We start from the raw sequence: 56228 nt of genomic DNA, 5'->3' as shown, positions 1-56228 counted from the left end.
CTTCTTCAGCTTCTTCACGATCGACTCGAATGTGCTGGGCGTCGTCGTGCTCGGCATCGGCGCCGTGCTGCTGGTGGTGCGCACCGGGGACGACCCCGGGTGGTTCACCGGGCTGCGCGCCGCCTCCGTCACCTACCTCGTCACGACCGGCGTCGTCTACAACCTGCTGCTGCGCAACATCTCGCTCGCGCAGGGCACGACCGTCGGCTGGTCGAACGAGGTGCTGCACGTGATCGCGCCCGCCTACCTCCTGATCGACTGGCTGCTCGCACCCGGCCGCTCGCCGCTGCGGCTGCGCGCCGTCTGGGGGATCGCCGTCTTCCCGATCGTCTGGGCGCTGTACACGCTGATCCGCGCACCTTTCGCCGCCGAGCCGGTCACGGGCACGTCTCCGTGGTACCCCTACCCGTTCCTCAATCCGCACACGAGCCAGAACGGCTACCTGTCCGTCGCCTTCTACGTGGTGTTGATCGCGGTCGTGATCCTGGCCGCCGGATACGGCGTCGTCTGGATCTCACGCCGCTGGCGAGGCGCCCGGCCCCTGCCCGACGCGGCGGCTGCCGCCGAGGCGTAAGCGCCCCGCTGTCGGCGGAGGTCAGCCGATCGCGGGCCGCGGATCCGGCTCTTCTGCGCGGGCCCAGAACACGACCGCGGCGAGCGCGCCGACCGCGAGCAGGAACGCGCCCGTCGGCGTCACCGTGTCCGGGACGCCGTGCTGGACGAGAACCGCCGAGACGATGCCCGCGAGTGCGCCGCATCCCGCAACCACCGCGAATGCGATCGAGATGCCGCGGGCGGCGCCGCCCAGGACGACCCCCCGCACCAGCAGGCCGGCAGCGCCGATCAGCCACAGCGCGGCGACGGGGAAAGCGAGCAGCAACCCCACCGGGTCACGCAGCAGAACCCCGGGCGTCGCGTAGATCAGGGATGCCGCAAGCACGAGCACCAGCCCCAGGCCTGCGAACCCGGCGAGTCGCGCCGCCTCGGTCCGCAGCCGGACGAGCGGCGCCAGCAGCGCGGGCCAGGTGAACGCGAGCGCGAACGCGACGAATGCGAGCGCGACACTGCCCGCGCCCTGCAGCACCGGGAGGAGGATGCCGATCATGCGTCAAGTGAACGCCATCGGCGCCGATCGCGCGTCCTCCTGGAGGATGATCCGGTGACGTCGGCACGTCTTCCGACGGTCGTCGTAACGCGGTGATGGCCCCGCCGGATACGGTCACGGTGATCCGCGATCGAGGGGACTCCGATGAACACGAGCACGCGAACAACGACCGGCGCCCCGACGTCGCAGAAGGCGTCGTACGCCAGGTACCTCGCGGAGGCCGCCGGAACCTTCGTCCTCGTCTTCGGCGTCGTCGGCACCGCCGTCCTCGACGCAGGCGCGACGAACGTGCACGGGGCCGGCGTCGGCTTCCTCGGAGTCGCGCTGGCGCTGGGGCTCAGCGTCCTGGTCGGCGCGTACGCCTTCGGCCCGGTCTCGGGCGGGCATTTCAATCCGGCGGTGACGATCGGTCTCGCGCTCTCCGGACGCTTCTCCTGGAAGCTCGCGCCCGGCTACGTCGGCGCGCAGATCGTCGGAGGCCTGCTCGCGTCGAGCCTGCTCGTGGGAGTGGCCGCCGGGGGTCCGAGCGGATTCGCCGCCGCATCCCGCGCCGCCGGCTTCGCCTCCACCGGATGGGGTCCGCTGTCGCCGGGCGGATACAGCTGGTGGGCGGCGTTCCTCATCGAGGTCGTGACCACCGCCGTCCTCACCGCCGTGGTCCTTCTGGTGACTGGCGGCGAGCGGAATCCTGCGGTGGCGCCGGTCGCGATCGGCTTCACGCTGACGGTGGTCGCGCTGGTGGCGATCCCGGTGTCGAACGGCTCCTTCAACCCGGCTCGCTCGATCGCGACGGCGGTCTACGGCGGCCCGACAGCGCTCGGAGAGCTGTGGCTGTCGATCGTCGCTCCCCTTCTCGGGGCGGCCGTGGTCGGCGGATGCGCGGCTCTGGCGCGCCGATCCGCCGGCGCGACCGCGGCTCGGGTGCCCAGCGCGACGGACCTTCCGATCGCCGACTGACGGCGCGCCGTTCACGCCCCGGCCCCGGGCGTGATCAGGTCCCGCCGTGTATTATTTCGAACTTGAAAGAACTTGCTTTTTTCGAGAGGGGCCCCTGTGGTCACGCGTGCGTCGGCACTGGGCGAGTATCTTCGCGCCCGCCGGGCCATGACCCCGCCCGAGTCCCTCGGCATCGTCCGGGCGTCGACCCGCAAGGTCTCCGGCCTCCGAAGGAGTGAGGTGGCGGCCGCCGCCGGCGTCAGCGAGAACTACTACCTGCGGCTGGAACAGGGGAGGGACCAGCGCCCGTCCGAACAGGTGCTCAGCGCCCTCGGCCGCGCCCTTCGACTCGACCACTTCGCGATGGACTACCTGTTCCGGATCGCGTACGCCGAAAATTCTCCGGCGAACCCCGTCACGGGCCCGGACGAGAGCCTTCTCGCACTGCTCGACCACTGGAAGCACACCGCCGCCTACATCACGGACGGCAACCACGACATCGTCGCCTCCAACGTCCTCGCCCGCCGCATCGGCCGAGGGCTCCTCGATGTCGGGCAGAACAACGTGGTGAGCTTCTTCCTCGACCGCTCGCGCGCGGGCGCGGAGGATGACGAGGAGTCCGCGATTCACCTGGCCGCTGCTCTCCGTTTCCACAGCCACCCGCTCGACCCCCGCCTCCATCAGGTCGTCGACGAGTTGTCCGCGTTGAGCCCTGTCTTCGCCCGGGTCTGGCCGCGACACGATGCGTGGCCACTGGCCGACGGCGTCACGCAGGTCTCCTTCGACGGCTTCGGTGTTGTCGACCTCACCTTTCAGAATCTCGAGATCCCCGGCCGCCCCGGGTATGTGCTGACGACGACCTTCGCTCCGCCGAACACCCCGGGTGCGGCCGTGCTCGCCTACCTCGCGGCCCAGCCGGACTAGTGGCTCGCTGAGGGCGACGACGGCGGTCTCGCGCCTCAGGAATCGACAAGCGGGTCTGCGACCGATGTAATGGAACCTGTATTCCAGAATACTTTCCCACCCGAATGGAGCGTCATGCCACGATCGACCGACGATCAGAAGCGGCCCCGGGTGGGGATCCTCGTGTTCGACGGCGTGAAGATGCTCGATCTGGTGGGCCCCGCCGAGGTGTTCCATGAAGCATCGCAGCGCTCCGCCGGGTATGACATCGTCCTCATCTCGGTCTCGGGCGCGGACGTGACCTCCTCGATGGGCGTGCGCGTCGGCGTCCACGCCTCGGTCGCGGCGATCGAGGAGCTCGACACCCTCGTCGTGCCGGGGTCCGAGAACGCGCCGGAGGTGTTCACCGACGACGTCCTCGACGCGGTCCGCACCTTGGCCGACCGCTCCCGCCGCGTGGCATCGATCTGCACCGCCGCGTTCGCCGTCGCGGCGGTGGGCCTCCTCGACGGCCGCACGACGACGACGCATTGGAAGTTCGCCGACACGCTTCAAGCCGCCTTCCCCGAGATCGCCGTCGAGAAGGACGCGATCTTCGTTCAGGACGGCAGGTTCCACAGCTCCGCCGGCGTCGCCGCGGGAATCGACCTCGCGCTGGCCCTGCTCGAGCAGGACTACGGATCGGATGTCGCGCGAAGCGTCGCGCAGCTGCTGCTGGTCTACATGAAGCGGTCCGGATCGCAGTCGCAGTTCTCCGCATCGCTCGCCGGCAACCCGGCACGATCGCCGATCTCCCGATCGGTCACCGAGTACGTCCACGCGAACCCGACCCGGCCGCACTCCGTCCGCGAACTCGCCTCCCACGTGAACGTCAGCCCCCGGCACCTGACGAGGATCATGCGCGAGGAGCTGGATGCGACGCCGAGCGAGTACGTCGGCTCGATCCGCCTCGACCTCGCGGTGAGCGAGCTGGAGTCGGGGACGTCCGTGGCGGGGGCGGCCGCGGCCACCGGGTACAGCTCGCCCGTGTCGTTCCGCCGGGCGTTCGTGCGGCGGTTCGGCATCACGCCGTCCGAGTATCAGCGGAGATTCCGCACCAGCCGACCGGTCGCCTAGTCCCGGTGGCGGAGGGTGTGGATACGAGAGCCACGTTCCCGCCGGCGCCGACGCCGTAGATTCGGAGCATGTACGCCAGCGACGGCACGGCCACGGACGACAGCACGCGGGAGCCGCTTCTCGCCTTCTGGGACAGCGTTCCCGCCCTCCTCTGCGACCGCCGGCTCACCGTGCTGGACTCGACCCCGTTGGCCCGGGCGTTGTCGCCGGCGTTCGTCGGCGGGGTGAATCTCGCACGATTCTCCTTCCTCTCGCCCGAGCGGCGCGCCGACCATCCGCGGTGGCGGGAGATGTCGCGGGTGGTCGCGGGGCTGCTGAGGGAGTCGCTCGATCAGCACGACGAGGATCGGTCGTCGCAGCGGATCATCGGCGAGCTGTCGGCGAAATCGCGGGAGTTCTCCGAGATCTGGGCCGGCCCCGAGGCCGATCCCCGCACCTCCGGTCTCATCGAGTTCGAGGACACGGCGGCCGGGGACATCCGGACCGCATTCAACGTCCTGCGCGTGCCCGGTTACGAGGACGATGCCATCATCGTCTTCGCGCCGGTGGACAGCGCATCGATCGCCGGCATCGCCCGATTGAGGGAGGCGCTCTCGACGCCGCCGGCGACGGCCTGAGCCCGGGGCGGCAGCGCCGCGAGATAGGCGATCGCCTGAGCTGCGGCGGAGCCCGGGTCACCGAAGAACATCGTGATGAACTGCCCCCCGCTTCGCGGCACCTCCAAGGTCTGCCACCGGAAGTCGACCCAGCCGAGCGGCGCGACGAAGGCTCTCTTCACCCCCGAGACGTACGGCTTGGCATCGTGCTCCGCCCACACCGTGCGGAAGAACTGGTGCCGGGCCGACAGTGCACCGACGATCTCCTGCAGCTGAGGGTCGTCAGGATCGCCGTGGTAGCGCATCGCGGCGATCATCTCGCGAAGCGTGCCCTCCCATTCCGTGATGATCTCCACGTCCTCGGCGTTCGCCGGATCGCTGTTCGCCCGGTAGGCGGCGTAGCTCTCGAACGAAGTGATCAGCATGTTCGTCCCCGGCACGAGCACGCCGGAGCCGAGACCGTCGACCAGCGGATTCGCGGCCAGGATGTTCTGGTTCGCATCCGTGACGTACGCCGGCGTGTGGCTCCACTGCGCGAGGAGCTGGGCGACGCCGCGACTGACACTGCCGTCGTGCGGGACGCGACGGACGAAGGGACGCGGACGCGCAAGACGGACCAGGTACTGGAAGCTGTCCTCGTCCAGGAGGAGCGCGCGGGCGAGCGCGGACAGCACCTGCTCCGACGGCCTCCTGTCCCGCCCCTGCTCGATCCGCAGGTAGTAGTCGGGACTCATCCCGGCGAGCTCGGCCACTTCCTCGCGACGCAGACCGGGCACGCGGCGGCCGGGAAGGACTTCGAGGCCGACCTGGTGCGGCTGCACCTGCTCTCGTCGTGCGCGCAGGTATTCGCCGAGTGGTGTGGTGTTGCGCGCGACGCCCATCCGTTCGTCCCCTTGAGAGCTTCGGACACTGATCCGCACTCATTCTCGGGCGAACGCCGGCGCAGGTGTGAGCGCGGATCGGGACATCGGTGGCGACGTTTAGGACATCTCGACCGTCGCCCTCACCGCTGACCCGTCGCCGCGCGCCGGACCCGCGGAGCCCTGCGCCGCATGATGGCGCCGGCGAGCGTCGTCGCGACGAGCACGATCGCGATGAACACGAGCAGCACGGCGGTCGGCGTGGTGAACGAGAGCGCGGCGCCGACGAGGAGGACCGGGATCGCGAGACCCGCGTACGCGATCAGGAAGATGAGCGCGAGCGTCTCGCCCTTCCTGGCCGGATCCGCGACGGACGTGGCCGTCATGACGGCACCCTTGAACAGCAGCCCGACGCCCAGACCGGCGACGGCCCCGCCGACGATGAAGACGGCGAGCGCGGGAACCACCGCGCCGGCGGCGACGACGAGCAGGCCAGCGCCGCACGCGCCGATCGCGATCCCGAACTGCGTGCGGACCGGCAGTGGAGCGAGCAGGAGCTGTCCTGCCGCGGCGGCGGCGAAGACGACGAAGGACGTCGCGCCCGCGAGCAGATGGTCGGGCGCCAGGAACGTGGAGACCAGGAACGTCGGCGCGAGCGAGGTGAAGAGCCCGAGGACGGCGAAGCCGGAGAATGCGCCGAAGGCGGCCACGAGGAACGGGGCGCGCGCACCCGGGGGAACCGACAGCCGTTGCGGACGGTACCGAGGTGCTTCCTCCGGGATCTCCACCGTCTCCGGCACCAGCAGCACGGCGAGCGCGGCGACGATCAGGACGACCATGAAGACGAGATGGGGAAGCATGAGCGGGGCGGGCAGGAACTCGGCGAAGATCCCGCCGATCAGCGGTCCGAGAGAGAGCCCGCCGAGATTCGCAGCGCCCGACACGGACGCCGCGATCACGGCGTTCTCCTGCGGACGCGCCACCGAGCGCAGCTCGCCGAGGTGAGCGGTCGCGGTGGCGGTGAGGATGCCGATGCTGACCCCGTTGACGAAGCGGGCGGCGATCAGCCCGGGGACCTCGGTCCACATCAGGAACATCAGCGCCGAGACGGCGGAGATGAGCACGGCGATGACCAGAACGCGACGCCGCCCCAGCCAGTCGCTGACGTGGCCGGCCACGTAGAGCGACACGATGACGCCGACGGCGTACGCGGCGAAGATCGCCGTGATCACGAACGGAGGGAAGCCGTCGCGCTGCTGGTACAGCGGGTACAGCGGCGTGGGGACCGTCGAGTACGCCATGACCAGGAGGAACGTGACCGCCACGACCCAGAATCCGGCGCCGTGGCGGATGCGGGGCCTGCGTCTCGTCGGACGGAGGTCGAGTTCTCCCGTCATGCCCGACCGGTCGCTCTCCAGTAGCGCAGGAGCTTCAGGCAGATGTGCAGCGCGCTCCGGCTCATCCCGTCGTTGAGCGCCGCCCGCACGGCGTCGGGGAGGTTGTCCAGCCGGTAGTAGAGGGTCGTGCGATGGATGTGGAGCTGCTCGCACGCATCCCGGACCCGGCCGCAGGTGTCGAGGAAGGTCTCGACCGTCTCCAGCTGGACATCGTTGCCGTGCTCCCAGAGCTGGAGGGCCGCCGGAGAGAACATGCCGACGTGGGAACCGTCCGCGTCGATCGAGTCGAGGAGCACCCACGCTCCGAGCTGGGAGATGTCGGCGACGCCTGCCAGGTGCGGAAGCCACGCCACGATCTCCGCGGCGCGCCTGGCCTGTTCGGCGGAGACGGCGAGGTCCTCGTCCTTCCGGTCGAGGCGGGCGGTGCCGATGCCGTGCACATGCAGCCCGCGCGCTGCGGCCTCCTGCATGATCCGGTCGCTCGCGATGCCGGGCTCCCCGCCGTAGCGGTCGGGCAGGACCGCCCGCCCGACGAAGTACAGCAGGTCGTCCCTGTGGCCGATGAAGGTCAGGTCGACCGACTTGACCGCCGCCATGTGCCGTCCGAAGGCGAGCCGGTCGAGCGCGTCCGCCTTCCGGTCGACCGCGACCGCACGCACGATGGTCGCCTCTCCGCGCTCGAGCCAGCGGCGCGAGATGGCCTGCGCGAACGCCCGGCGCCGCACGGCCGGGTCGTCGGCCAGCAGCCGGAGCATCACCGCGTCGTGCGACGGGTCCTCGGCGACGGCCGAGTGCTGGGCGGAGGGGAAGGGCCGGTCGTCCTCGCCGGCGAGCCAGAGGGTTCCGAGCTGTTCCTGAGGCGTGTCCATAGAGCCGATCATTATGGATTCGCGTCTCCACTTGGCTGGCCCGCTGTCACCCTCCCAACACGGGCGGACTTCTCGGACGCGCCGTGTTCGGCGCCGTTTCCGGCGGCGAAGAGCCCCGCTGGAGGGGGAAGGTGACCCTAGCGGCCCCAGTCTCGTCGGGCGGGTCTTCGCTATCGTGACGGCCATGACCGTCGACGGACAGCAGACTCCTGTGCCGCAGGACATCCGCGAGATGATCGAGTCGTGGCCCGGCATCCCGGCGTTCGTGCGGGACCGGTATCTGACGGTCCTGTTCTCGAACGATCTCGCGAAGGCCGTGTCCCCGGCCTTCCACGACGGGGTGAACCTGGCGCGCTCCACCTTTCTCGACTCCGACGTGCTGGTTTCCAACCCCGGCCAGGACGCCATCGTCGAGCATGTCACCGGGACGTTGCGCGACTCGCTGAACCGGCACGAGTCGGACGACGGGTTCGAACGGATCGTCAGCGAGCTCGGAGCCAAGAGCAGCGCGTTCGCCACCGCGTGGGCCCGCGAGGACGCCCCGGACGCGGCCGATTCGTTCACCTTCACGCCCGATGTGGTGGGACGGATGACGCTCGCCTACCAGCAGCTGAACATCCCCGGCTTCTTCGATCTGACCCTGGTCGTCTGGCGGCCGGTCGACGAGAACTCGCGCATGGCGCTGGCGCGGCTGTCCGAGATCGCCTCGGGGGCGGCGGAAGCCTGATCCCTCCCGTTCGGCCGCCGCGAACCGCTCGGACCCGGGCTCAGGCAGCGGCCAGCAGGGAGCTCATCCTGCTGGAGGTCCGTGCGATCGTGTGCAGCTTGTCCGTGGACGCGCCCGTCCGGCTCAGCTGGATGAGCCCCTGCGAGACGAGGACGATGTGGGCGCTCAGGGACGCCCCTTCGTCGTCGGGGACAGCGAGCTCGCCGTCGGAGACGCCCTGGAGGACGCGGGCCCGCACGATCTCTTCCAGCGCGCTGAGGGTCCGGCTGCCGATGTCGACCACTTCGGGATGACGCGAGCCGAGCTCGGTGATGCTGTTGAGCATGAGGCACCCGCGTCGATCGGGGTGGATGGTGCAGTCGGCGATGATCGCATCCAGATAGTTCGCGACGGCGTCCTCGAAGGTGCCGCGGTGAGCGCCGACCACTGAATCCACCATCCGGACCCGGCCCTCGCAGTACCGGCCGAAGACCGCGAGGAAGAGGCCGAGCTTGCTCCCGTAGGCGCCGTAGATGCTGCCGTTCCCCAGCCCGGACAGGCGGCCGATGTCCTCCACGCGGGTCGCCGCGTACCCGGTGGTCCAGAAGATCTCCTGGGCGCAGTCCAGCAGCTGCTCCTCGTCGAAGCTCCGTGGCCTGCCCATAACGGTCCACGCTACTGCTTCACACGGATGAAGCAAACAATCCGCGACACCGCCGGTCGGCCACGTTGCTACAAGGTGAGGGTGCGCCGGGCGGAGCCCCCGGTTATCGTGACGACGCATCCGACCGAAAGGAACCGTCATGACCGACCTCACGCCCGCGCACCTCAGCGAGCACCACCGCACCACCCTGGAGCAGATCGAGCGTCACCCCACCTCGCACAACATCGAGTGGCACGACGTCCTCGCCCTGCTCGACGAGGCCGGCGCGGTCCGCGAGGAGCACGACGGAAAGTACATCGTGAAGCTGGGGGAGGAGCGCCTGGTGATCAGCCGACCGCGTCACAAGGACATCGACGAGCAGCTGGTGGTCGATCTGCGCCGTCTCTTCACGGCGGCCGGATACCTGCCCACCTCGCGCGCGTAGCGGGTCAGCGGAGCGCCCGGGCCAGCGGCAGCGAGTCGCCGAGGCGCTGCCCGTACTGTGCGATCGACCGCCCCACCGGGAGGCGCTGCGCCTGATACCGGTCCAATGCCTCCGGCACGGGGAGGCGGTCGAGCAGCGCGGCGAGCGCGAGGGCGTCTCCGGCCGCCTTCGCCGCTCCCATCGCCGTGTGCGGGCGGACGACGACCGCGGCGTCGCCCAGCAGTGCGACGCGATGCCGGGCCATGGCGGACGGCACGTAGTCGACGATGGCCTGCAGGAAGGGCTGCGGCTCGGCATCGACCGCCTCGGCGAACTCCGGCGGCAGCTCCGCCCTCGCGTCCGCGCGAAGCTGCTCGCGCAGGGCCTCCGGCAGTTCCCCGGGCGCGAGCGACAGGCTGCCGACGGGGCGCCCGATGCCGTCCATGAGCCCGGCGAGGTCGGCGGCGGAGAGCGGGCGGTACCAGACCCAGTTGTAGCGGCGCTCTCCCGGCGCCAGCTCGCCGCCGGCACCGGGGACGAGGTAGCCGAGCATGTGGGCTCCCGGCGCCGTGAAGAATGCGAAGCGTCCCAGCAGGGTGCCGGCTGCCCGGCCGGTGAGCGCCTGCTCCGGGATCAGCCCCCGCCAGGTGACGTAGCCGACGTACCTGTTGCCCCTGTCGTCTGGGACGACCGCCCGGCGCGTCACGGATCGCAGGCCGTCTGCTCCCACGACGAGGTCGAAGAACCGCCGCTCGCCGCTGTTCAGCTCCACCTCCGCGCTGACGTCGGTCGAGCGGACGGCGCGCACGGCGTGGTCGAGACGGTAGGCGTCCGCCGGGATCAGGTCGCGCAGCACCTCGTAGAGGTAGTCCCACGACAGCTGCATCTGCGGCGTGGGATCGCGGGACAGGATGCCTCCCGCGCGGCCCAGGGTGATGCGCTCCTCGGCGACGACACCGACACGGGATGCATCCGCCCGCCCCACGCGCTGCAACAGGGTGAGCAGCTCCTGCTGAGCGACGAGACCGGCGCCGCGGCGGGCGAGCCCGTGGCGGGAGCGCTCCAGGACGGTCACCCTGTGCCCGCTCTGCGTCAGCAGCGCTGCGGCGAACAGGCCACCGATGGACCCGCCGACGACGCCGATCTCCAGCTTCTCGACCATAGGGATGAGGCTAGGGGCGGCCCGCGCGGCCCCGTTCCTACATCGGATGGAAAGCCGCGGGAAGCCTCTGGGTGGGGCTGGCCGGGTCACCTTCGATGCGATCCGGCGCACCTAGACTCCCCAGCGGAGGTCCGATGGCAGAGCAAGCAGGGGCGACGGGGAATCGACGCGTGCCCATCGATGCGCAGCAGGTGGATGCACCGCTGACGCAGACCGCGGTGTTCCTGGTGGTGACGGTGACGGACGCACCGGACGCCATCGCGACGATCCGGTCGGTGCTCGCCGACCTCTCCGGCTTGATCAAGACCGTGGCGTTCCGCGACCTCGGGGCGAACCTCACCTGCACCGTCGGTGTCGGCGCGGCGGTGTGGACGGACCTCACGGGGATGCCGTCGCCTCGCGAGCTGCGCCCGTTCCTGCCCGTCGAGGGAGCCCGCCACACCGCACCGGCGACGCCCGGCGACCTGTTGTTCCACATCCGCTCCGATCGGCGGGATCTGTGCTTCGAGTTCGAGCGGCTGCTGCTCAGCGGGCTCGGGGATGCGGTGGCCGTCGCCGACGAGACCGTCGGCTTCCGCTATTTCGACGTCCGGGACCTGCTGGGCTTCGTGGACGGCACCGCCAATCCCGTCGGGCCGGCGTTGCCGGAGTCCACGCTCGTCGGGGACGAGGACCCGGATGTCGCCGGGGGCAGTTACGTCGTGGTCCAGAAGTATCTGCATCCGATCGCCGCGTGGCAGTCGCTGACGACGGAGCAGCAGGAGGCGATCATCGGGCGGACGAAGGCGGACAACGTCGAGCTGGATGACGCCGCGACCGGCCAGAAGTCGCACAAGACGCTCGCCACCATCGTCGACGCGGAGGGCGTCGAGCACGACATCCTCCGGGACAACATGCCCTTCGGCAGTCCGGGATCCGACCAGTTCGGCACCTACTTCATCGGGTACTGCCGCAACCTCTGGGTCATCCAGCAGATGCTCGAGCGCATGTTCATCGGCGATCCTCCTGGGCTCCACGACCGCCTGCTCGATTTCTCGTCGGCCGTGACAGGAAGCGCCTTCTTCGTGCCGCCCGCCGAGATCCTCGACGGGCTCGACGACGCTCCGGCGGCCGTCCCGCCGGCGCAACCGGCACCATCCACGCCGGCCGGGACGACGGACGGCTCGCTCGGACTCGGCGCGCTCCGTTGACGCAGTGAAAGGGAAGATGACATGAACCACCTGTTCCGCGACCTGGCGCCGATCACCGACGACACCTGGACGATGCTCGACGACGAAGCGCGCGCCCGGCTGGCTCCGGCGCTCGGCGGCCGCAGGCTCGTCGACTTCGTCGGCCCCCTGGGCTGGGAGCACTCGGCCACCTCGACGGGCCGGGTCGGAGGCGTCGTCGACACGGCGGACCGGGCCGTGATCGCGCGCTCGCGTGCCGTGCTCCCGCTCGCCGAGGTCCGTGCGGAGTTCACCCTCTCGCGAGCGGAGCTCGATGCCGCCGCACGGGGCGCGATCGACGTCGACCTCTCGTCCCTCGACAGGGCGGCCGCGCAGCTGGCCACCGTCGAGAACTCCGCCATCTTCAACGGCTGGGAGGCGGTCGGCTTCGACGGGATCATCCCGTCCAGTCCGGCCGCCCCGCTGGTCCGATCGGACGACCCGCGCCGGCTCGCCGAGCAGGTCGCGGCGGCCGCGGCGCAGCTGAAGCGCGCGGGCGTCGACGGCCCGTACGGACTGGCCGTCGACTCCGACACCTGGATCAACGTCGTCGGCGGCAGCGATCAGGGCGGAAGCCCTCTCTACAAGCACCTCGAGACGCTCCTCGGCGGACCCGTCGTCTGGGCGCCGGGGGTGGATGGGGCGGTGGTCGTCAGCCTCCGGGGCGGCGACTACGTCTTCGAGTCGGGACAGGACATCGCCATCGGCTACGCGCACCACACGGGCGACGAGGTGTTCCTGTACCTCGAGGAGACCTTCAGCTTCCGGGTGGCGACGCCGGAAGCGGCCGCGGCGATCGGCTGAGCCTCACGCCGGGCCGCTCCAGGCGGACGGGGTGCGTCGTTCGGGACCCTCAGCCCCGCGGCGCCTTCACCCCGAGCAGCTCTTTCGTCACCCGGAACGTCTCGGGCGAGACGAGGGCGACGACGGACGAGATCACGGAGACGGCAGCGCACAGCAGGATCGCCGGCGCCCAGTTCGCGCCGTTCGCACCGATGCCCTGGGCGATCGCCGGAGCGAAGCCGGACAGGAGGATCCCGAGCATCAGCGCGACGGCCATCCCGGTGTACCGGCAGGCTGCCGGGAACTGCTCCGGGTACCACGTCGCTCCGACCGTGATCGGGATGGCGTAGAAGACGCCGATCCCGAGGATCCCGGACAGGTAGACCAACGGGATGTTGTCCGCGTCGATCGCGACGAACTGGAGCGCGATGAACACCGTCGCGCCGATGGAGCCGACGATGAACAGGCTCCGACGTCCGAACCGGTCGGAGAGCCATCCGGCGATCGGCGACATCACCATCGCGGCGAGGTTGCCCAGCGAGACCACCGCCAGCATCACCGCGCTCGGGATTCCGTGCTGCGAGCCGTAGGAGAGGGCGAACACGTTGAAGATGGTGCCGACGACGTTGATCGTGCTCAGCAGCAGGACCCGCAGGGTCGTGCGCCAGTGGTCCTTCAGCAGGACGGCGATGGGCAGACGGGCCCGTTCTCCCTCGGTGCGCATCGTGGTGAACGTCTCCGGCTCCTCCAGCTTGCGGCGGAGGAGGGAGGCGATGACCGTGAAGACGCCGCTCGCCAGGAACGGGATGCGCCATCCCCAGCTGTAGAGGGCGCTCTCCGGAAGCAGGGCGATCGGGATGAAGACGAGGCTCCCCAGCGCGATCCCGAACTGCATCCCGCTCATGGTGAAGCTCGTGTAGTAGGCGCGACGCCCGTCCGGGGCGTGCTCGACGGTCAGCGACGTCGACCCCGGCGACTCTCCGCCCGCGGACAACCCCTGCACCAGGCGCAGGAGCACCAGGAGGGCCGGGGCCGCCCAGCCGATGGCGTCGAACGTGGGGAGGAGTCCGATCAGGAAGGTCGCGACGCCCATCAGGGCGATCGTGAGGATGAGCGCGCGCCGGCGTCCGAAGCGGTCTCCGATGTGCCCCCACAGCACCGCGCCGAAGGGGCGGACGATGTAGGCCACTCCGAAGGTGGCGATCGACAGGAGCGTGGCCGACGCCCCGGATTCGGGGAAGAAGAGCCGCCCGAAGATGAGCGCGGACGCGGATCCGTAAATGAGGAAGTCGTAGTACTCGAGGGCGCTGCCGAAGAAGCCGGAGAGAGCGGCGCGACGGACTTTCGTCCGCGTGCCGACGGATTCCGAGTGGACGATGGTGGACATGTTGTCTCCGATACGGGTGAGGTGACGCCGTCTACAGGGTGATGGGTGCGAGCCGGATGACCTGAGGCCCGGCCGTCGAGTCGAAGCCGACGGCGTAGAGGCCGTCGGCGAGACCGTTGAACTGGATGTCGATCCCGAGCTCCGCAGGGTCGATGTCACCGAGCCACTCGCGGAGCGACGCTTCGTCGCCGCCGAGTTCGAGTGAGGTGACCCCGAGGCCCCGGACGTCGCCGGTGCCGGGCTGGGCGGGGAGGATGCTGGAGTGGGTGTCGAGGTCGGCCACGTAGTAGATGTTCGGCTTGCCGAGCAGCCACGACCCGAGGAAGTCGGGAGCGTGCGCCGCCTTTCCGCGCTTCTGGCGAGGGACCATGACCTCCTTGCCTCCGGCGATCTCGGTCGCCACCTCCACACCGCGGTGGGCCGCGAAGCGTGCGATCTCATCGAGGTCGTCGCTACGGAGGCACAGGCCGGCGAAGCAGTCGCCCGCGGCGGTCTGCCGCTCCAGTTCGAGGGCGAGCGGCTTCCTCTCGGCGATCATCGTGTGGTCGACGATGCTCTCGATCTCGAGGTAGACGCCTCCGCCGAGGGAGATGATCTTCTGGCCGAGTCCCAGCCCGGGAAAGTAGCCGCCGTCGGCGCTGCCGATGCCGGTCATCCTGCTCAGTTCGATGGTCGTGCGATACAGGTTGTCGGACCAGATGGCTATGTGGTCGAGTGCGATCATGCGCGCTCCTTCGTAGGCCGGAAGCCGTCGGTCCGGGTGCGGAGCCGCTGTCGCGTGCGCGTCAGGCTTCTTCGCCTCGACCTTCGACTTATTACAAATTCGAAGATAATGCGGTCACGTTACCAGAAAACGCGCCGGTTGTTTCAAATTTGTAAAACCCGGGATCCAGCGATCCGGCCGCGCTACGGAGCGAGGTCCTCCGGGATGAGGCCGCCGGTCTCCTCCCCGCGCAGATGCAGCTGAAGCGCGCCCAGGATGCGGTGGGCCTGCTCGACCTGCTCCCGGGTCAGCGGGGCGATCGACGCCTCGACGATCATGTCGTTCTGAGCCTGCGAGACCTCGCGGAGGAGGGCCCGGCCCTGCTCGGTGATGCGCGCGAGCACGCCGCGCTCGTCCCCGGGGGCGATGACCCGCTCCGCCAGCCCGGCCTTCTCCAGCTGGGCGAGCTGGTAGGTCAGCCCGCTGGGGGTGCTGACGAGCTTCTTCGCCAGCTCCGTCATGCGCAGCTCGCCGCCGGCGTTGCGCAGACGGATCAGGACCTCGTACTGGGTGTACTTGATGCCGGTGTGCTCGCGCGTCGCGCGATCCGCTCTCCGCTCGAGCAGCTTGCCGACGTCGATGAGCCGTTCGAACACGGCCAGCTCGATGGAATCGACCAACTCAGCCATCACGATCCCCTCTCCCACGACGCATGCCGATGCTCGCCTGCCTTCCGACCGCGACAATGCTATCGACCGGTCGTGGGGGACGCAGCCGAGCCCGGGCTTCCAAGGTTCGCAGGCTTCCGACGTTCGCAGGATGTCGCGGGCCCTCGCACGACCTAAGCTCTGCGGCGTGGACTCCGAAGGCGACCGTCAGCAGGAGGTCTTCCGCGCTCCGGCGGGAACCGCGGCCAACCCGGTGCTGACGCCGGACGAGATGGCGGGGATCGCGGCGCTCGGTCTGACGCACTCCTTCCGCGCGGGCGAGTACCTCTTCCAGGCCGGCGACGCCGACATCGACTTCTTCGTGATCGAGGAGGGGGAGGTCGACGTCGTCCAAGAGGCGACCGCCGACTCTCCGGAGCGGGTGGTGTCGCGCTGGCAGGCCGGTGAGTTCCTGGGCGAGCTGAACATGCTCAACGGCCAGCGTTCGCTCCTCAGCGCGCGCATGATCCAGCCGGGCCTGGTCCGGCGCATCCCTCTCGCTTCGCTCAGGCGCCGCATGGCGGTCGACCATGCCATCGCCGATACGCTCCTGTCCGCGTTCCGCGCCAGACGGCGCCTCCTGATGAGCACCGCGGACATGACGCTTCAGATCGTCGGCGTCGAGGGGTCGCCGGATGCGATGGCCCTCCGCCGCTATGTGGCCCGGATGGAGCTGCCGCACCGCTGGGTGGACGCACGGACGGACGCGGGCCGCTCTGCGCTCCAGGTGTGCGGAGTCGTGGAGGACGAGCTCCCGGTCGTCATCACCCGCGGGGGCGTGCACCGCCGGGCGACCCCGGCGCAGCTCGCGGAAGCTCTCGGGCTCTCCTTCCGCGCCCGAGACGGTGCCGGCAGCCGCTTCGACCTGGTGGTGATCGGGGCGGGGCCCTCCGGGCTCGCCGCCGGGATCTACGGTGCCTCGGAGGGCCTGTCGACGCTGGTGCTGGATGAGCTCGCTCCCGGCGGCCAGGCGGCCTCGAGCTCGCGCATCGAGAACTACCTCGGGTTCCCCGACGGCCTCTCCGGTGCCGACCTCACCGAGCTGGCCGCGCTGCAGGCCCTGAAGTTCGGTGTGCGGTTCTCGGCACCGACCCGGGTGATCGCGCTGTCGACCGGATCGGATGCCGTACGGATCGAGCTCGACAGCGGGGATGCCGTGCACGCGGGGGCCGTGATCGTCGCAACGGGCGCACAGTATCGGCGCCTTCCGCTCGACCGGTGGGCCGAGTTCGAGGGAGGAAGCATCTTCTTCGCCGCGACCGAGCTCGAGGCCCGCTCGTGCGGAGCTCGTCCCGTCGCCGTCGTGGGCGGCGCGAACTCGGCCGGGCAGGCCGCTCTCTTCCTCGCCGATCAGGGCAGTCGCGTCCGCCTCATCGTCCGCGGCCCGTCGGTCCGCGCGGGGATGTCCGCGTACCTCGTGGACCGCGTGCTCGGCCATCCCCGGATCGACGTCCTCACCTCGACGCAGGTGACCCGCCTGCACGGACGCTCGCAGCTGGACGCCATCACGGTGACAACGGCGGACGGCGGGTCGCACCGGATCGATGCGGCCGGCTTGTTCTGCTTCATCGGCGCGCACCCGGGCACGGAATGGATCTCGGACGCGGAACGCGACGACAGCGGATTCCTGCTCACCGACGCCGACATCCCGGCCGTCGGCCCTGCCTGGCAGGCTCTGAACCGCCGGCCGCTCCCGTTCGAGACGAGCCTGCCGCGCGTCTTCGCCGCGGGCGACGTACGCCACGGCTCGATGAAGCGGGTCGCGGCAGCGGTCGGGGAGGGATCGAGCGCCGTCGCCTCCGTGCACCGTGTCCTGGCACCGGATGCGGTCGCACCTTCTGGACAAAAGTAGGACCCCGAACGAGGGGTGCGAGCCGTAGTGTGAGAACGCTCTCCGCTATCGCCACGAGCATCCACACCGTCGCCCCGCGCATCCCGGTGCGACATGAACCGGAGGTCGAACATGCCCTTTGTGACCACAGAAGACGGCGCCGAAATCTACTATAAGGACTGGGGCAGCCACGACGCCCAGCCCATCATGTTCCACCACGGCTGGCCCCTGTCCGCCGATGACTGGGACGCCCAGATGCTCTACTTCCTCGGGAAGGGCTTCCGCGTGATCGCCAGCGACCGCCGCGGCCACGGCCGCTCGTCGCAGATCAGCACCGGGCACGACATGGACCACTACGCCAGCGACGCCTCGGCCGTCGTCGAGCACCTCGACCTGCGCAACGCCATCCACATCGGGCACTCCACCGGTGGCGGTCAGGTCGCGCGCTACGTCGCGAAGTACGGAGAGCCCCAGGGCCGCGTCGCGAAGGCCGTGCTGGTCTCGTCGGTGCCCCCGCTGATGGTGCAGACCGAGGCCAACCCGGAGGGAACCCCGATCTCGGTCTTCGACGGCTTCCGCGCGGCGCTGGCAGCGAACCGTGCCGAGTTCTTCCAGGCCGTGGCGTCCGGCCCGTTCTACGGTTTCAACCGTCCGGGTGTCACCGTGTCGGAGCCCGTGGTCGCCAACTGGTGGCGTCAGGGGATGATGGGCAGCGCCCTCGCCCACTACGAGGGCATCAAGGCCTTCTCTGAGACCGACCAGACGGAGGACCTGAAGGCGATCTCGGTGCCGGTGCTGGTCACGCAGGGCGACGACGACCAGATCGTCCCCTACAAGGACGCGTCGATCAAGCAGGCCGAACTCCTGCAGAACGCGACCCTGAAGATCTACGAGGGCTACCCGCACGGAATGCTGACGACGCACGCCGACGTCATCAACCCCGACATCCTCGCCTTCATCCAGCAGTAACCCGGCTCACGCATTCGCCGACGGCGCACCCAGGGTCTCCCGGGGTGCGCCGTTGGCGTTCGCGGTCACGCGCCGATCGTCGAGACCAGCACGCCGCCCTCGATCGGCAGCGCCCGCCAGACGCTGCCCGCGCCTTCGACCCGGAGTGCGCCGTCGCCCACGATCAGGGCCGTGCGCTCGTCGATGCCGAGCCCGCCCGCGATCAGTCCGGATTCGACGGCCGCGACCAGCCGGGACAGCATGCCGCGCTGGGCGACATGCACGTCGATGGCCACGTCGACGAGACCGATTCCGGTCTCGATCTGAAGCTCCTCGCCCGCTTCGTCGGGGTCTTCGGGGGACACGACCACACCGCCGATGCGCGAGCCGCCGCCGAGCGAGCCCTCCGCCGCAACCATCGCACCGGCTGAGACGCCGAGGTAGGGCACGCCGCCGGAGACCTGCCGGCGCAACTCGCCGAACACCGGTTCGAGCCCGGCGCGCACCTCCTCGACGATGCCGCCCCCCACCGCGATGCCGTCGACATCGGCGATCGCGCCGAGCCCGATCGGCTCCCCGGCCCGCCCGGCGGTCAGGAGCAGCTCGATCGTGGTCCCCGCCGCCGCCTCGACCAGGAGCTCGCCGAGCGCCACCGCCTTCTCCTCGGCCTCGGGATGCAGGGAGATCACCGCGATCCGCGGCCGCGTGCGCCCCGCCTCCCTCGCTCGCAGCGACGCTTCGGCGACGAACGGCGCGTAGAGCGGAGCATCAGCGATCGCGGTCGCGCCGCCGCCGACGAGGTGCACGCTCACGCCGCGCCCTCCCCGGCTGCGATCGGATGCAACGGGGCTGCGTCGTGCGCATCGAAGATCATCGGAAAAGGCTACCCGAGCCGGAATCGGGCGGATGACCGGTGGTTCCCGGCGCGGTTCAGGAAGCTGCCGCGTCCGCCACCGGTTCAGGGGTGCCGTCGAGGCGGGTCTGGGTGAGTCCGACCAGCTGGGCCCGTCCGATGATGTGCGGTCTCAGGCGCAGCCCGATGATCGCGGGGGTCACATCGGCGGTCACCTCGAGAATAGGGACGTCGAGGGCGCTGAGGGTGTAGACGTACCGGTGCGGCCCGCTCCCGGCCGGCGGGGCAGCGCCGATGAAGACATCCGTTCCGTACTCGTTCCGCCGGCGGGTTGCTCCGGCAGGAAGCAGGGCGTCGTCGGTGCCCGCTCCTCGAGGAAGTCTCGTCGGCGAGGGTGGTGGCGAAGCTCAGCTACCTGCGGGCTGAGACGCTGATCCCGCTCAGCTTGTTGGCCTACCCATGGCGTACGTCAACGAGTGAATTCGTGACGCTATTTCGTCCGACGAGTATGACCGGAGGCTCGGCTTGATCGGCGTGAGGACGATCGCGGCTAACTCGCCAAGGCGCTTGATCTTCAACGCGGGTCGAGTCACGACGCCCAGCCTTGATGTGGCAACCTCCAACTCGAGCACGCCTGCGAGTGGAATCAAGGTCAGTAGCCGAGGGTCACCGATGCCGACGAACAGTCGGATCCCCGCAGCGCCGACATCGACCACCGCGTAACGGACTCCGGAAAGCGTGGACAGGTCAACGCCCAGGTGGGTCCACTGACCGTCCGTTACTGCAACGAGCAGCGGTTCGTGCGCCGGATTGGCTGCACGGACCTTGGCAACCATCCTTCGGAGGCTTACGGCTAGTGCGAGATACACGAGAACCGCCACCACCGCCACGGAGGCGACTCCCCACAAATAAGGTCGCCACCGGCCGATTTGCGGTGCCGCGATCATCGACGCAACCGTCATCACAAGGCCGATTCCGACGAGGGCGTAGACAACTATTCGCGGTCGAAGACTCACTGGTTACCGCCCCACTGGCACTGGTTACCGCCCCACTGGTTAGTCCGGGCCTTAGGGCCGAAAGCTACAAACATGCCGCCGAGGCAGCCCGTCCCCGTGACGAAGGCCGAACAGTTGATAGCCGTCGACGCTCCCGAGGCTACAATCGAAACGATCTTCCCATGTCCGTCGAGGGCGTTGCCGTAGCTTGAGAAGACGGGCGGAGCTGCTGCACCGTTCGTCCCTTGCTAGCATCGGTCAACATTCAGGCGGATTTGCCAATTTCGGCGCGGAACCTACAGACCGGATCAGATCGGGGCCATGTCGGTGAAGCGTGAGTACATGCCCTGGAAGGCGACCGTCACCGTCCGGGTGGGGCCGTTGCGGTGCTTGGCGACGATGAGGTCGGCCTCGCCGGCGCGGGGGTTGTCCTTCTCGTAGGCGGACTCGCGGTGCAGCAGGATGACCACGTCGGCGTCCTGCTCGATCGAGCCGGACTCGCGGAGGTCGCTCAGGGCGGGGAGCTTGTCCGCGCGCTGCTCGGGACCACGGTTCAGCTGCGACAGGGCGATGACCGGCACCTGGAGCTCCTTGGCGAGGAGCTTGAGGGCACGCGAGAACTCGCTGACCTCCTGCTGACGGCTCTCGACGCGCTTGCCGCTGGTCATGAGCTGCAGGTAGTCGATGATCACCATCTTGAGGCCGACGCGCTGCTTGAGGCGGCGGCACTTGGCGCGGATCTCGACCAGAGTCATGTTCGGGCTGTCGTCGATGTACAGCGGGGCGTCGTTGATGCGGCCGCGGGTGGAGGCGATGGTCGTCCAGTCGCGGTTGTCGACCGTTCCCTTGCGCATGTTCTGAAGCGGGACGGTCGCTTCGGCGGAGAGGAGGCGCATGGCGATCTCGCTTCGGCCCATCTCGAGCGAGAAGAAGATGGTGGGCATGTCGTGCTTGATCGCCGCGGCGCGGGCGAAGTCGAGCGCGAGCGTCGACTTTCCGAGCGCGGGTCGCGCGGCGACGATGACCATCTGGCCGGGGTGGAGCCCGTTGGTCAGCTCGTCCAGCTCGGCGAAGCCGGTCGGAACGCCCGTCATCGAGCCGTCCTTGTGCTTCGCCGCCTCGATCTCGTCGATCGCGACGGTGACGGCCTCGGTCAGCGGGACGTAGTCCTCGGTCTCCTGGGTGCCGGTGACGGAGTAGATCTCGGCCTGCGCGTTGTTGACGAGGTCGAGCACCTCGCCCTCGGCCTTGTAGCCCATCTGCGTGATGCGCGTGCCGGCCTCCACGAGCCGGCGGAGCAGGGCCTTCTCACCGACGATGTTGGCGTAGTAGCCCGCGTTTGCCGCGGTCGGGACGAGGCTGGTCAGGGTGTGGAGGTACTCGGCGCCCCCGGCGCGGGACAGCTCGCCGATCTTGGTCAGCTCGTCGGTGACCGTGATGACGTCGGTCGGCTCTCCGTGCGAGTAGAGCGACAGGATCGCGTCGTAGATGATCTCGTGCTTGGGGATGTAGAAGTCGGTGCCGCGGATGACCTCGACGACGTCGGCGACGGCATCCTTGCTGAGCAGCATGCCACCGAGGGCGCTCTGCTCGGCGAGGAGATCGTGCGGCGGAGTGCGCTCCGGGGAGCGGGTGTCACCCTGGTCACGACCGTCGGCGAGACCGATATGGGCGATCGACACATTCACTCCTCTACTGGTCAGGTGCCTCCGGGCACGACGAGGCCGTCGCGGGCTCGTCCATCGCTTCCGCGTGGACGCGTTCCCTCGGGTCGATTGTCGGGACGACCTCCGACATTGCCGCTCTTCGCGGCTGTCGTCCGTCGACGTCGATCAACCCTACGAAGCCCCGTCCACGCCCACAACTCAGCCTGTGGATAAAACTGGGGAGAATGTGGGCGAAACGCCGTAGAGCGTGTGCAAAAGGTGTGTGGAACTCTGTGGAGAAAAAAGAACTTCGGTGGAGTAAAGTCCATCTGATCTGCTCTTTTACTTTCCCCAGCCTGTGTGTAAAAACTTCCTTGAACCCTGTGTTCAAGCTTGCTCGCATTGCGACCGAACCTGTGTACAGAACTGAGGAAATCAGCCTTAACCAGAGGTAGCGGCGGGCCTTCGCCCGCCGCTACACTTCTGCTTCGTCGCGCCTACTTGGCAGCGACCACCTGGAGGCTGATGACGGCCGAGAGGTCGTCGTGCAGCCGCACGGTCGCCTCGTGGTCGCCGACGACCTTGATGGGGTTCGGAAGCTCGATCTTGCGCTTGTCGAGCTCGCCGATGCCGGCCGCCTTGACGGCGTCCGCGACATCGCCGGTCTTGACCGAACCGAACAGACGGCCCTCGCGGCCCGCCTTGACGGTCAGCTTGACCTTGGTCGCCTCGAGCTTGGCCTTGAGGTCCTGGGCCTGCTCGACGGTGTGCAGCTCGCGGGCGGCACGGGCCGCCTTGATCTGCTCGACCTGCTTCTCGCCACCACGGGACCACGCGATCGCGAAGCCCTGCGGGACGAGGTAGTTGCGCGCGTAGCCGTTCTTGACGTCGACGACGTCACCGGCAGAGCCGAGGCCGGTGACCTCGTGCGTGAGAATAACCTTCGACATGTCGTTGCTCCTTAGCGGCCAGAGCCGGCGTAGGGGAGGAGCGCCATCTCGCGCGCGTTCTTGACCGCGCGGGCGATGAGGCGCTGCTCCTGGACGGAGACACCGGTGATGCGACGGGCGCGGATCTTTCCACGCTCCGAGATGAACTTACGCAGGGTGGCGACGTCCTTGTAATCGATGACGCCGACGCGAACGGACTTCGCGGGGGCGGCGTTCTTGCCGTCCTTGCCCTTGCGGATCGGCTTGCGGCGGTCGCCGCTCGACTTTCCAGCCATGGTTTCCTTTGCTTTCCGCCCGGCCCGGCCTCCGGCCGGCGGGCTGATGATGTGTGCCCCTCTGCGGAGGAGCGAGTCTCGTTAGAAGGGGGTCTCGTCGTTGTAGGAGCCCGGAGTGTTCCAGACATCCGCACCGGCGGAGGGGTCCGCCGGAGCCGATGCGGCCCACGGCTCCTCGACAGCAGGCGCACCGCCGCCGAAGCCACCCGCGCTTCGTCCGCCTCCGGACGACTGCGTGCGGGTGATCTGAGCGGTGGCGTAGCGCAGCGACGGGCCGATCTCGTCGATCTCGAGCTCGATGCTGGTGCGCTTCTCGCCTTCCTTCGTCTCGTAGGAGCGCTGCTTGAGGCGGCCCTGCGCGATGACGCGCGACCCCTTGGTCAGCGAACCCGCGACGTGCTCCGCGAACTCGCGCCAGACGCTGGCGCGGAGGAACAGAGCCTCACCGTCCTTCCACTCGTTCGCCTGACGGTCGAACGTGCGGGGGGTGGACGCGATGGTGAAGTTGGCGACAGCCAGCCCGTTCTGCGTGTAGCGCAGCTCGGGATCGGCGGTGAGGTTCCCCACCACGGTGATGACGGTCTCGCCGGCCATGGGACTAGGCGCCGGCCTTCTCGGAGGTGGCAGCCTTGCGGGCGGCCTTCTCGTCGGCACGCTTCTGAGCGGCGGCGACCTGAGCGATCGCCTCCTCTGCGCGGAGGACCTTGGTGCGCATGACGGCCTCGCTGAGCTTCAGCTGGCGGTCGAGCTCCTTGGTCGTGTCGCCCTCAGCGGTGAGCTGGACGACGGCGTAGATGCCCTCGGACTTCTTGTTGATCTCGTAAGCCAGGCGACGACGTCCCCAGATGTCGACGTTGTCGATCGTTCCACCGTCGTTACGGACGACGTTGAGGAACTTGTCAAGGCTCGGAGCCACGGTGCGCTCATCGATCTCGGGATCGAGGATGACCATCAACTCGTACTGATGCATGACTAACCCACCTCCTCTGGTCTCAGCGGCTGCAGACGTTCTGCAGCAGGAGGGTGTCATAGACGCGCCCAGGGCAGGACTCTGCCCGGGCAACTTCCCTAGCGTAACGGATGCGGGTGCGGGGCGCCAGCATCCACGGGCCGGGGAAGCCGGATCTGTGGACGGTCCCGAGACGAGACGACCTGTGGACGGAATCGCTCAGAACGCGGGGGAGTGGGCACCCGGGCGCCGGCTCAGCGGCTCTCCCACCAGGTGAGGAGACGCCGCGTGGCCTCCTCTTCGCCCAGAGGACCTTCGTCCAGTCGGAGCTCGAGGAGGAACCGCATCGCCTGACCCACCTCTCGGCCCGGGCGGATGCCGAGGATGCTCATCACCTGTTCGCCGTTCAGATCGGGGCGGACCGCATCCATCTCCTCCTGCTCGCGGAGCTCGCGGATGCGCGTCTCGAGATCGTCGTAGGCGAAGCCCAGACGGTCCGCCTTTCGCCGGTTCCGCGTCGTGACGTCAGCCCGCGTGAGCATGTGCAGCCGCTCAAGCTCCAGGCCCGCGTCGCGGACGTACCGGCGCACCGCCGAGTCGGTCCAGTGCGCGTCGGCGTAGCCGAAGAACCGCAGGTGCAGCTCGATCAGCCGGGCGACGGAGTCGATGGTCGACTTGTCGAACCGCAGGGCGGTCAGCCGCTTCTTCGCGAGCTTCGCGCCGACCAGGTCGTGATGGTAGAAGCTGACGGCACCGCCCGGCTCGAAGCGCCGGGTCGCGGGCTTGCCGATGTCGTGGAGGATGGCCGCCAGCCGCAGCACCAGATCGGGCGCCTCGCCGGGATGCCGCTCCTTCTCATATCCGATCGCCTGGTCCAGCACGGTGAGGCTGTGCTGGTACACGTCCTTGTGGTGGTGGTGCTCGTCGGCTTCGAGCCGGAGCGCGGGGATCTCGGGGATCACCTCATCCGCCAGGCCGGTCTCGACGAGGAGTTCGAGCCCGCGGCGCGGTTCGTCGGCCATCAGCAGCTTGCTCAGTTCGTCGCGCACCCGCTCGGCGCTGACGATCTCGATCCGGTCGGCCATCGACGACATGGCCTCACGGGTGGCCTCATCGACCGTGAAGCCCAGCTGAGCGGTGAAGCGCGCTGCGCGCATCATCCGCAGCGGGTCGTCGCCGAAGGAGATCTGGGGGCTGCTCGGCGTGGTGATCACCCCGGCGATGAGGTCCTCCACGCCGCTGGACGGATCCACCAGCCGCACTTCCGGCAACCGGAGCGCCAGGGCGTTGACCGTGAAGTCCCGGCGCAGGAGGTCGCCCTCGAGGGTGTCGCCGAACTCCACCTCGGGCTTGCGGGTGGTGCCGTCGTAGCTGTCGCTGCGGTACGTGGTGATCTCGACGGTGTCGTCACCGAGTCGCGCGCCGATCGTTCCGTACTTGCGGCCGACGTCCCAGACCGCGTCGGCGATGGGCGCGACTACCCGCGCGATGTCGTCGGGCCGGGCGTCCGTCGTGAAGTCGAGGTCGTGCACAGCACGGCCGAGCAGGGCATCGCGGACGGGCCCCCCGACCAGGGCCAGCTCATGTCCCGCGGCTTGGAACGCGTCGGCGAGACGGGCGACCGACGGCGTGCGCGCGAGGTCGCCGAGACGTTCGAGTGATTCGGCGACGCTCTGCATGGTGCCCCAGTTTAACGGCCCCGCTCGCCGGCCTCTCAGCGGGCGGCCTCTAGAATCGACCACATGGAGGCCGAGTCGGGATCGCGCGTCGACGCATGACGGCAACCTCCCCCACCCTCCGGAGGGGTGCGTCGCTCCGCGCCCGTCTGCGCGTGGCGTCGGCGGCACTGGCCGTCGGGGCGCTCGCCGTCCTCGCCGGCGTGGTGCACCCGTCGGGGTCCGCGGTCGCAGCCGGACCGACACGGGCGGCGGCCGGTGCAGCGCTGACCGCATCCATCACGGCCGACGACGCGGGAGTCCTGACACCCGGCAAAGACCTGGGAGTGTCGGTCACGGTGTCCAATCCGACGGACACCGCTTTCGAGTCGGGAACCGTGTCCCTCTGGGTCGACCCCGCAGCGCAGAACGATCGCTCCGCGCTCGCCTCCTGGCTGTCCTCGACGGACCCCGTCTCTGGAGCCGTCGACCTCGGCACCGCGCAGCTGAACACGCTGGAACCAGGATCGAGCGCCGTCGTTCGCGTCAGCGCGCCCGCCGCCTCCCTCCCGTTCGCCGGACGGACGACCTCTGCGGTCTTCGGGATCGGCGCAACGGTGGATGCCGGATCGTCGGACACCACGGCACGCGGCTCGGTCGTCTGGTACCCGGGCGGCACCGCCAAGCAGGCGAGCGTCAACGTCGCGCTCCCGATCGTGACCCCGTCCGGCACGAACGGCATCATCCCGGCCGACGATCTGGCGACCTACACGGCTCCCAACGGCATCCTCACGCGTGAGCTCGACGGCCTGTCGGGCCATACCACCGTCACGGTCGGCATCGACCCGATGATCATCGCCTCGATCCGGGTGCTCGGCAACGCCGCCCCGGCGAGCGCCGTCGACTGGCTCGGGCGCCTCGCCGACCTGCCCAACGAAACCTTCTCGCTGGGTTACGGTGATGCCGACCTGGCCGGGCAGATCCAGGCGGGCCTCCCGGCACCGCTGCAGCCGACCTCGCTCGCCTATGCGATCGACCCGAAGAACTTCACGCCGGCGCCGACGCCCGTGGGCGAGCCGGCCACCGCGTCGCCCACCCCCGCTCCGAAGACCTCGTCCACGACCCCCAGCCCCACCCCGACGACCACCCCCGGGCCCGTCCTGCCGACGATGGATGAGCTGCTGGCCTGGGACTACACCCTCACCGGCGTCGCCTGGCCGGGCGACAAGACGGTGCGTCGAGCCGACCTTCCGCCTCTCGCGGCCGCCGGTCTGAAGACCACCATCGTGTCGGGCAGCAACACCAACGCCGCCGACCTCGGCACCACTCCGAACGCGACTCTGAGCTCCGGCGACACCCGCATCCTGGCCTCCGACCAGCCGCTCAGCGACGCTCTGCGGCAGGCGATCTCGGCGCCGAGCGACGTCGCGTGGAACTCCGCCATGTCGAAGGTGAACGCCCAGTTGGAGCTCATCGCGCAGGAATCGGGCGACGCACGCCGCCTCCTCGTCGCCCTCGACCGTTCCTGGCCGTCGAGCGGAACCCAGTTCGAACGAACACTCAACGCCCTGTTCTCCTCGCCGTGGTCGGCCCCTGCCTCCTTCCCTTCCGTCGCGGGCGCACCGCAGACCTCCGGCTTCGACCTGGTCGACTCGCCGGAGAGCGCCGATCGCATCACCGACATCAGCGCTCTCGTCCAGGACGAAGGCGCACTGGGGCAGTTCGCCACCGTGCTCGACGACCCGACGACGCTGACCGGCCGCACGCGCTCCGATCTGCTCGCCGTCCTCGCGGTCTCGTGGCTGAACCCGCGGACCGATTGGAACGCGGCCGTCGCGAAAGAGCGGGCGGCGACGACCAAGACGCTTCACTCCATCCGCATCCTGCCGACCGAGAACGTCAACCTCGTGAGCGCGCAAGGATCCATCCCCTTCACGGTCAGCAACGGGCTCACCGACGAAGCCGTGACCATCGTGCTGTCGGCCGCCCCGTCGAACGGCCGGCTCGAGGTCGATCAGTCGACCACGAAGCGAATCGTGAAGGACTCGCGCGCGACCGTCCTCATCCCCGTCAAGGCGAAGGTCGGGAACGGCCAGGTCGTGCTGTCGCTGCATCTGTACAGCCCCACCGGCGTCCCGATCGGCGACCCCACCTCGGTGACGGTGGATGTGCACGCCGACTGGGAGGGCATCGGCGCGCTGATCTTCGGCATCCTGCTGGTGCTGCTGTTCGGTTTCGGGATCGTCCGCAACATCCTGCGTCGCCGGTCGAAACGCGCGGAGGACGCCGCCGATGGGGCCGCCGATGAGGCCGGCTCGGAAGCGCCTGCCGAGAGCGACACAGATGTAACCAGGTCAGAGGGTTCGGATGGCTCCGGTACGCCGCCCCCGGAGGAGCGGCCCGGTGGCTAGCATCGGCCGCGCGAGTGCGCTGCTCGCCTCCGGCACCCTGGTGTCGCGCCTCCTCGGCTTCGCGAAGGCGTGGCTGCTGGTGCAGGCGATCGGCGCGGTATCGTTCGCTGCCAACGCATATGGGACAGCCACTGCCATACCGAACAGTGTCTACGCGATCATCACTCAGGGGCTGCTCAACGCGGTTCTCGTGCCCCAGATTGTTCGGGCGTCGGTGAATCCGGACGGGGGGCGCGCCTACATCAACAAGCTCGTCACCCTCGGCATGGTGATATTCGCTCTGGTGGCGGTGGTGGCGACAGCCCTGGCACCTGCCCTCGTGGCTTTGTTCGGCGTGCTGCCGGCGCAGAGAGATCTGGCAACTGCTTTTGCCTACTGGTCGCTGCCTCAGATCTTCTTCCTCGGGCTCTACACACTGCTCGGGGAAGTGCTCAATGCGAAGAAGTCGTTCGGGCCCTTCACCTGGGCCCCTGTAGTGAACAACGTCGTGGCAATCGTCACTCTGTGCATCTTCATCGTCGCGTTCGGCGCGTCAGCGACGGGAAGCCAGCACCAGTCCTGGTCGCCGGGAATGGTCGCGCTCCTGGCTGGTGGTGCCACTCTCGGGGTCGCTGTGCAGGCGCTCATGCTGTTCGTGTTCTGGCGCCGAGTAGGGCTCCGCTTCCGCCTCGATTTCGGCTGGCGCGGGGTAAACCTTGGGACGGCAGGCAAGGCGGCGGGCTGGACGTTCGCCATGCTCATAGCCACGCAGGTTGCCGGCATCGTAGAAAGCAATGTTTCCAATTCCGCTGGAGAAGGGAACGCCGGCTTCTTCGTGATGCAGAACGCGTGGCTCATCTTCATGCTCCCGCACGGCATCATCGCGGTCTCGATCGTCACCGCGTACTACACGCGGATGGCGGAGCATGCGCAGCGCGGCTCAGTCGCCGCGTTCCGGGACGACTTCTCCTCGGCCGCACGCGCGATCATGCTCTTCATCGTCTTCGCCTCCGCCGCCCTGATCGTCACCTCGTACCCGATCGCCCGCGTCTTCACCTCCGACTACCAGGCCATGGGGCCCGTGCTCATCGCATACCTCGTCGGCCTCGTGCCGTTCTCGCTCGTCTTCATGGCGCAGCGGGCGTTCTACTCGCTCGGCGACACCCGCACGCCGTTCGTCTTCACCGTCGCGCAGTCGGCGATCATCGTCGTCGGCGTACTGCTCTGCTTCGCCGTCCCGCCGGAGATCCGGGCGGCCTCCGTCGCCCTGGTGGTCTCGATCGCCAGCATGATCCAGGCGGTGCTGGCGTTCGCCCTGCTCCGTCGCAGCACTGGGGGAGTGGACGCGGGCCGCATCCTGGGCTCGCTCTGGCGTTTCGCCGTCGCCGGGCTGGCCGCAATCGTCGCCGGTGCTGGCTTCCTCGTCATCCTCGGCGGCGTCGAGCCGGGTGCCTTCCCGGTGAGCGGCGCGATCCCCGCGATCATCGCGACGGCCATCGTCGGCGTGGTCATGCTGGTGGTCTACGTCGGCATCCTCGGACTTCTCCGGTCGCCCGATCTGGAGAACGGGCTCGCACCCGTTCTGAACCGCGCCGGAGGGCGTGCTCGCACACCCAGGTGACAGTCAGACGCCGGGCCCGGGGCCCTGACGACCGCCAGGGCTCCGAGTCCGCTGTCCCTGACGGCTACTTGGTTTCCACGAAACCTCTGTAGGGCGCACCTGCCCCGCCACAACTCCCGTGGTTCACCCAAGTGCACGCCGGCGACTTCACCCACGCACTATAGACAGTGTGGGTTTTCGGGTTGCCGAAGATGTCAATTCCCGTCTGGCACGTGTGACCGACTCTGAACTGACCGCTTCCGCTACACGTTGCAGTAGCTCCACCTCGGTCGGAGCTCACGCTGCACTTCGGTGCGGCGGATGCCGCGGGTGCGGCTACGATTCCCGCGACCCCGATCGCAACGACGAGTGAGACAACCCCAGCAAGCCTTCGAGTTGCGCGTCCCATGATGTTCTCCTGTATCTCTTGCAGACGTGGCCGAGTCGCCCCGTCAGAGCGAAAGTAGTGAACATCCACCTCGTTATGAATATCTCATAGGCGTTTTGAATGCATGCGTAGCCTCGGCCCGATCCGGAGGCCGGTCTCGCGCCCGTTCTGAACCGCGCCGGAGGGCGTTCTCGCGCGCCCAGGTGACACGGAATAGCATCCGCCTAGGATGTGTTCTACAGGTCGACGCCTCCAGACGAAGGTGTCGCGATCAGGTCAAGGAGTTCCGCCGTGCGGCAGATCATCATCATCGGTTCCGGCCCTGCCGGTTACACCGCGGCCATCTACGCGGCCCGCGCCAACCTGAAGCCGCTGCTGATCGCCTCCTCTGTCGAGGCCGGCGGCGAGCTGATGAACACCACTGAGGTCGAGAACTTCCCGGGCTTCCCGGAGGCCGTGATGGGCCCCGACCTCATGTTCAAGATGCAGGCGCAGGCCGAGAAGTTCGGAACCGAGATCGTCCTCGACGACGTCGTCTCCGTCGACCTGACCGGCGAGGTCAAGCGCGTCACGCTCGGCTCCGGCGCCGTTCACGAGGCTCTCGCCGTGATCTTCGCGACGGGTTCCGCGTACCGCAAGCTCGGCCTGGAGGACGAAGAGCGCCTCTCCGGCCACGGCGTCTCCTGGTGCGCCACCTGCGACGGCTTCTTCTTCCGTCAGCGCACGATCGCGGTCGTCGGCGGCGGCGACTCGGCGATGGAGGAGGCCACCTTCCTCACCCGCTTCGCCGACAAGGTCTACATCATCCACCGCCGCGACTCCCTGCGTGCCTCCAAGATCATGCAGGAGCGCGCGTTCGCCAACGACAAGATCGAGTTCATCTGGAACACCGAGGTCGTCGGCATCGGAGGCGACGAGCAGGTGCAGGATGTGAAGCTCCGCAACCTCGTCACGGGCGAGGAGAGCGAGCTGCAGCTGCACGGGCTGTTCATCGCGATCGGCAACGACCCCCGCGTCCACCTGGTGCACGGTCAGCTGGACCTGACCGCCGAGGGTACGATCGCCGTCGACGGGCGGAGCTCGAAGACCAACCTGCCCGGTGTGTTCGCGGCGGGCGACGTCATCGACCCGACCTACCGCCAGGCGGTCACCGCCGCCGCGTCCGGAACGGTGGCCGCGCTCGACGCGGAGCACTACCTGACGACGCTTCCCCAGAACTTGCTCGACAGCGCAGCGGATGGCGCGTCGGGCGATCTCGAACTCACGACCACCGCATAAGGAGATACAAGAAAATGTCAGCAGCACGTTCGGTCACGGACGCCAGCTTCGAGCAGGACGTCCTCAACAGCGAGAAGACCATTCTGGTGGACTTCTGGGCTGAGTGGTGCGGCCCGTGTCGCGCCGTCGGCCCCATCCTCGACCAGATCGCCTCCGAGCACGCCGACAAGATCGAGATCGTCAAGCTCAACGTCGACGAGAACCCGCAGACCGCTGCGAAGTACCAGATCACCTCCATCCCCGCGATGAAGGTCTACCAGGGTGGCGAGGTCGTCAAGACCGTCATCGGCGCGAAGCCGAAGCCCGCCCTCGAGGCCGACCTGGCCGCCTACCTCGCGTAGCGCGACCCGTCCTCTTCAGACCCGTCCGGCGCTCACCCGCCGGGCGGGTCTTTTTCGTACCCGTGAGCGCACCGATTTTCTTCGCGGTGCGTCGCCCCCATAGCATGGCTCAACGGCAGAGAAACGGAACTCACACGTGATCGAACACGGCACCCCGCCTCAGCGGGGCAACAATCTGGACCCGTGGTATCACCACTACGCACAGCGTACGAGCGGCCTCGCCGCCAGTGAGGTCCGAGCCCTGTTCGCCGTCGCCAGCCGCCCCGAGGTGGTCTCGCTGGCCGGCGGCATGCCGTTCGTCTCCGCCCTGCCGCAGGACCTGGTGGTCGGCGCGATGGACCGCGTCATGCGTGAGCAGGGAGCTGTCGCCCTCCAGTACGGCTCGGGACAGGGCGTTCCGGCCCTCCGTGAGCAGATCCTCGACGTCATGGCGCTCGAAGGCATCAGCGGAAGCGCCGACGACGTGGTCATCACCACCGGTTCGCAGCACGCGCTGGAGCTGTTCAGCAAGCTCTTCATCGATCCGGGCGACGTCGTGCTCGCCGAGGGTCCGAGCTATGTGACCGCGATGGTCATCTTCAAGTCGTACCAGGCCGAGGTCGATCATGTGCCGATGGATGCGCACGGCCTCGTCCCCGAGGCGCTGCGCGAGCACATCGCGCGGCTGAAGGCGGCCGGGCGTCGTGTGAAGTTCCTCTACACGGTCCCGACGTTCCATAACCCCGCCGGCGTGACGTCAACCTGGGAGCGGCGGCTCGAGATCCTCGAGATCGCTCGGGAGAACGACATCCTCGTGCTGGAGGACAACCCGTACGGGCTCCTGTACTTCGACGAGAAGCCGCCCGCGGCCATGCGTTCGGTGGAGAAGGACGGCGTCGTCTACCTCGGAACATTCTCCAAGACACTCGCCCCCGGATTCCGTGTGGGCTGGGCGTTGGCGCCGCACGCCATCCGCGAGAAGCTCATCCTCGCCAACGAGGCGGCGATCCTCAGCCCGAGCTCGTTCAGTCAGCTGGTCATCTCCGAGTACCTGCAGGACGCCGACTGGCGGGCGCAGATCGACACCTTCCGCGGCGTGTACCGGGAGCGCAAGGAAGCCATGATCTCGGCGTTGAACGAGCACCTGCCCGAGCTCAGCTGGACCGATCCCGCCGGCGGGTTCTACGTCTGGGTCACCCTCCCGCCGCATCTCGACTCGAAGGCGATGCTCCCGCGTGCCGTTACCGAGCTCGTTGCGTACACACCGGGAACCGCGTTCTACGCCGACGGTTCAGGCGCCCAGAACATCCGGCTGTCGTTCTGCTACCCGACTCCCGAGAACATCCGGGTGGGCGTGCGCCGCCTCGCGAACGTCATCGGTGGGGAGCAGGATCTGCTCGACACCTTCGCCGGCACCGGCCCGTTGGACGCCTCCCAGCGCCGGAGCAGGACGAGCGCGAACCCTCCCACCGACCTGCGCTAGAGAAAGACCTGATCATGGCCGAAAAAGAAGCACTGAATGTCGTCGTTCTCGCCGGTGGGATCTCGCACGAGCGCGACGTCTCCCTGCGCACCGGTCGGAGGGTGGCAGACGGCCTGAACGCCCTGGGCCACGCGGTGACGGTACGCGACCCCGACGCCTCGCTGCTCGCCTTCCTCGAAGAGTCGGCACCGGATGTCGTCTGGCCGGCACTGCACGGCGCCAGCGGCGAAGACGGAGCGCTGCGTGGCCTGCTGGAGATCACCGGGGTGCCGTTCGTCGGGTCGCGCGCAGACGCATCCCGGCTCGCCTGGTCGAAGCCGACCGCCAAGACGATCGTCTCGCGGGCGGGTCTCGCGACCCCGGATTCGGTGACCCTGCCGCAGGAGACCTTCCGCGAGCTCGGTGCGAGCAGCGTGCTGGCCACCGTCCTCGACGGACTGGGCCTCCCGCTGGTCGTGAAGCCCGCCCAGGGCGGATCCGCTCAGGGTGTCACCATCGTGACCACCGCCGACGAGCTTCCTCGCGCCATGGTCGATGCGTACACGTACGGCGACGTCGCGCTCATCGAGCGCAAGGTCAACGGCGTCGAGGTCTCCGTCGCGGTGGTGGATGTCGGCGACGGCCCTCAGGCGCTTCCCGCTGTCGAGATCGAACCCGTGGACGGCGTGTACTCCTTCGACGCCCGGTACAACGCGGGGGAGACCCGGTTCTATGTTCCCGCGCGCCTCGATGAGCTGGTGTCGACGGCGGTTGAGGACGCCGCCCGCACGGCCCACGAAGCGCTAGGCCTGCGGCATCTCTCCCGCATCGACCTGATCGTCGACGATGCAGGAACGCCGTGGTTCCTGGAGGCGAACGTGCTGCCCGGACTCACCGAGACGTCCATCATGCCGCAGGCGATCACCGCCTCCGGCCGCGAGCCCGCAGACGTCTACGCAGCATTGGCCGTCGCGGCCATTGCCGACGCCTGAAGGGGACGGTCAGCTGTAGCTGGGCTGTCCGAGCTCGTCGAGGATCCGGTTGAGATCCTGGATGGTGGCGAAGTCCACCACGATCTGGCCCTTGCGCGCGCCGAGAGAAATCTTGACCCGCGTATTCAGCCGATCTCCGAGCTGACCAGCAATTTCATCGAGATGACCTCGGTGCCGGCCCGCCGTCGCCTTGGTGCGCGGGGGCTTCGGCGTCTTGCTCGCCGCGGCCTCGGCAGCGCGCACGGAGAGGTCTTCGTTGACGATCTTGTCGGCGAGGCGGATCATCGCCTCCTGGTCGTCGCCGAGCGACAGGATCGCTCGCGCGTGTCCTGCGCTCAGTACACCTGCGGCGACCCTGGCCTGCACCGACGCCGGCAGCTTGAGGAGCCGGATGGTATTGGTGATCTGCGGACGCGACCGTCCGATCCTGGTGGCGAGCTCCTCCTGAGTGATGCCGAAGTCGGCGAGGAGCTGCTGGTAGGCGGAAGCCTCCTCCAGTGGGTTGAGCTGGCTCCGGTGGAGGTTCTCCAGCAGCGCGTCGCGCAGCATGTCCTCGTCGGCCGTGTCCTTCACGACCGCGGGGATCGTGTCCAGCCCGAGTTCCTTGGTGGCGCGCAGACGGCGCTCGCCCATGATCAGTTCGTAGCGGGCCGGCTCGTCGGGAAGAGGGCGCACGACGACCGGCTGGAGTACGCCCACCTCGCGGATGCTCGCGATCAGCTCGTCGAGGGCGTCACGGTCGAACTCGGTGCGCGGCTGGACGCGGTTCGGCACGATGTCGGCGGGGGAGAGGCTGGCGAGCCGGGCTCCCGGAACCGCGACCAGATCGTCCTCTCGCTCGGCGAGTGCCACGGCCGAGCGCGCCGTCGCCGCTCCCGCATTGCTGTCGGGGAAGAAGACGTCGACGGGACGAGCGGACTGGTCGCTGGTCGGGATGAGGGCGCCGATTCCTCGGCCCAATCCGGTGCGCTTCGCTGCCATTAGCGGGGTACTCCTCTTCGTGCGATCTCGGCGGCCGCCTCCATGTAGGAGAGCGAGCCACTGGAGTTGGTGTCGTAGCTGATGACGCTCTGCCCGTAGCTCGGCGCTTCGGAGATTCGGACCGAGCGCGGGATGATCGTGTCGAGCACTTCGTTGGGGAAGTGCTCGCGAACATCCGCGGCGACCTGATGGGCGAGGTTCGTGCGGGAGTCGTACATCGTGAGCAGGATCGTGGAGACCTGGAGCTTGGGGTTCAGGTGCCGTTCGATCAGCTGGATGTTCTTCAGCAGCTGACTCAGGCCTTCGAGGGCGTAGTACTCGCACTGGATCGGGATGAGGACCTCGCTCGCGGCGACGAACGCGTTGATGGTGAGGAGCCCGAGCGACGGCGGGCAGTCGATGAGCACGTAGTCGATGTCGTACTCGTCGAGGAAGCGGCTGAGTGCTCGCGACAGTCGCTGTTCGCGCGCCACCATGGAGACCAGCTCGATCTCGGCGCCGGCGAGATCGATCGTGGCCGGCACCACGAAGAGCCCGTCGAACTCCGGGCTCTTCTGAATCACCTCATCGAGCTCGCGGTCATTGACCACGACGTCGTAGACGCTAGGAGTGCCCTCGCGGTGCTCGACGCTCAGCGCGGTCGACGCGTTGCCCTGCGGGTCGAGGTCGATCACGAGCACCCGCGCTCCCGACTTGGCGAGTGCCGCGCTGAGGTTGACCACGGTGGTCGTCTTCCCGACGCCACCCTTCTGGTTGGAGATCGTGAAGATCCGCGTCTGCGAAGGAAGGGGGAGCGTAGTGGATGCGATCACCTGGCGACGGCGGGCCAGTTCTTGAATCTCCTGCGCCAGCGGTGTGCCCGCGTCGAAGCTGTCATCCGTCGTGTCGGCATCCGTCACGCTGTCGATCTCACCTACTCCGCCGTGTTCATCCTGATGGGGTTGTTTCACGTGAAACCTCGTCGCTTTGTGGTGCTCCGCACCGGCTTTCGGCTGGCCGTCGGCACACCCTCAGCGCACCCGGGAACAACTCTAACTCGGATGTCCGACGCTTACCGCGCGCCGCGCAACCTGTGGAGAAGTGCGACCCCGAGGACCACCGCGGGCTCGGTCCTCCAGTCCACCGTTTCACGTGAAACGGCGGCCGTCGCGGCTTCGCCCCCTGAGGCGTCGTTGCCATGCCGAAGCTGTTCAGCGCGCGTGCACACGGCACGCTGGTTCGACTTCACATGAGACCAAGGCACGCAGACGAGCGATGTGGCAAGGGAGGGGACTTCGCCTGATCCAGCCGCGGGGCACCGGTCGGGGAGCGCCCGAGCATTGTTGGTGTTCGGGACTACGGGCCGTCGTTCCGCGCAAGGGTAGGGTGCGCGGCCGTACGCGGCCGGCCGTATGGCCAGGGCCGCAGATTCACACTGATCCGTTCAGCAACGACGTCTGCAGGTGCAGCACTCCGTCGGATCGCAACCCGCAGAAGAGCGGACAGGGCCACCGGTTGCGTATTCTCGGCACAAGGCCGACGTTTCACGTGAAACTGACCGCGTACGGCTCGACGCTGTGCCCGGAGGCGGGTCGGTGAAATCCGATCCGCCACCGCGTCTGCAGGTGCAGCACGCCGCTGCACCTTGACCGGCACGGGGAGCAGACCGGCCGGCTGCGTCTGGGAGGCCGGGGGATCTACGTTTCACGTGAAACTCAGGACGTACGGCCCGGCGGTGGACCAGACGGGTCGCTGCAATCCGATCGCGACGACGTCTGCAGGTGCAGCACTCCCCGGACGCCAACCAGCAGGGAAGCAGGCCCGACCGACGATCGCGTCTTCCAGCGTCGGACGCCGGCGTTTCACGTGAAACCCAGGACGTACGACCCAGCGCTGCGCCCTGAGACGGGTCCGTGCAATCCGCTCAGCAACGACGTCTGCAGGTACAGCACTCCCCGGACTCCAACCAGCAGGGAGCGGACCCGACCGACCGACCGCGTCTTCCAGCGCAGGACGCCGACGTTTCACGTGAAACCCAGGACGTACGACCCGGCGGTGCGCCCTGAGACAGGTCAGTTCAATCCGCTCAGCAACGACGTCTGCAGGTACAGCACTCTCCGGACTCCAACCAGCAGGGAGCGGGCCTTACCGACGGATCGCGTCTTCCAGCGTCGGACGCCGACGTTTCACGTGAAACCCAGGACGAACGGGCGGGCGGTGCGCCAAGAGGTTCGGCCTGATCTGCGCACCGCGGGAGCGTCTCCGGGAACGAGGCTCTGCCTCACGTCAACCGGCAGGGGAGCGGTCCGAGCGACCGATCGCGCATCCAGGATCGGCGGCGGACGTTTCACGTGAAACCCAGGACGTGCGGCCAGTCGTTTACCGCTGGAGGTGATACGGCCCGGTCCGATCCGATCAAGACGACTTCTGCAGCTTCAGCACTTCGCCTGGCTCGACACTACGTCCGTCCGTGAGGCCACCCACGCTTCCGGACGCGTCCGCCGGCCCAGCGCCCAGTAGCGGTACGCCCGCATGGCAGCTCTATCGCCGCCAGACCGCCACCGCCACCGCCACCGCATGTCGTACGGAATCGGCTCTGTTGCCCCGAACCGCTCGGTCCGCACGACTCATCCGCGGGGGCGGCTGAGCCCGATGTTGCAGGATCGGGCTCGCGAGTCAAAACGTCAATCGTGAACGTCTGATTCGTGGGGTCCGCCCGATGGCACCCGTACCTGGTGACGGTGAGAACTCATGGTGCCGCACCAGTGTGAGCCCCAACCGACCTCCGACAGACGCCGGCGCGCAACCGTGGAGGTCGCCATCGAGCGAGGGCGCAGAGTGCACGCGGACCCCCCACATGGAGACCGTTTCACGTGAAACACTGCGCAACGCCTCCCGGGTCAGAATTCCAGAGCGGGGATCCTGCGGCGCACCATGCTCGTGCACATCCCGGTCGATTGCCAAACGCAGCGGTCGCTCCACATCTGCGTGCAGACCGCACCACCTGACGGCCACCGGGTCCTGGGCGGGCAAACCCGGGGGAGACGCGGGCGAACCGCGAACCTGACGTTTCACGTGAAACAGGACCACATTGTGCGGCACCATTCCGGGCGCGACGATCGGTACGCCTGACGAGTCGCCTCTGTCGGGGCCCTGTTTGTCGCGCGAGTCCGTCGCATGAACGGGCCCTACAGACCTTCCGGTTCCGATACAGCGCTTCGGCACCATGCGAAAGCAGAAAGTGTCCGATGCCCGATGCAGGACTCGACCCGGCGGTCCCATAGTTCGCCGCGCCCCTTAATGAGCAGCTATTGCAGCGTGTACGTCCGACACCAATCGACGCGGCCGTTTCACGTGAAACCTTACCCATCGTGAGGCCAGCCAGCGGCGGCACCGCTCGAGGGTGCCCGCTTCAACGGCCCCCAGAGCCCAACCAGCACGGCAGTCTCGCAGCGCTCGCGCGCCGCGTCCCGTTGCTTCACCCTCAACGCTCTTCCCACCGATCGGACCATCGGCTCACAACACTCAATCTCAGCGTCTCGACCTCGAGCGATGCGGAGAACCAGACGACAACGGATAGGGGAGGGGGAAAGCCTCCATACGCACCAGCAGGAGAGCGGCGGGAACTCGGTTCGCACACGCATCGCAAGGCGACGGATCGACATCCCACTGCTTCGAACCCGAGGGCCGGACGACCAATCGAATGGACCACGCCGAGCTTGGTCACCCGGCGCGAGTCACGCCCGCACCGATGATCATCTCGTCAAGGCCTGCCGCCGTGATCTCGTACCTACCGGAGAGAGACCGCGGTGCGTGACTCCAACTTCGTTGATGACCCCTTGGCCGAAGGTGCTCGGTCGATACCGACAGACCACAGTCTGTCACAACCGCGACACGGGTTCTCGGGTCAATCCCGACCAACGAGCCCTGATCTCCATTCAGACCATCCACCCCGCGATAGTCGTGATACCCGTGATGGCCCGTGACCCACCACATGCGAAGCCCGAGGTCACATGGAGCGATCCAGGGCTCGGAATCAGCCCCATCCGACACCACATCGTGCAAAACCGGAGCGTCCGAGGAGGCGGAGCGAGGCGCACGATGGCTCTCAGACAACGGAAGCACGCGCTTCGGATGCCACAGAGCGATCCTCAGCCGCATTGGACGGAGTGCGTCAGCGGACGCGAGCGCGTATGACCCGGGTGACTTCCGCCAGAACGCCCTCGCCGAGGGTCAGAACCTCGATATCGCTCACCTTGTACTTCCTGATTTCCTTGGCCGCCGCCTCGACCTCGGCTGGCGCGCCCGCGCCCTTCATCAGAACGAGCTCACCGCCGTCCCGGAGCAGGGGAGCCGTCAGGGGGAGGAGCTTGCGGAAGGCACTGACCGCGCGCGCCGTCACCTGATCCAGAGGCGCGTCGATGCGCACGTCCTCCGCCCGGGCCCGCAGCACTGTCACGTTCTCAAGGCCCAGTTCGGTGACTTGCTCGTTGAGCCACGCAATCCGGCGCTCCATCGGCTCGATCAGAACGAACGACACGTCGGGTCGTGCGATCGCGAGGACGAGCCCGGGAAGGCCGGCTCCGCTGCCGACATCACCCACTCGCCCAGGTCGGAGGAGGGGAGCAACGATGGCGCAATTCAGGATGTGCCGAGACCACAAGCGGGGGAGCTCGAGCGGACCGATAAGTCCGCGCTCTTCACCCTGGTCCGCGAGGTTCTGAGTGAATCGACGCGCGAGTTCAATACGGTCACCGAAGAGGGCGGCCGCCGCCTCCGGTTCCTGCTCGACGTCGCTCACAGTTTCACGTGAAACTAGCTCGCCGTGATGACCGTGTAACGATCGCGACCCTCGCCCCGCGAGGTCGAGACGTAGCCACGCTCCGACACCACGTCATGAACAAGCTTGCGCTCGTAGGAGGACATCGGCGGGAGAGCGGCCTCGGCCGCGCCCTCGTCGAGACGCTCGATCGCGCGGTCGACCAATCGGGCCAGCTCGGCCTGGCGAGCATCGCGGGATCCCGCGATGTCCAGGATGAGTCGGGAGTACCCGCCGGTCTGGTTCTGCACGGCGAGGCGAGTCAGCTCCTGCAGTGCGGCGACCGTGTCGGCATTCGCCAACAGAGAAAGATTCGATGCGTCGTCATCCGTGTTCACGGAGATGTAGGCACGCCCATTGCGGGTGTCGATGTCGATGTCACCGTCGATGTCGGCGATGTCGAGCAGTTCCTCGATGTAGTCGGCAGCGATGTCGCCTTCGCGATCGAGATCGGCAGCGGTCGGTTCGGCCGTCTCGGCCGCCACGGCGGTGTCGTCCGCAGCCACGTCGGTGAGGTCGGCGGGCTCGGGGGAGGAGGTCTGCACGTCGGTCATCGGTTGAAGATCCTAACTACTTTCCGGCCTGCTTCTTCGCGCGCGCCTTGCTCACCGGCTGCACGCGCTGCGGCTGCTGCTTCTTCGGCTGCTCCTCGACGGTCAGCACCGTGGCGCCGTCCTCCTGAACGAGCTTGCCCTTCTTCGCCAGGCGTGCCTCGCGCGCCTTCGCCGCATCCGAGCCCGGGGTCGGCATGTTGCGGATGACGAGGAACTGCTGGCCCATGGTCCAGAGGTTCGAGGTCAGCCAGTAGAACATGACACCGAGCGGGAAGGCGAAGCCGGAGAAGAGGAAGACGAACGGGAGCAGGTACAGCAGGATGCGCTGCTGCTTGAACTGCGGGCTCGCCTTGGTCTCCGGCGACATGTTCTTGGAGACGATCTGCAGCTGCGTCAGGAACTGCGAGCCCGTCATCAGCACGACCATAACGGCTGCTATGACCATCACGGCGACCTGCGGCGGGTGGGCGTTCATCGCGCCCTGGAAGCTCTGGTGGAGGGGCGCGACGCCGAACAGCGTGGCGTTTCCGAACTGCTGCGCGAGCGTCTCGTTCAGCGGACCCACGCCGGCGTGGCCGCTCTGAGCTCCGTTCAGCACCTGGAACAGGGAGAAGAACACGGGCATCTGCAGCAGCAGCGGCAGGCACGAGCTCAGCGGGTTCGTGCCGGTCTTCTTGTAGAGGTCCATCGTCTCTCGCGACATGGCCTCGCGAGAGAACTGATCCTTCTTGCCCTTGTACTTGTCCTGGATCTTCTTCAGCTGTGGCGCGATCTCCAGCATCCGTCGCTGGTTCTTGATCTGACGCACGAAGATCGGGATCAGGGCCGCACGAACGACGACCGTCAGACCGACGATCGCCAGCACCCAGGTGATGCCCGCCGCCGGGTCGAGACCCATCTGCGTGAACAGCCAGTGGAAGGCGACGAGGATCAGCTCCACGACCCATTTGATGGGCCAGAGGATGGTACCGATGATGTCCATGAGTTGTTGCTAGGCCCTTCGCTGACTGATGACGCTGCCGTGGCTGGTGGCCACGACGAATCCGAACGGGGTCACCCGATACCGCGGCTTCTTCGCCGGGGGGACGTCGTCGACCCCGCCGGCCGCCCACGGGTGGCACCGGGCGATGCGCCGGATGCCGAGGAACGAGCCCACCACCACGCCGTGCTGCTGGATGGCCTGCAGCGCGTAGGCCGAGCACGAGGGGTAGTAGCGGCAGACATCGCCGTACAGAGGGGAGATCACGGCGCGGTACGCGCGCAGCACCAGCACCGCGGCATTGCGCGGTGCGAGGAGCACTGCTGCGAGCGCGGTGTTCATGAACGGACGCTGCCCTTACTGAGATGACTGCGGCTGGTGAAACGGGACGAGGCCCGTGAGAGCTCTTCGTGCAGGCTAGCCCACGGCGCTTGAACGGAGGCTGGCAATGCGCGCACGACCACGTCGACTCCGGCAGGATCGCCCGGATTCGATGTGTACCGCGGGAGCAGATCGTACGCAGCCGCCTTGAGCCGCCGACGGATCCGGTTCCGCATCACCGCATTACCGACCGTCTTGCTCACGATAAAGCCGAATCGCACCACATCGGAGTCCGGATTCGGGCGGATGTACGTGACGGTGGACGCTCCTGTGAAGCGAGCACCGCGTCGTACGGTCGCCCGGTAGTCCGCCCCCCGCGTGATGCGATTGGCTTTCGCGAGCACCGGAAGCGGTTACGCCGAGAGCTTCTCGCGGCCCTTGCGGCGGCGAGCGGAGAGGATGGCGCGACCCGCGCGGGTGCGCATGCGGAGGCGGAAGCCGTGGGTCTTCGCGCGCTTGCGGTTGTTCGGCTGGAAAGTTCTCTTGCTCATATCTATCTCCGTGGTGGTCTCTTCACAGGCCTGTGCTGAGAGAAAGAGCCAGCACGGGGAGGCCAGGAAAGTTACAGGGCAGCCGAAACGGCCGCAAGTCAACTGATTAAAACTACGGCCTCGGACCGGATGAGGTCAAACCGATCGAGTCAAATCCATTGATTATGCACGGGATTGGCAGGGAACCGATGCCCGACGCGCCGTCGTATGCCGCCGATCGGATTTGATCGGCCTTCTGTGGACAAGTTACCGTGAGGTCGAAAGTTATCCCCAGGCCATGCCAATTCTGGCCGGAGATCGCTACGGTATTGCTCACACAGCGGTGGATAACTCTGTGAATACCCACCGGCGGCATCCGAAGCCGCCAACCCGACGAGAGTCACCGGGGGTCGACTCGTCCCCTCGTCGGGCTGACGGCATCCGCAACACAGACGAAGACGGGGAACAATGGCAGGCGGCGAAGAGTCCATAGCTGCGGCATGGCAGGACGTGCTCGGGAAGCTCGAGACCGACGACCGGATCACCCCGCAGCTGTACGGGTTCCTCAGCCTGGTCGAGCCCAAGGGCATCATGGCCGGCACCTTCTACCTGGAGGTGCCCAACGAGTTCACCCGCGGGATGATCGAGCAGCGCAGCCGCGTCCCCCTCCTTCACGCGATCGGTTCTCTCGACGACACCCTCGAGGTCAACACCTTCGCAATCGTCGTCAACCCGGAGATCCAGCAGGACACCATGGCCGGCCCTGCGCCGGAGATGGAGTCGGCCGCCGCCTATGTCGAGCAACCCGCTCAGGTGGTGTCGACCCCGACGGAGATCACGGCGCCCCCACGGGGCGGCGACACCCGGCTGAACGCCAAGTACAGCTTCGACAACTTCGTCATCGGCCAGTCCAACCGGTTCGCCCACGCGGCCGCGGTGGCCGTGGCCGAGGCGCCGGCCAAGGCGTACAACCCGCTCTTCATCTACGGCGACTCCGGTCTCGGTAAAACCCACCTCCTCCACGCCATCGGTCATTACGCGATGAGCCTGTACCCGGGCATCCGCGTCCGATACGTGTCGTCCGAGGAGTTCACCAACGACTTCATCAACTCCATCGCGAACAACCGCGGCTCGTCCTTCCAGGCGCGGTACCGCAACATCGACATCCTGCTGATCGACGACATCCAGTTCCTGCAGAGGGCGGTCGAGACGCAGGAGGCGTTCTTCCATACCTTCAACACCCTCCACGACCACAACAAGCAGGTGGTCATCACCTCCGATCTGCCGCCCAAGCACCTCACCGGGTTCGAAGACCGGATGCGCTCCCGCTTCGAGTGGGGTCTGATCACCGACGTCCAGGTGCCCGACCTCGAGACGCGCATCGCGATCCTCCGCAAGAAGGCGCAGAGCGAGAAGATCCAGGTGCCGGACGACATCCTCGAGTTCATGGCGTCGAAGGTGTCGAGCAACATCCGTGAGCTGGAGGGGACGCTGATCCGCGTCACCGCATTCGCGAGCCTCAACCGCACCCCGGTCGACATGCCCCTGGTGCAGACCGTCCTCAAGGATCTGATCACGCTCGATGACGACAACGTGATCGCGCCGACCGACATCATCACCAACACGGCCGAGTACTTCAAGCTCACCGTCGACGACCTTTACGGCTCCAGCCGGTCGCAGGCGGTCGCCACGGCACGCCAGATCGCCATGTACCTGTGTCGTGAGCTGACGAACCTGTCCCTGCCCAAGATCGGCCAGCTGTTCGGCGGGCGTGACCACACCACCGTCATGTACGCGAACAAGAAGATCAGCGAGCTCATGAAGGAGCGCCGCTCGATCTACAACCAGGTCACCGAGCTCACGAGCCGGATCAAGCAGAACCACCGCTACGGCAAGTAGCGACGCGCCCTTGTAGCGCAGAACTTATCCACATATCCATCCCCAGAGTGGGGACAGTGCGTTATTAACACTTGTGGATAACTTGTGGAGAGCCTCCGGAGAACCACACGTTTAATGGGGACGGCGATCCGCATGCTGTGCAAAGGGGCCGCTCGGCCACATCCCGGTCGATCGTTGTGAACACCCGGATTCCTCAGGTCATCAACAAGTCACCGCGGTGTAGTTCCCTGTGATCGCGCGGCCTCAACAGAGTTATCCACATTTTCCACAGCGGTTAACACGATTACTCCTTAACTCTTTTCAATGAGGGCAGACGACAACCTCAAGGGCTCAGGGGGCGGCCGCTTCCCCGTCACAACCCAGGCGCTAGGATTTGTGACGTCCGTGACCGTCAAGCCGACAGAGGTGACTTCGTGAAGTTCCAAGCCAATCGGGATGTGTTCAGCGAGGCTGTCTCCTTCGCGGTGAAGCTCCTGCCGCAGCGGACGACTCTGCCCATCCTGAGCGGCGTCCTCATCGAGACGACGGACAACGGACTCCAGCTGTCGTCCTTCGACTACGAGGTGTCGGCCCAGACCGAGATCTCCGCGGAGGTCGAGGAGCCCGGACGTGTCCTGGTCTCCGGTCGCCTCCTCGCCGAGATCGCGTCGAAGCTCCCGAACGCCCCCGTGCAGTTCTCGACAGAGGACTCGAAGATCGTGGTCCGGGCCGGTTCGGCCAACTTCACCCTGCTGTCCATGCCCGTCGAGGAATACCCGAGCATCCCGCAGGTCGGCGGCGAGGCCGGCCTCGTGCCGGCGGAGGAATTCGCGGAAGCCGTCGCGCAGGTGGGCGTCGCCGCCTCCCGCGACGACGTGACTCCCGTGATCACGGGCGTGCAGCTCGAAGTCGGAGACAACACCCTGGGCCTCGTCGCCACCGACCGCTACCGCGTTGCCGTCCGCGAGATCGACTGGGACAACGGCACCACTGCGGGAGAGCCGGTCACGGCCCTCGTCCCGGCGCGGACACTGACCGAGATCGGCAAGACGTTCGGGCACAGCGGCACCGTGTCCATCTCGATCACCAACCGCGACGACCGCGAGCTGATCGCGTTCACGGCGGACAGGAAGACCGTCACGTCGCTGCTGATCAAGGGCAACTTCCCGCCCGTGCGCCGCCTCTTCCCGGAGCAAGTGGACAACTACGCGGTGATGAACACCGCAGAGCTCATCGAGGCGACCCGGCGTGTCGCCCTCGTCCTCGAGCGCGAGGCCGCGCTCCGCTACACCTTCACCGCCGACGGGCTGACGCTGGAAGCGATCGGGTCCGAGCAGGCGCAAGCATCCGAGAGCATCGACGCTCTTCTCACTGGCCAGGAGACGGTGGTTTCATTGAAGCCGCAGTTCCTGCTCGATGGTCTCGGTGCGGTGCACTCGGAATTCGTGCGCATCTCGTTCACCAAGACCGAGAACCCCAACAAGCCGGGCCCTGTGCTCATCACGAGCCAGACGTCCAAGGATCAGGCAGGCGCGGACTCGTACAAGTACCTGCTCCAGCCCAACCTGCTCCTGCGCTAGATCCCGGCGCCGCAGATAGCGAAGGAAGAGAAGGACAATCATGCACATCGGCCTCATCGGCCTCGGACGCATGGGCAACAACATGCGCGCCCGGCTCGAGAAGAACGGCATCGACGTCACCGGATACGACACGAACCCCGAGGTCTCTGACGTCGCGACCGTGGCCGACCTCGTCGCGGCGCTCCCGGCGCCGCGCACCGTCTGGGTCATGGTGCCCGCCGGCGAGATCACCGACTCCGTGATCCGCGAGCTCGAACCGCTGCTCGAGAAGGGCGACCTCGTCATCGACGGCGGCAACTCCAAGTTCACGGAGGACTTCAAGCACGCCGAGCTGCTCGCTCCGCGCGGTGTCGACTTCATGGATGCCGGGGTCTCCGGCGGCATCTGGGGTCTCGAGAACGGCTACGGCCTCATGGTCGGCGGTTCGGCCGAGCAGGTCGCGCGGGTCATGCCGGTCTTCGACGCGCTGCGACCGGAAGGTCCGCGCGACGAAGGCTTCGTCCACGTGGGCGAGGTCGGCGCCGGCCACTACGCGAAGATGGTGCACAACGGCATCGAGTACGCGCTGATGCAGGCCTACGCCGAGGGATACGAGCTCCTCGACACGCGCAAGGACATCATCAAGGACGTCACCGGCACCTTCAAGGCCTGGCAGCGCGGGACGGTCGTCCGCTCGTGGCTGCTCGACCTGCTGGTCCGCGCTCTGGAGCAGGATCCGGAGTTCGAGCACATCGAGGGCTACGTGCAGGACTCGGGCGAGGGTCGCTGGACGGTGGAGGAGGCGCTCAACAACGCCGTCCCCGTCCCCACGATCAGCGCATCGATCTTCGCGCGCTTCGTCTCGCGCCAGGAGGACTCGCCGGCCATGAAGGCGGTCGCGGCCCTGCGGAACCAGTTCGGCGGGCACGCCGTGAAGGCCGTCGACTGAGGCGCGGACCGAAACCGCGTGAACTGAAAACTCTGTGCGTGTCACACACCTCTCCCTGACCGACTTCCGCAACTACCGCACCGCGGAAGTGCCGTTCGCGGCCGGCGCGAACCTGTTCGTCGGCCGCAACGGCCAGGGGAAGACCAACCTCGTCGAATCGCTCGGCTACCTGAGCACCCTCGGGTCGCATCGGGTGTCGAGCGATCAGGCGATGATCCGGAAGGATGCGGACGCCGCGATCGTCCGCGCCAGGATCCAGCACGACGGCCGGGAGCTCCTGGTCGAGGTGCAGCTCAATCGCAGCACGCCGAACCGGGCTCAGGTGAACCGGTCGGCGATCAAGCCGCGCGAGTTGCCGCGGTACTTCTCCAGCGTGCTGTTCGCTCCGGAGGACCTCGCGCTGGTGCGCGGCGAGCCGGGGATCCGCCGGCGGTTCCTCGATCAGCTGCTCATTCAGCGAAACCCGCGCTTCTCCGCCGTGATCGCCGATTACGAGCGTGTTCTGAAGCAGCGGAACACTCTGCTGAAGTCGGCGAGAGCGTCCCGCGTCCGGGAGGATCAGCTCGGCACCCTCGAGATCTGGGACGACCGGCTCGTCCAGCTCGGATCCGAGCTGATGGATGCGCGCCTCGACCTGGTCGCGCGTCTCAGCGATCCGCTCGTCGCGGCCTATCGGTCCGTCGCCGGCGACGATCACCACCCGCGGCTCATCCCGCAGCTCACCATCCACGGCGCGCAGGTCGATGACGAGGACGGCGCGGCGGAGGACGATGTGACCGGCTCAGCCGGTGTCGCGACGCCGGAGGCGTTCCGCCGGGCTCTCGCGGCGGTGCGCAGGAAGGAGCTCGACCGCGGTCTCACCCTCGTCGGGCCGCACCGCGACGACGTGCTGTTCGAACTCAACGCTCTTCCCGCGAAGGGGTATGCCAGCCACGGAGAGTCGTGGTCCTTCGCCCTCGCGCTCAAGCTGGCGTCGGCGGAGCTGCTCCGCCAGGAGTCGACGACCGGCGACCCCGTGCTCATCCTCGACGACGTCTTCGCGGAGCTCGACCAGGCTCGGCGACGGATGCTGGCAACCGCCGTGGCCGGTTACGAACAGGTGCTCATCACCGCGGCCGTGTACGACGACGTGCCCGACGAACTCACGGCGCACACCGTCCGCATCGAGGCCGGCGCGATCGTGGAGACCCCCGATGCCTGATCGCACATCCCGCGTCGCGCCCGGCGAGAGCGAGGCTTCCGCCGTCTACCTGCGGCTGAAAGCGTTGTTCACGGGAACGACCTCCCGGAGTCGTCGCGGTCCCCGGCGCGAGGAGAGCACCACCGGAAGTCAGCCCTTCGGCTCCGGGCGCGATCCACGCGGCGTCGGAGACGTGGTCGATGCGCTCGCGGCGCAGCTCGGCTGGACCTCCGCCCTCGCGAAGTCCGACCTGCTGGACGGATGGCGTGAGCTGGCCGGCGAGGAGACCGCGAAGCATGCCGAACCGGACCAGATCACGGACGGTGTGCTGGTGGTCCGGTGCGAGTCGACGGCGTGGGCGACGCAGCTTCGGATGATGCGCTCCGAGCTGCTCGCACGGATCGCGGAGCGATTCCCCGAGGCCGGCATCGAGTCGATCCGTTTTCAGGGGCCGGACGCCCCCTCCTGGAAAAGAGGTCCCAGGTCGATTCCAGGGCGTGGCCCGCGCGATACTTACGGCTGAGAGCACAAAAGAGGTCGCCCTGGCACGGAAAATGCCTCAGACGGCCGTTTTCGGGCAATTCGTCGCCCGGCTCTTGGTAGAATGGAACGTCACTGTTGAGTGCGGTCAGGAGCCTAATTTCATATGACGATGGAACCGAACGCGGCCGGGACGGAACACGAATACGGCGCGAATGAGATCCAGGTCCTCGAGGGTCTCGAAGCCGTCCGCAAGCGACCCGGAATGTACATCGGTTCGACCGGTCCCCGCGGGCTTCACCACCTGGTCTACGAGATCGTGGACAACTCCGTCGACGAGGCCCTCGCCGGGCACGCCGACAACATCGAGGTGACCATCCTCCCGGACGGCGCCGTGCGGGTCGACGACAACGGTCGTGGCATCCCGGTCGATGAGCACCCGGTCGAGAAGAAGTCGACGGTCGAGGTCGTCCTCACGATCCTGCACGCCGGCGGCAAGTTCGGCGGCGGCGGGTACGCGGTGTCCGGTGGACTCCACGGCGTCGGAAGCTCTGTCGTGAACGCCCTCTCCAGCCGCCTCGACGTCGAGGTGCACCGGCAGGGTCACGTCTGGCGGCAGAGCTACCGCAACGGTGTGCCGCAGGCGCCCCTCGAGAAGGGCGAGGCGTCCGACCGCACCGGGACGATCATCACGTTCTGGCCGAGCGCCGACACGTTCGAGACGATCGAGTTCGACTACGAGACGCTGCGCACGCGCTTCCAGCAGATGGCGTTCCTCAACAAGGGCCTCCGCATCGCGATCACCGACGAGCGCACCCCCGAGATCGAGCCCGTGGAGGGCGAGGTCGACGAGGAGTACACACCGCGCCACGAGGTCTTCCTCTACGAGCGCGGTCTGATGGACTACGTGCAGTACCTCAACTCCGCGAAGAAGGTGGAGGTCGTCCACGACGAGATCATCTCGTTCGAGTCGGAGGACACCGAGCGCAAGATCGCTCTCGAGGTCGCCATGCAGTGGACGACCAGCTACAACGAGAGCGTTTTCACCTACGCGAACACGATCAACACCCACGAGGGTGGAACGCACGAAGAGGGATTCCGTGCTGCGCTGACCACGCTGGTGAACCGGTATGCGCGTGAGAAGGGCATCCTCAAGGAGAAGGACGACAACCTCTCCGGCGACGACGTGCGCGAGGGTCTGACGGCGGTCATCTCCGTGAAGCTTTCCGAGCCGCAGTTCGAGGGCCAGACGAAGACGAAGCTCGGCAACACCGAGGCCAAGGCCTTCGTGCAGAAGGTCGTCGGCGATCAGCTCGGCGACTGGTTCGATCGCAACCCGAACCAGGCGAAGGACATCATCCGCAAGGCGCTCCAGGCCGCGACCGCGCGGCTCGCCGCCCGGAAGGCGCGCGAGACCGCCCGCCGCAAGGGGCTGCTGGAGAGCGGCGGGATGCCGGGCAAGCTCAAGGACTGCCAGTCGAAGGACCCGACGATCTCGGAGATCTTCATCGTGGAGGGCGACTCGGCCGGCGGCTCCGCCGTGCAGGGCCGCAACCCCGAGACGCAGGCGATCCTGCCGCTGCGCGGCAAGATCCTCAACGTCGAGAAGGCGCGGCTCGACCGTGCCCTCGGCAACAACGAGGTGCAGGCGATGATCACGGCGTTCGGCGCCGGCATCGGCGAGGACTTCGACCCGGAGAAGGCGCGGTACCACAAGATCGTGCTCATGGCCGACGCCGATGTCGACGGCCAGCACATCACGACGCTGCTGCTGACCCTGCTGTTCCGCTACATGCGCCCGATGATCGAGCTCGGCTACGTCTATCTGGCGCAGCCGCCGCTGTACCGGCTCAAGTGGTCGAACGCCGAGCACGAGTACGTGTACTCCGACCGTGAGCGTGACGCCTTCCTGGCCGAGGGCCTCGCGGCGGGCAAGCGCATCCCCAAGGACAACGGCGTGCAGCGCTACAAGGGTCTGGGTGAGATGGACTACCAGGAGCTGTGGGAGACCACGATGAACCCGGAGACCCGGACGCTTCTGCAGGTCACCCTCGACGACGCGGCAGCGGCCGACGAGATCTTCGCCACCCTGATGGGCGAGGACGTCGAGTCGCGACGCTCGTTCATCCAGAAGAACGCCAAGGACGTGCGGTTCCTCGACATCTGATGCTCCGGCATGGGTGAACGACGAGGAATCACGAGGAAGAGAAGACTGTGACGGACGAAGAGAACGTGTCGGGCGAGAGCGGAGCCGGCTTCGGCATCCACGGCAGGATCGACCAGGTCGACCTGCAGTCGGAGATGCAGCGGTCGTACCTCGACTACGCCATGTCGGTCATCATCGGGCGTGCACTGCCCGAGGTGCGCGACGGGCTCAAGCCGGTGCACCGCCGCGTCATCTACGCGATGTTCGACGGCGGGTACCGGCCGGACAAGGCGTTCTCGAAGTGCGCTCGCGTCGTCGGCGACGTGATGGGTCAGTTCCACCCGCACGGCGACTCCGCGATCTACGACGCCCTGGTGCGACTGGTCCAGCCGTGGAGCCTGCGCTACCCACTGGCCCTCGGCCAGGGCAACTTCGGCTCCCCGGGCAACGACGGCGCAGCCGCCCCGCGGTACACCGAGACGAAGATGGCCCCGCTCGCGCTGGAGATGGTGCGCGACATCGACGAGGAGACCGTCGACTTCCAGGACAACTACGACGGGCGCACCCAGGAGCCGGCCGTCCTGCCGAGCCGCTTCCCGAACCTGCTCGTCAACGGCTCCGTCGGCATCGCGGTCGGCATGGCCACGAACATCCCGCCGCACAACCTGCGCGAGGTGGCGGACGGCGCGCTCTGGCACCTGCAGCATCCCGAGGCCTCCCGAGAGGAGCTGCTCGAGGAGCTCATCAAGCGGATCAAGGGACCGGACTTCCCGACCGGCGCGCAGATCCTGGGCGTCAAGGGCATCCACGACGCCTACCGCACCGGTCGCGGCTCGATCACGATGCGTGCCGTCGTCACGATCGAGGAGATCCAGGGCCGGGTCTGCCTCGTCGTCACCGAGCTGCCGTACCAGGTGAACCCGGACAATCTGGCGATCAAGATCGCGGACCTGGTCAAGGAGGGCCGCATCGGCGGCATCGCCGACATCCGCGACGAGACCTCCGGACGCACCGGCCAGCGCCTGGTGATCGTGCTGAAGCGCGACGCCGTCGCGAAGGTCGTGCTGAACAACCTGTACAAGCACACGCAGCTGCAGGAGAACTTCGGCGCGAACATGCTCGCGATCGTCGACAACGTGCCTCGCACGCTGGCCCTCGATGGATTCATCACCGCGTGGGTGGACCACCAGATCGAGGTCATCGTCCGGCGGACGCAGTACCGCCTGCGCAAGGCCGAGGAGCGCGCGCACATCCTGCGCGGCTACCTCAAGGCCCTCGACGCGCTCGACGAGGTCATCGCGCTCATCCGCCGCTCGCCAACGGTCGACGACGCACGCGAGGGACTGAAGACCCTGCTCGACGTCGACGACGTCCAGGCGGATGCGATCCTCGCGATGCAGCTCCGCCGCCTGGCGGCCCTCGAGCGTCAGCGGATCGTGGACGAGGCGGATGCGATCGAGAAGCAGATCGCCGAGTTCCACGCGATCCTCGACGACCCGGCGCGTCAGCGTTCGATCGTCAGCGAGGAGCTGACCGAGATCGTCGACCGCTTCGGCGACGACCGGCGCACCGAGATCATGTTCGGCTACGACGGCGACATGAGCGTCGAAGACCTCATCCCCGAAGAGGAGATGGTGGTCACCGTCACGCGCGGCGGCTACATCAAGCGGACGCGGAGCGACAACTACCGCAGCCAGCACCGCGGCGGAAAGGGCGTGAAGGGGGCGCAGCTGCGCGGCGAGGACGTGGTCGACCACTTCTTCGTGACCACGACGCACCACTGGCTCCTCTTCTTCACGAACAAGGGGCGCGTGTATCGCGCCAAGGCGTACGAGGTGCAGGAGGCCGGCCGCGACGCCAAGGGCCAGCACGTCGCCAACCTGCTCGCCATGCAGCCGGATGAGGAGATCGCCGAGATCCTCGACATCCGCGATTACCAGGCGGCCAAGTACCTGGTGCTCGCGACCCGCGACGGCCTGATCAAGAAGACCGCCCTCGAGGAGTACGACACCAACCGCACCGGCGGGATCATCGCGATCAAGCTGCGCGAGGACGACGAGCTCGTCTCCGCACTCCTGGTCGAAGAGGACTCCGACCTGCTGCTCGTCTCCCGCAAGGGCATGTCGATCCGCTTCACGGCGTCCGACGAGGCACTCCGACCGATGGGCCGGTCGACCTCGGGCGTCATCGGCATGCACTTCCGCGGCGACGACAGCCTGCTCGACGCGTCGGTCGTCTCCGACGAGGGCTACGTCTTCGTCGTCACCGAGGGCGGCTACGCCAAGCGCACCGCAGCAGACCAGTACCGCCTGCAGAACCGCGGCGGTCTGGGCATCAAGGTGGCCAAACTCAGCGACGACCGGGGCGACCTCGTGGGCGCGCTCATCGTGGGCGAAGACGACGAGGTCCTTGTGGTTCTTGCCAGCGGCAAGGTGGTACGCTCTGCCGTGGCCGAGGTACCAGCCAAGGGCCGCGACACCATGGGTGTCGTCTTCGCACGTTTCGCCGAGTCGGACAAGATCATCGCACTGGCGAAGAACACCGAGCGTGATCTCGAATCCTCCCTTCCCGCGGAGGACGCCGAGGCCGTCGGGAAGGATGAAACCGTAGATGAGCAGTAGCGTCGCCGAGAAGTTGGCCAAGAAGTCGTCCCGTCGACCCGCATCCGCCAAGCAGGTGCGGCTGAAGCTGGTGTACATCGACTTCTGGTCGACCGTGAAGCTGTCGTTCCTCGCCGGGATCTGCCTCGCGATCATCGCGATCGTCGGCACGTTCCTCATCTGGACGGTGCTCGACCGCACGGGCATCTTCGACCAGATCAACAGCCTGTTCAAGGACATCTCGGGCGCCGGCGGCAGTGACCTCCGATCCATCCTGGGGCTGGGTCAGGTGATGGGTTTCTCGCTCATCGTGGCGATCCTCGACATCGTCGTGGTGACCGCTCTGGGCGCCGTGTTCGCGCTGCTCTACAACCTCTCGGTGAAGATCACCGGCGGTCTGCTGGTCGGTTTCACCAACAACTGACCGATTTCGCAATGCTCGGGCAGATCGGGTAGTCTCGTATCTGCCCATTCGGGGATATAGCTCAGGCGGTTAGAGCGCTTCGCTGATAACGAAGAGGTCCGAGGTTCAAGTCCTCGTATCCCCACCATCACTTCTCACGGGGCCTTAGCTCAGTTGGTAGAGCGCCTGCTTTGCAAGCAGGATGTCAGGAGTTCGAATCTCCTAGGCTCCACCCTTACGGGTGTCCGTGGTTCATTCCGGCGGCACGATCGTCCGCGTCGGGAACGGGCTCGAGTACGAGACGCTCGTCGTCACGCTGCCGAGTGTTCCGACGCGGCCGCTGATCTGCTCCAGGTGCCGCATGGAGGTCGCCACCACCTTGAGGATGAAGCAGTCGTCTCCCGTGACGTGGTGCGCCTCCACCACCTCCGGCAGTTCCGCGAGCAGATCGTGCAGCGGCGTGTACTGGCTGCTGGGGTAGCGCAGCCGGAGGTAGGCGAGGATGCCGTAGCCCAGCCTCTCGGGATCGACGACCGCCCGGTAGCCCGTGATCACGCCGGCCTCTTCCAGTCGCCGTACGCGCTCGGCGACCGCGCTGTTCGACATGTGCACCGTGCGGGCGAGCTCGGCGATCGACTGCCTGCCGTCGCGTTGCAGCTCGGCGAGGATACTGCGATCGGTGCTGTCGACAGCGAACGTGGATGTGACGGCCATGGCGTGATTCTGCCATGAGATCGACGGCGGGACGGCTCCAAGGCCGTTGATCGCTCCTTCAGCCGAAGGCCGCATTTTCCTAGTCTCGAGGCATGACGACAACCACTGCCGACGCCATCCAGCACTTCGCGGCGAAGCTCCGCTTCGAGACCGATCCGTCCGATGTCCATGCCGCGTTCGAGCGCGGTGAGCGCTTCGTCCTGGTGGACAGCCGCGCCGCTGTCGGGTGGGCTCAGGGTCGGGTGGAGGGGGCCGTGCATCTGCCGACCGCCCAGATCGACGAGCATGCGTCCCAGCTGATCCCGATCGATATGCCCGTCGTCGTCTACTGCTGGGGTCCGGGATGCAACGGGTCCACCCGAGCCGCCCTCGCGCTCAGCCGGCTCGGCTACGAGGTGCGGGAGATGATCGGCGGTTACGAGTACTGGGTGCGGGAGGGACTGCCGACGGTGGACGACGCCGGTCCGCTCGAACGCTCGGTGGACCCGCTCACGGCGCCCCCGGGCATCGCCTGCGACTGCTGATGCCTTCGGCTACTTGAGCAGCCGGGAGAGGACGCGGTCGGCCAGCGGCTTGCCGCCCGTCTGGCACGTCGGGCAGTACTGGAAGGTCGAGTCGTGGAAGATGACCTGCCGGATGGTGTCTCCGCACACCGGGCAGGGCTGGCCGGTACGGCCGTGCACACGCAGATTCGACTTCTTCTCGCTCTTCAGCTCGGACGCGGCCAGGCCGTCGGCGCGGGCCAGTGCCTCCCTCAGTGTGGACCGCATCGCTTCGTACAGCCGGGCGACGTCCTCCGGCGGCATGCTGGCCGGCTTGTACGGCGACATCTTGGCGACGTGGAGGATCTCGTCGGAGTAGGCGTTCCCGATGCCCGCGATCAGCGACTGATTGCGCAGGACGCCCTTGATCTGCGCCCGCCCCTGCCCGGCGAGGATGCCTGCGAAGACCTCCTCGGTGAACGACGGGTCGAGCGGATCGGGGCCGAGACGCTGGATGCCGGGAACGTCGGCGGGATCGCGAACGACGTAGATGGCGAGGCTCTTCTTGGTGCCGGCCTCGGTGATGTCGAGCCCCGAGCCGTCGTCGAGGACCAGCCGCGCCGCGAGCGGGCCCTTGCCCAGACGCCCGGTGGAAGGCGGCGGAGGGGAATCGCGCCAGCGGATCCACCCGGCACGGGCGAGGTGCACCACGATGTGGAGGTCTCCTGCGGCGATGTCGAGGAACTTGCCGTGCCGGCTGACGCCGGAGATGGTCAGTCCGTGGAGGGCGTCGGCCGGAGGATCGAAGGTCTTCAGAGCCGAGAAGGCGGCGATGCTCAGACGGTCGATGACGCGCTGCTTCAGCCGGCCATCGAGGTCGGCGGCGAGGGCGGTGACTTCCGGCAGTTCGGGCATCACCCCTAGTCTGCCCGGGTCCTCCGACAATGGCAGTAGGTTGGTGCGGTGGATATCAGAGTCGCTGCATACGGTGTCATCGTCGACGGCGATCGCATCCTTCTCGCCCACTGGAACGAGAGCGGCCGCTCCGGCTGGACGCTGCCGGGCGGCGGCATCGACCCGGGCGAGGACCCGGTGGATGCGGTGGTCCGCGAGATCGCGGAAGAGACCGGCTATCTCGCCGAGGCGGGCGAACTGCTCGGAATCGACTCGAAGGTGATCCCCGGCGAGCACCGCTTCGTACCGGACGCCGGACCGATGCACGCGCTCCGGATCGTCTACCGGGCCAGGGTCGTGGGCGGGTCGCTCACGAACGAGGTCGACGGCACGACGGACGAGGCCGCGTGGTTCCACCTCGACCGCATCCCGAGCCGTCGGGTCGAGCTCGTCGACACCGCGCTGGGGATGGCCGGGCTGGGAGCGGTCGGGCTCGGAACGGCGGGGGCGGGCGACGACCGCTAGACCGTCGCCGTTCCGCGTGCCTGTTCGCCGGGGATGACGATCCACATCACCAGGTAGGCGATGAACTGCGGGCCCGGCAGCAGGCACGACAGCAGGAACAGGACGCGGACCGTCCACGGCCGGAGGCCGAAGCGGTTCGCCAGGCCGGCGCATACGCCGGCGATCACACGGCCATCACGGGGACGCATCAGAGTGCTCATGCATCCCAGACTCGCAGC

The 56228-nt window shown here is 67.7% G+C and carries 55 protein-coding genes, 2 tRNA genes and 1 pseudogene (1 of these 58 cut by a window edge); 29 read left to right on the top strand and 29 right to left on the bottom strand.

Features of this window, described 5'->3' with window-relative positions:
* A protein-coding gene (locus BLW09_RS18205) for a Pr6Pr family membrane protein (RefSeq protein ID WP_089916156.1) crosses the window boundary here: on the top strand, positions 1-574 show its 3' portion. 131 nt of this gene lie to the left of the window's left edge; the window shows 574 of its 705 coding nt (coding positions 132-705); its start codon lies off the left edge, out of view; its stop codon occupies positions 572-574.
* Between the two features lie 21 nt (positions 575-595).
* Here the strand turns inward: BLW09_RS18205 and BLW09_RS18200 are convergent, their stop codons facing one another.
* On the bottom strand, positions 596-1105 hold the full coding sequence (locus BLW09_RS18200; RefSeq protein ID WP_089916153.1) for a hypothetical protein: 510 nt from the start codon (positions 1103-1105) through the stop codon (positions 596-598).
* 144 nt (positions 1106-1249) lie between these two features.
* Here BLW09_RS18200 and BLW09_RS18195 point away from each other — a divergent pair, with 144 nt between their 5' ends.
* From BLW09_RS18195 to BLW09_RS18180, 4 genes are all read left to right on the top strand, one after another.
* Positions 1250-2062, top strand: a complete 813-nt coding sequence (locus tag BLW09_RS18195) for an aquaporin (protein WP_089916147.1) — start codon at positions 1250-1252, stop codon at positions 2060-2062.
* Between the two features lie 96 nt (positions 2063-2158).
* Entirely contained in the window at positions 2159-2965 is an 807-nt protein-coding gene (locus BLW09_RS18190) for a helix-turn-helix domain-containing protein (protein WP_089916143.1), read from the top strand.
* Positions 2966-3079: 114 nt separating this feature from the next.
* Positions 3080-4060 (top strand): GlxA family transcriptional regulator, encoded by a 981-nt coding sequence (locus tag BLW09_RS18185; RefSeq protein ID WP_089916140.1) that lies wholly within the window; start codon positions 3080-3082, stop codon positions 4058-4060.
* Between the two features lie 68 nt (positions 4061-4128).
* Positions 4129-4677, top strand: coding sequence for an MmyB family transcriptional regulator (locus BLW09_RS18180; RefSeq protein ID WP_089916138.1), 549 nt, complete (start codon positions 4129-4131; stop codon positions 4675-4677).
* Here BLW09_RS18180 and BLW09_RS18175 read toward each other — a convergent pair.
* The 3 genes from BLW09_RS18175 to BLW09_RS18165 form a co-directional block, all read right to left on the bottom strand.
* Positions 4572-5537: a helix-turn-helix transcriptional regulator gene (locus tag BLW09_RS18175; protein WP_089916135.1), complete on the bottom strand. Its 966-nt coding sequence runs from the start codon at positions 5535-5537 to the stop codon at positions 4572-4574. The genes BLW09_RS18180 and BLW09_RS18175 overlap by 106 nt on opposite strands.
* A 122-nt stretch (positions 5538-5659) precedes the next feature.
* A complete protein-coding gene (locus BLW09_RS18170; protein ID WP_089916133.1) occupies positions 5660-6913 on the bottom strand; it encodes an MFS transporter in 1254 nt (417 codons plus the stop codon).
* Positions 6910-7782: a helix-turn-helix domain-containing protein gene (locus tag BLW09_RS18165; protein WP_157697000.1), complete on the bottom strand. Its 873-nt coding sequence runs from the start codon at positions 7780-7782 to the stop codon at positions 6910-6912. Before BLW09_RS18165 ends, BLW09_RS18170 begins: the two co-directional genes overlap by 4 nt.
* 184 nt (positions 7783-7966) lie before the next feature.
* Here BLW09_RS18165 and BLW09_RS19010 point away from each other — a divergent pair, with 184 nt between their 5' ends.
* A complete protein-coding gene (locus tag BLW09_RS19010) occupies positions 7967-8509 on the top strand; it encodes an MmyB family transcriptional regulator (protein WP_157696999.1) in 543 nt (180 codons plus the stop codon).
* 40 nt (positions 8510-8549) lie between these two features.
* On the opposite strand, the gene BLW09_RS18155 is transcribed toward BLW09_RS19010, so the two are convergent.
* On the bottom strand, positions 8550-9152 hold the full coding sequence (locus BLW09_RS18155; protein ID WP_157696998.1) for a TetR/AcrR family transcriptional regulator: 603 nt from the start codon (positions 9150-9152) through the stop codon (positions 8550-8552).
* A gap of 139 nt (positions 9153-9291) precedes the next feature.
* Between BLW09_RS18155 and BLW09_RS19125 the strand changes: the two genes are divergently transcribed.
* On the top strand, positions 9292-9576 hold the full coding sequence (locus BLW09_RS19125) for a hypothetical protein (protein ID WP_089916121.1): 285 nt from the start codon (positions 9292-9294) through the stop codon (positions 9574-9576).
* A gap of 4 nt (positions 9577-9580) precedes the next feature.
* On the opposite strand, the gene BLW09_RS18145 is transcribed toward BLW09_RS19125, so the two are convergent.
* Positions 9581-10717 carry an FAD binding domain-containing protein gene (locus tag BLW09_RS18145; RefSeq protein WP_089916119.1) on the bottom strand — a complete coding sequence of 379 codons (1137 nt, stop codon included), beginning with the start codon at positions 10715-10717 and terminating at the stop codon, positions 9581-9583.
* A gap of 134 nt (positions 10718-10851) precedes the next feature.
* Here BLW09_RS18145 and BLW09_RS18140 point away from each other — a divergent pair, with 134 nt between their 5' ends.
* Together BLW09_RS18140 and BLW09_RS18135 are read left to right on the top strand one after the other, a co-directional pair.
* On the top strand, positions 10852-11907 hold the full coding sequence (locus BLW09_RS18140) for a Dyp-type peroxidase (protein ID WP_089916115.1): 1056 nt from the start codon (positions 10852-10854) through the stop codon (positions 11905-11907).
* 21 nt (positions 11908-11928) lie between these two features.
* On the top strand, positions 11929-12729 hold the full coding sequence (locus BLW09_RS18135) for a family 1 encapsulin nanocompartment shell protein (RefSeq protein ID WP_089916112.1): 801 nt from the start codon (positions 11929-11931) through the stop codon (positions 12727-12729).
* Between the two features lie 49 nt (positions 12730-12778).
* Here BLW09_RS18135 and BLW09_RS18130 read toward each other — a convergent pair whose 3' ends face one another.
* The 3 genes from BLW09_RS18130 to BLW09_RS18120 all read right to left on the bottom strand — a co-directional run bounded on the left by BLW09_RS18130 (position 12779) and on the right by BLW09_RS18120 (position 15487).
* Positions 12779-14095, bottom strand: a complete 1317-nt coding sequence (locus BLW09_RS18130) for an MFS transporter (protein WP_089916109.1) — start codon at positions 14093-14095, stop codon at positions 12779-12781.
* A 31-nt stretch (positions 14096-14126) separates the two neighbouring features.
* Entirely contained in the window at positions 14127-14819 is a 693-nt protein-coding gene (locus tag BLW09_RS18125) for a VOC family protein (protein ID WP_089916106.1), read from the bottom strand.
* A gap of 182 nt (positions 14820-15001) precedes the next feature.
* Entirely contained in the window at positions 15002-15487 is a 486-nt protein-coding gene (locus tag BLW09_RS18120; protein WP_157696997.1) for a MarR family winged helix-turn-helix transcriptional regulator, read from the bottom strand.
* A 166-nt stretch (positions 15488-15653) separates the two neighbouring features.
* Here BLW09_RS18120 and BLW09_RS18115 point away from each other — a divergent pair, with 166 nt between their 5' ends.
* Together BLW09_RS18115 and BLW09_RS18110 are read left to right on the top strand one after the other, a co-directional pair.
* Entirely contained in the window at positions 15654-17357 is a 1704-nt protein-coding gene (locus BLW09_RS18115) for an FAD-dependent oxidoreductase (protein WP_197682035.1), read from the top strand.
* A 111-nt stretch (positions 17358-17468) separates the two neighbouring features.
* The gene (locus tag BLW09_RS18110; protein WP_089916097.1) at positions 17469-18305 is read left to right on the top strand and encodes an alpha/beta fold hydrolase; all 837 of its coding nucleotides are present in this window, start codon (positions 17469-17471) and stop codon (positions 18303-18305) included.
* Between the two features lie 65 nt (positions 18306-18370).
* Here the strand turns inward: BLW09_RS18110 and BLW09_RS18105 are convergent, their stop codons facing one another.
* From BLW09_RS18105 to BLW09_RS18065, 9 genes and pseudogenes are all read right to left on the bottom strand, one after another.
* Entirely contained in the window at positions 18371-19096 is a 726-nt protein-coding gene (locus BLW09_RS18105) for a Type 1 glutamine amidotransferase-like domain-containing protein (RefSeq protein WP_089916095.1), read from the bottom strand.
* Between the two features lie 118 nt (positions 19097-19214).
* A pseudogene (locus tag BLW09_RS18100) lies at positions 19215-19523 on the bottom strand (YbhB/YbcL family Raf kinase inhibitor-like protein); the annotation flags it as partial.
* A 54-nt stretch (positions 19524-19577) separates the two neighbouring features.
* Positions 19578-19973, bottom strand: coding sequence for a hypothetical protein (locus BLW09_RS18095; RefSeq protein WP_157696996.1), 396 nt, complete (start codon positions 19971-19973; stop codon positions 19578-19580).
* 467 nt (positions 19974-20440) lie between these two features.
* Positions 20441-21814 carry a replicative DNA helicase gene (gene dnaB, locus BLW09_RS18090; protein WP_089916087.1) on the bottom strand — a complete coding sequence of 458 codons (1374 nt, stop codon included), beginning with the start codon at positions 21812-21814 and terminating at the stop codon, positions 20441-20443.
* 461 nt (positions 21815-22275) lie between these two features.
* Positions 22276-22728, bottom strand: coding sequence for a 50S ribosomal protein L9 (rplI, locus tag BLW09_RS18085; RefSeq protein WP_018189011.1), 453 nt, complete (start codon positions 22726-22728; stop codon positions 22276-22278).
* 11 nt (positions 22729-22739) lie between these two features.
* Complete coding sequence (gene rpsR / locus BLW09_RS18080) at positions 22740-23003, bottom strand: 30S ribosomal protein S18 (RefSeq protein WP_018189012.1); 264 nt, start codon at positions 23001-23003, stop codon at positions 22740-22742.
* An 81-nt stretch (positions 23004-23084) separates the two neighbouring features.
* Entirely contained in the window at positions 23085-23597 is a 513-nt protein-coding gene (locus BLW09_RS18075; protein WP_089916084.1) for a single-stranded DNA-binding protein, read from the bottom strand.
* Between the two features lie 4 nt (positions 23598-23601).
* Entirely contained in the window at positions 23602-23973 is a 372-nt protein-coding gene (gene rpsF, locus BLW09_RS18070; protein ID WP_018189014.1) for a 30S ribosomal protein S6, read from the bottom strand.
* Positions 23974-24206: 233 nt separating this feature from the next.
* Positions 24207-25631, bottom strand: coding sequence for a CCA tRNA nucleotidyltransferase (locus BLW09_RS18065; RefSeq protein WP_089916081.1), 1425 nt, complete (start codon positions 25629-25631; stop codon positions 24207-24209).
* 95 nt (positions 25632-25726) lie between these two features.
* Between BLW09_RS18065 and BLW09_RS18060 the strand changes: the two genes are divergently transcribed.
* From BLW09_RS18060 to BLW09_RS18035, 6 genes are all read left to right on the top strand, one after another.
* A complete protein-coding gene (locus BLW09_RS18060) occupies positions 25727-28018 on the top strand; it encodes a DUF6049 family protein (protein WP_231946945.1) in 2292 nt (763 codons plus the stop codon).
* Positions 28011-29618 (top strand): murein biosynthesis integral membrane protein MurJ, encoded by a 1608-nt coding sequence (gene murJ / locus BLW09_RS18055; RefSeq protein ID WP_089916076.1) that lies wholly within the window; start codon positions 28011-28013, stop codon positions 29616-29618. Before BLW09_RS18060 ends, murJ begins: the two co-directional genes overlap by 8 nt.
* Before the next feature lie 658 nt (positions 29619-30276).
* Positions 30277-31263, top strand: coding sequence for a thioredoxin-disulfide reductase (gene trxB, locus BLW09_RS18050; protein ID WP_089916073.1), 987 nt, complete (start codon positions 30277-30279; stop codon positions 31261-31263).
* Between the two features lie 14 nt (positions 31264-31277).
* Positions 31278-31604 (top strand): thioredoxin, encoded by a 327-nt coding sequence (trxA, locus tag BLW09_RS18045; protein ID WP_089916071.1) that lies wholly within the window; start codon positions 31278-31280, stop codon positions 31602-31604.
* A gap of 136 nt (positions 31605-31740) precedes the next feature.
* Entirely contained in the window at positions 31741-33066 is a 1326-nt protein-coding gene (locus BLW09_RS18040) for an aminotransferase-like domain-containing protein (protein ID WP_089916068.1), read from the top strand.
* Positions 33067-33080: 14 nt separating this feature from the next.
* Positions 33081-34037, top strand: a complete 957-nt coding sequence (locus BLW09_RS18035; RefSeq protein WP_089916064.1) for a D-alanine--D-alanine ligase family protein — start codon at positions 33081-33083, stop codon at positions 34035-34037.
* A 9-nt stretch (positions 34038-34046) separates the two neighbouring features.
* Here BLW09_RS18035 and BLW09_RS18030 read toward each other — a convergent pair whose 3' ends face one another.
* The 8 genes from BLW09_RS18030 to rpmH form a co-directional block, all read right to left on the bottom strand.
* Positions 34047-35018: a ParB/RepB/Spo0J family partition protein gene (locus tag BLW09_RS18030; protein ID WP_089916061.1), complete on the bottom strand. Its 972-nt coding sequence runs from the start codon at positions 35016-35018 to the stop codon at positions 34047-34049.
* Complete coding sequence (locus BLW09_RS18025) at positions 35018-35917, bottom strand: ParA family protein (RefSeq protein WP_269457899.1); 900 nt, start codon at positions 35915-35917, stop codon at positions 35018-35020. The genes BLW09_RS18030 and BLW09_RS18025 overlap by 1 nt, the downstream gene beginning before the upstream one ends.
* A gap of 3254 nt (positions 35918-39171) precedes the next feature.
* On the bottom strand, positions 39172-39798 hold the full coding sequence (gene rsmG, locus BLW09_RS18020; RefSeq protein ID WP_089916056.1) for a 16S rRNA (guanine(527)-N(7))-methyltransferase RsmG: 627 nt from the start codon (positions 39796-39798) through the stop codon (positions 39172-39174).
* A 14-nt stretch (positions 39799-39812) separates the two neighbouring features.
* Complete coding sequence (locus tag BLW09_RS18015; protein ID WP_089916054.1) at positions 39813-40370, bottom strand: Jag family protein; 558 nt, start codon at positions 40368-40370, stop codon at positions 39813-39815.
* A gap of 16 nt (positions 40371-40386) precedes the next feature.
* A complete protein-coding gene (yidC, locus tag BLW09_RS18010) occupies positions 40387-41352 on the bottom strand; it encodes a membrane protein insertase YidC (RefSeq protein WP_089916051.1) in 966 nt (321 codons plus the stop codon).
* A 9-nt stretch (positions 41353-41361) separates the two neighbouring features.
* Positions 41362-41691 carry a membrane protein insertion efficiency factor YidD gene (gene yidD, locus BLW09_RS18005; RefSeq protein WP_089916049.1) on the bottom strand — a complete coding sequence of 110 codons (330 nt, stop codon included), beginning with the start codon at positions 41689-41691 and terminating at the stop codon, positions 41362-41364.
* Complete coding sequence (gene rnpA, locus BLW09_RS18000; RefSeq protein ID WP_089916045.1) at positions 41688-42074, bottom strand: ribonuclease P protein component; 387 nt, start codon at positions 42072-42074, stop codon at positions 41688-41690. Before rnpA ends, yidD begins: the two co-directional genes overlap by 4 nt.
* Positions 42075-42083: 9 nt before the next feature.
* The gene (gene rpmH / locus BLW09_RS17995) at positions 42084-42221 is read right to left on the bottom strand and encodes a 50S ribosomal protein L34 (RefSeq protein WP_018189031.1); all 138 of its coding nucleotides are present in this window, start codon (positions 42219-42221) and stop codon (positions 42084-42086) included.
* A 447-nt stretch (positions 42222-42668) separates the two neighbouring features.
* On the opposite strand from rpmH, the gene dnaA reads away from it, so the two are divergent.
* From dnaA to BLW09_RS17945, 10 genes are all read left to right on the top strand, one after another.
* Complete coding sequence (gene dnaA, locus BLW09_RS17990) at positions 42669-44099, top strand: chromosomal replication initiator protein DnaA (protein WP_089916042.1); 1431 nt, start codon at positions 42669-42671, stop codon at positions 44097-44099.
* Positions 44100-44512: 413 nt separating this feature from the next.
* Positions 44513-45658, top strand: a complete 1146-nt coding sequence (gene dnaN, locus BLW09_RS17985; RefSeq protein WP_089916038.1) for a DNA polymerase III subunit beta — start codon at positions 44513-44515, stop codon at positions 45656-45658.
* A gap of 40 nt (positions 45659-45698) precedes the next feature.
* On the top strand, positions 45699-46586 hold the full coding sequence (gnd, locus tag BLW09_RS17980) for a phosphogluconate dehydrogenase (NAD(+)-dependent, decarboxylating) (RefSeq protein ID WP_089916037.1): 888 nt from the start codon (positions 45699-45701) through the stop codon (positions 46584-46586).
* Positions 46587-46620: 34 nt separating this feature from the next.
* Positions 46621-47787, top strand: coding sequence for a DNA replication/repair protein RecF (recF, locus tag BLW09_RS17975; RefSeq protein ID WP_089916032.1), 1167 nt, complete (start codon positions 46621-46623; stop codon positions 47785-47787).
* Complete coding sequence (locus BLW09_RS17970; protein ID WP_089916016.1) at positions 47780-48289, top strand: DUF721 domain-containing protein; 510 nt, start codon at positions 47780-47782, stop codon at positions 48287-48289. Before recF ends, BLW09_RS17970 begins: the two co-directional genes overlap by 8 nt.
* 123 nt (positions 48290-48412) lie before the next feature.
* Positions 48413-50413: a DNA topoisomerase (ATP-hydrolyzing) subunit B gene (gene gyrB / locus BLW09_RS17965; protein ID WP_089916013.1), complete on the top strand. Its 2001-nt coding sequence runs from the start codon at positions 48413-48415 to the stop codon at positions 50411-50413.
* Positions 50414-50460: 47 nt separating this feature from the next.
* Positions 50461-53013: a DNA gyrase subunit A gene (gyrA, locus tag BLW09_RS17960; RefSeq protein WP_089916009.1), complete on the top strand. Its 2553-nt coding sequence runs from the start codon at positions 50461-50463 to the stop codon at positions 53011-53013.
* Positions 53003-53416 carry a DUF3566 domain-containing protein gene (locus BLW09_RS17955; protein ID WP_089916006.1) on the top strand — a complete coding sequence of 138 codons (414 nt, stop codon included), beginning with the start codon at positions 53003-53005 and terminating at the stop codon, positions 53414-53416. Before gyrA ends, BLW09_RS17955 begins: the two co-directional genes overlap by 11 nt.
* A gap of 50 nt (positions 53417-53466) precedes the next feature.
* Positions 53467-53543: transfer RNA gene (locus tag BLW09_RS17950), tRNA-Ile, on the top strand.
* A gap of 11 nt (positions 53544-53554) precedes the next feature.
* Positions 53555-53627, top strand: a tRNA-Ala gene (locus BLW09_RS17945).
* A gap of 20 nt (positions 53628-53647) precedes the next feature.
* Here BLW09_RS17945 and BLW09_RS17940 read toward each other — a convergent pair.
* Positions 53648-54109, bottom strand: coding sequence for an Lrp/AsnC family transcriptional regulator (locus BLW09_RS17940; protein WP_089916003.1), 462 nt, complete (start codon positions 54107-54109; stop codon positions 53648-53650).
* A 92-nt stretch (positions 54110-54201) separates the two neighbouring features.
* Here BLW09_RS17940 and BLW09_RS17935 point away from each other — a divergent pair, with 92 nt between their 5' ends.
* Positions 54202-54633 carry a rhodanese-like domain-containing protein gene (locus BLW09_RS17935; RefSeq protein WP_089916000.1) on the top strand — a complete coding sequence of 144 codons (432 nt, stop codon included), beginning with the start codon at positions 54202-54204 and terminating at the stop codon, positions 54631-54633.
* A 9-nt stretch (positions 54634-54642) separates the two neighbouring features.
* Here BLW09_RS17935 and BLW09_RS17930 read toward each other — a convergent pair whose 3' ends face one another.
* Positions 54643-55506 carry an Fpg/Nei family DNA glycosylase gene (locus tag BLW09_RS17930; RefSeq protein ID WP_089915996.1) on the bottom strand — a complete coding sequence of 288 codons (864 nt, stop codon included), beginning with the start codon at positions 55504-55506 and terminating at the stop codon, positions 54643-54645.
* 48 nt (positions 55507-55554) lie between these two features.
* Here BLW09_RS17930 and BLW09_RS17925 point away from each other — a divergent pair, with 48 nt between their 5' ends.
* Positions 55555-56010 carry an NUDIX hydrolase gene (locus BLW09_RS17925; protein ID WP_089915993.1) on the top strand — a complete coding sequence of 152 codons (456 nt, stop codon included), beginning with the start codon at positions 55555-55557 and terminating at the stop codon, positions 56008-56010.
* On the opposite strand, the gene BLW09_RS17920 is transcribed toward BLW09_RS17925, so the two are convergent.
* The gene (locus tag BLW09_RS17920) at positions 56007-56210 is read right to left on the bottom strand and encodes a PspC domain-containing protein (protein ID WP_089915990.1); all 204 of its coding nucleotides are present in this window, start codon (positions 56208-56210) and stop codon (positions 56007-56009) included. The two genes, BLW09_RS17925 and BLW09_RS17920, sit on opposite strands and share 4 nt — an antisense overlap.
* Positions 56211-56228: the final 18 nt, after the last annotated feature.

The organism is Leifsonia sp. 21MFCrub1.1, from assembly GCF_900107895.1.
In the GTDB taxonomy this organism is placed as follows: Bacteria; Actinomycetota; Actinomycetes; order Actinomycetales; family Microbacteriaceae; genus Leifsonia; species Leifsonia soli.
This window is presented reverse-complemented; position numbering and strand designations above follow the sequence as displayed.

Coding starts and splice junctions, on each gene's coding strand:
- BLW09_RS18145 (WP_089916119.1), bottom strand. CDS start 10,717: ATGGTCGAGAAGCTGGAGATCGGCGTCGTCGGCGGGTCCATCGGTGGC.
- rplI (WP_018189011.1), bottom strand. CDS start 22,728: ATGTCGAAGGTTATTCTCACGCACGAGGTCACCGGCCTCGGCTCTGCC.
- BLW09_RS19010 (WP_157696999.1), top strand. CDS start 7,967: ATGACCGTCGACGGACAGCAGACTCCTGTGCCGCAGGACATCCGCGAG.
- BLW09_RS17970 (WP_089916016.1), top strand. CDS start 47,780: ATGCCTGATCGCACATCCCGCGTCGCGCCCGGCGAGAGCGAGGCTTCC.
- BLW09_RS18120 (WP_157696997.1), bottom strand. CDS start 15,487: ATGGCTGAGTTGGTCGATTCCATCGAGCTGGCCGTGTTCGAACGGCTC.
- BLW09_RS18155 (WP_157696998.1), bottom strand. CDS start 9,152: ATGGGCAGGCCACGGAGCTTCGACGAGGAGCAGCTGCTGGACTGCGCC.
- BLW09_RS18185 (WP_089916140.1), top strand. CDS start 3,080: ATGCCACGATCGACCGACGATCAGAAGCGGCCCCGGGTGGGGATCCTC.
- dnaA (WP_089916042.1), top strand. CDS start 42,669: ATGGCAGGCGGCGAAGAGTCCATAGCTGCGGCATGGCAGGACGTGCTC.
- BLW09_RS18180 (WP_089916138.1), top strand. CDS start 4,129: ATGTACGCCAGCGACGGCACGGCCACGGACGACAGCACGCGGGAGCCG.
- gnd (WP_089916037.1), top strand. CDS start 45,699: ATGCACATCGGCCTCATCGGCCTCGGACGCATGGGCAACAACATGCGC.
- BLW09_RS18170 (WP_089916133.1), bottom strand. CDS start 6,913: ATGACGGGAGAACTCGACCTCCGTCCGACGAGACGCAGGCCCCGCATC.
- BLW09_RS18075 (WP_089916084.1), bottom strand. CDS start 23,597: ATGGCCGGCGAGACCGTCATCACCGTGGTGGGGAACCTCACCGCCGAT.
- BLW09_RS17940 (WP_089916003.1), bottom strand. CDS start 54,109: ATGGCCGTCACATCCACGTTCGCTGTCGACAGCACCGATCGCAGTATC.
- BLW09_RS18195 (WP_089916147.1), top strand. CDS start 1,250: ATGAACACGAGCACGCGAACAACGACCGGCGCCCCGACGTCGCAGAAG.
- BLW09_RS18175 (WP_089916135.1), bottom strand. CDS start 5,537: ATGGGCGTCGCGCGCAACACCACACCACTCGGCGAATACCTGCGCGCA.
- rpsR (WP_018189012.1), bottom strand. CDS start 23,003: ATGGCTGGAAAGTCGAGCGGCGACCGCCGCAAGCCGATCCGCAAGGGC.
- trxA (WP_089916071.1), top strand. CDS start 31,278: ATGTCAGCAGCACGTTCGGTCACGGACGCCAGCTTCGAGCAGGACGTC.
- BLW09_RS18130 (WP_089916109.1), bottom strand. CDS start 14,095: ATGTCCACCATCGTCCACTCGGAATCCGTCGGCACGCGGACGAAAGTC.
- BLW09_RS18200 (WP_089916153.1), bottom strand. CDS start 1,105: ATGATCGGCATCCTCCTCCCGGTGCTGCAGGGCGCGGGCAGTGTCGCG.
- gyrB (WP_089916013.1), top strand. CDS start 48,413: ATGACGATGGAACCGAACGCGGCCGGGACGGAACACGAATACGGCGCG.
- BLW09_RS17920 (WP_089915990.1), bottom strand. CDS start 56,210: ATGAGCACTCTGATGCGTCCCCGTGATGGCCGTGTGATCGCCGGCGTA.
- rpmH (WP_018189031.1), bottom strand. CDS start 42,221: ATGAGCAAGAGAACTTTCCAGCCGAACAACCGCAAGCGCGCGAAGACC.
- BLW09_RS18060 (WP_231946945.1), top strand. CDS start 25,727: ATGACGGCAACCTCCCCCACCCTCCGGAGGGGTGCGTCGCTCCGCGCC.
- BLW09_RS18125 (WP_089916106.1), bottom strand. CDS start 14,819: ATGATCGCACTCGACCACATAGCCATCTGGTCCGACAACCTGTATCGC.
- BLW09_RS17930 (WP_089915996.1), bottom strand. CDS start 55,506: ATGCCCGAACTGCCGGAAGTCACCGCCCTCGCCGCCGACCTCGATGGC.
- BLW09_RS18095 (WP_157696996.1), bottom strand. CDS start 19,973: ATGGTTGCCAAGGTCCGTGCAGCCAATCCGGCGCACGAACCGCTGCTC.
- yidC (WP_089916051.1), bottom strand. CDS start 41,352: ATGGACATCATCGGTACCATCCTCTGGCCCATCAAATGGGTCGTGGAG.
- BLW09_RS17955 (WP_089916006.1), top strand. CDS start 53,003: ATGAGCAGTAGCGTCGCCGAGAAGTTGGCCAAGAAGTCGTCCCGTCGA.
- rpsF (WP_018189014.1), bottom strand. CDS start 23,973: ATGCATCAGTACGAGTTGATGGTCATCCTCGATCCCGAGATCGATGAG.
- BLW09_RS18035 (WP_089916064.1), top strand. CDS start 33,081: ATGGCCGAAAAAGAAGCACTGAATGTCGTCGTTCTCGCCGGTGGGATC.
- yidD (WP_089916049.1), bottom strand. CDS start 41,691: ATGAACACCGCGCTCGCAGCAGTGCTCCTCGCACCGCGCAATGCCGCG.
- BLW09_RS18015 (WP_089916054.1), bottom strand. CDS start 40,370: ATGACCGACGTGCAGACCTCCTCCCCCGAGCCCGCCGACCTCACCGAC.
- BLW09_RS18030 (WP_089916061.1), bottom strand. CDS start 35,018: ATGGCAGCGAAGCGCACCGGATTGGGCCGAGGAATCGGCGCCCTCATC.
- BLW09_RS17935 (WP_089916000.1), top strand. CDS start 54,202: ATGACGACAACCACTGCCGACGCCATCCAGCACTTCGCGGCGAAGCTC.
- BLW09_RS18110 (WP_089916097.1), top strand. CDS start 17,469: ATGCCCTTTGTGACCACAGAAGACGGCGCCGAAATCTACTATAAGGAC.
- BLW09_RS18135 (WP_089916112.1), top strand. CDS start 11,929: ATGAACCACCTGTTCCGCGACCTGGCGCCGATCACCGACGACACCTGG.
- BLW09_RS19125 (WP_089916121.1), top strand. CDS start 9,292: ATGACCGACCTCACGCCCGCGCACCTCAGCGAGCACCACCGCACCACC.
- BLW09_RS18065 (WP_089916081.1), bottom strand. CDS start 25,631: ATGCAGAGCGTCGCCGAATCACTCGAACGTCTCGGCGACCTCGCGCGC.
- BLW09_RS18140 (WP_089916115.1), top strand. CDS start 10,852: ATGGCAGAGCAAGCAGGGGCGACGGGGAATCGACGCGTGCCCATCGAT.
- BLW09_RS18165 (WP_157697000.1), bottom strand. CDS start 7,782: ATGGACACGCCTCAGGAACAGCTCGGAACCCTCTGGCTCGCCGGCGAG.